This window comes from Cupriavidus sp. 05N39, from assembly GCF_056397325.1.
The window spans coordinates 1-56,979 of the sequence record NZ_JBFTNE010000032.1 but is presented as its reverse complement, the minus strand read 5'-3'; the positions used below and the strand labels follow the sequence as shown (position 1 = coordinate 56,979).

Below are 56,979 nucleotides of genomic sequence, written 5' to 3'. Positions count from 1 at the left end.
CTACTTTGGCGCTCATGTCAGTACTCACTCGCGCTCCTGCGCTGTTTTGCGGCAATGCCCGTATTGTAGACAAGCCGCCACAAAAGACCGAGGCCTGCGGCCCCTCCCTTCGGCCAAAAAAAAAGCCTCATGAGGCATATAAACGCCAAAACATTGCAATTGCCGTCGCGTGCTGCTACCTTTCTACACATCGCTATGCAACTGGTTGCATAGCGATGTGTAAGCTGCCGTCGCCGCGGCGCCCACCGGGCAAGCGGAACGATGCAGCCCAGCGCGCCGGAACGGGCGATTTCCGCGCCCTCGGCCCACTCCGGAGGAGACACCGTGACCCAAGCAACCTTGTCAGCGGCGGCGCAGGCCTCGCTGGCAATCTGGCACCGCATGATCGCCACCCATTCCATGGCCGACCTGGACAGCATCGTGGCCGATGAGGTGGTATTCCACTCGCCCGTCGCCCACACACCGTACCCGGGGCGCATCGCCCTGCGCATGGTGCTGGAATCGGTCAACCAGGTATTCCAGGACTTCCGCTATCACCGCACTTTTGTCAGCGACGACGGGCGCAGCGTGGTGCTGGAGTTCAGTGCGACAGTCGACGGCAGGTCCGTCAAGGCCATCGACATGATCCGCTTCAACGACGCCGGCAAGATCGACGACTTCGAGGTCATGGTCCGTCCCAAGAGCGGCCTGGACGCGCTTGCCGCCGCCATGGGCGCGCGGCTTGCCAGCCAGAAGTCCGTACTGCAGGGCGCCAGCGCCTGATACCGGCATCTTCCACTCACCGTTTCAACTTCGCAAAAGAACGCTATGTCTCTTCCCGCCATCCTGCAGGACCGTCTTTCGCTGCCGGTAGTCTGCTCGCCACTGTTCATCATCTCCAACCCCGACCTGGTGATCGCCCAATGCAAGGCCGGCGTGGTCGGCTCCTTCCCCGCGCTAAACGCGCGTCCGGGCCCGGTGCTCAACGACTGGCTGGACCGCATCACCACCGAACTGGCCGAACACGACGCCAAGCATCCAGATCGTCCGGCCGCGCCATTCGCGGTCAACCAGATCGTGCACAAGTCGAACGACCGGCTCGATCACGACCTGGAACTGTGCGTGCGCTACAAGGTGCCCATCGTCATCACTTCGCTGGGCGCGCGCACCGAGGTCAACGACGCGGTGCACTCGTATGGCGGCATCGTGCTGCACGACATCATCAACAACACCTTCGCGCGCAAGGCCATCGAGAAAGGCGCCGACGGCCTGATCGCGGTCGCCACGGGTGCGGGCGGCCATGCCGGCGTCCTGTCGCCGTTTGCGCTGCTGCATGAAATCCGCGAGTGGTTCGACGGCCCGCTGCTGCTGTCGGGCGCCATCGCCAGCGGCGACGGCATCCTGGCGGCGCTGGCCGCGGGCGCCGACCTGGCCTACGTGGGTTCGGCATTTATCGCCACCGAGGAAGCCAACGCGCAGGCCGCCTACAAGCAGATGATCGTCGATAGCAACGCGTCGGACATCGTCTACTCGAACCTCTTCACCGGCGTGCACGGCAACTACCTGCGCCAGAGTATCGTCAACGCCGGGCTCGACCCGGCAGCGCTGCCGGAATCGGACCCGTCCAAGATGAATTTCGGCTCGGGCAGCGTCAAGGCGTGGAAGGACATCTGGGGCGCCGGGCAGGGCGTGGGCGCCATCAAGCGCGTGGTGCCGGCAGCCGACCTGGTGCGCCGCTTCGCCGAGGAATATGCGCTGGCACGCCGCCGGCTGGGCCTTGCCCCGCAAACGGCGCACACCAGCGGCGCCACGGCAGCCGACCTGGCCTGATTACGTCGTCGCGGGCAGTCCGTCGCATTCGGCGGCGGATTGCCCTTTCCCCCGCGCCTTTGGAGGGGGGACCTTATCTCGGCGCCAATGGCGGCCAGCGCCTCAAGCCGGATCGTCCTGCTTATCCAGCAGCGGCAATAGCTCCTCCGCCCAGGACACCCAATCTTCCTCATAGCGGATACCCCGCTTCAGCAGTGCATGTTGCAGTTGCTGCGCGCGCGTGGGCTGCGCGGCGGAGAAATCACGCCTCTCTATCTGGCGGTAGGTGTCGAGCCGCTCCTGGTGCAGTCCGATCAGGCGCTGCATCTCCGGCCTCAACCCTAGCGGACCCACGACGGCATCCGCCCGCAACTTCACCAGGATCTCGTCGCGCAGGTCCAACCCGGCGGTAGGCGCAAGCACCCAGCGCGCAAGCTCGTCGCGCCCCGGCGGCAGCACGAAATAAACCTTCTTGCGATTGCGCGCATCGCTCTCGCCCTCGCCCTCTTCCTCGGCAATCCAGCCATGTTCGGCCATGCGGCCCAGTTCCCGATAGATCTGCTGGTGCGTGGCATGCCAGAAATAACCGATTGAACGGTCGAAGCGCCGCGCCAGCTCGTAGCCGGAAGACGGTCTTTCCAATAAGGAAGTCAGGAGTGCGTGCTGAACGGACATGCGGGAAGGGTAACGTGAGAGCCCGTCGCCAGGCAGTGAAGTCTTCCCTCCCGGCGTGGCTTTGATGGCAAGCGCCTATGGTAGCGCAAAGGAAGTGCAAAACCGCGCACGGCGCGACCGTCCCGGGTCGCCGCCGTCCGCACTGCCAGCCCCGCGGCCCCGGAGAGGGCCGCCGCCATCGATGCGCGCGGTTTCTGGCGGTTAATTGCGGGAAATATGACAAATAAGCGACAGACCAGATCCAGATATTAAAAATGCTGAATGGCATTTTGCCGCTGTCTGCAATACATTTGCAGACATAGTCATTTCGCATGCCTGTCGCCGGTTCTCGGCCGCGGCGCAGCGCATGCCCGTCATTCACCAGGAGTGGTCCATGCAAGGACAAACAGATTTCGCCGAAGACCGGGATGTCCAGTGGGAAACGGATGGCCCTCCTGTAGTTTGGCAAGCGGCACCGGCGGCAACCATGCCGGTGTATTACCGCCTGCCGGACACGCCGGAAGGGCACCATATCAAGGAGTACGCGAGCGGCCTGCGCCAGCTGGTGCGCTTTGTCGGTGTCGAAGAGCAGGTCGTGAAGTACAGCCTGGCCTGATCCGCGCCGGCCGCGTCTTTCCGTCGTTTCCTCCCTTGTCTCCTCCTGCCCTGTTCGAGCGGGCCAGGATTAAGCCCGCGAGAAATCGCGGGCTTTTTTCTGTGCCATGGACGTAAAGAAGCCGGCCCCGAAGGGCCGGCTCGTGGCTGCCGGCAGGCCGGGCATTGCGTCCGGGCCGGGCTGGCGATCAGGAACCGATCAGTCCACCGTGGCGCCCGAAGCCTTCACCACCTTGGCCCACTTGGCGGTTTCCGACTTCATGAACGCGGCCAGTTCAGCCGGCTTTTCCGGACGAGGCTCGGCACCCTGGTCGGCCATCTGCTTCTTCACTTCCGGCATGGCCAGGATCTTCACCACTTCCGCGTTCAGGCGATCGATGATCGGCTGCGGCGTGCCGCCGGTGGCGTACAGCGCGAACCAGGAGGTAGCTTCATAACCCGGCACGCCGGATTCCGCCACGGTCGGCACGTTCGGCAGCGCGGGCGAGCGCTTGGCCGAAGTTACGGCGATGGCACGCAGCTTGCCGGCCTTCACGTGCGGATACGACGACGGCATGTTGTCGAACATCAGGCCGATCTGGTTGCCCAGCAGGTCGTTCACCGCCGGTGCGCTGCCCTTGTAGGGGATGTGCTGGATATGCAGGCCGGTCATCGAGTTGAACAACTCGCCCGACAGGTGCATCGACGAACCGCTGCCCGACGAACCGTACGACAGCTTGTCCGGGTTGGCCTTCACATAGGCGATCAGTTCCTTGACGTTGTTGACAGGCACCTTGGGGTTCACCACCACGATGTTCGGCACCATCGCCACGCGCGAGATCGGCGCGAAATCCTTGACCGGATCGTACGGCAGCTTGGAGTACAGCGACTGGTTGATCGCATGGGTACCGATGGTGCCCATGAACAGCGTGTATCCATCGCCCGGCGCCTTGGCCGCGATCGATGCACCGATATTGCCGCCAGCACCCGGGCGGTTGTCGATCACCACCGGCTGGCCAAGCACCTTGCCCAGTTGCAGGCCGACGATGCGCGCCAGGATGTCGGTGGTGCCGCCGGCCGAGAACGGCACGATCATCGTGATCGGCTTGGTCGGGTAGGTACCTTGGGCGTAGGCTGCACCGGTCATGCCGCCAACGGTTGCGGCCAGTGCCACGCCGGCGGCCAGCAGGCGACGGCGCGCGCTGTTGTGCAGGGTGCGGGCTTGGGAATCGGATTTCATGTTTACTCCAGGATAGATCGCTGTAAGCCCGCACTTGTGGCGCGGGTCATCTTTTTAGTTTTTACTGACTAAATGCTGTGGCGTGATAACGTGGCGCGATTGCCCCGGTCACGCCCAGGGACTACTACACGGGTGCGACGCCGAGCGTGGTGCCGCCGCAAACGTAGAGCACCTGGCCGGTCACGAAACCGTTCTCCGGCGACAGGAAAAACATCGAGGCGCGCGCCACGTCTTCCGGCGTGCCCATGCGCTTGACCGCGATGCTGGCGAGGATGCGCTTGGTCTGCTCGCTGCCTTCGGGGTTGCTCTTGCGGAACAGGTCGGTGGCGATCGGGCCGGGCGCCACGGCGTTGACCGTGATGCCGTCGCCGCCCAGCTCCATCGCCAGCGTGCGGGTCATGCCGATCAGGCCGGCCTTGGTGGCGGAATACACCACGCGCTCCGGCTTGCCCAGCGCCGCGCGCGAGGCCATGTTCACAATACGGCCGAAGCCCGCCGCGCGCATCGCGGGCAGGCAGGCCTGGGTCAGCAGCAGGGTGGCTTGCAGGTGCAGGCCCACGACATAGTCCAGGTCTTCCACGCGCGCGGTGTCGGCGGTACCGGGGCGGGTGGCGCCCGCATTGTTCACCAGCCGGGTGACGGCAAAGCGCGAGGTCACCTGCTCGGCCACGGCGCGGGTCGCGGCGGCATCGGTCAGGTCGGCCTGAAAAAACGTCATATTGGGATGGGACCAGGCGGGCGCGACATAGTCGACATTGACCACCTGCGTCACGCCATCGGCCAGCAGCATTTCGCTGATGGCACGGCCGATACCGGAACTGGCGCCGGTAACGAGCGTGGCAACGGGAAGGGACATCTTGTACTCCGACCGGCCACAACTGCGCCGGGTCATGCTGGAAAGGGATGCGACCAGAGCCGGCGAGCCAGTCGGCCCAGTCGCACTGCTTCTTTGCGTTGGGAAACTTCAAAGCCTGCGCATCCACCGGGTACTAACGGCGGCGATGCGGCATTCTTTAGCAGACGGCGCCCGCGGGCCGAAACCCGCGGGCGCCGAAACCACACCCGCTGCGATCAGACGCGCTCGATCACCATGGCGATGCCCTGGCCCACGCCGATGCACATCGTGCAAAGCGCGTAGCGGCCGCCTGTACGGTGCAACTGGTACATGGCGGTGGTAACCAGGCGGGCGCCGCTCATGCCGAGCGGGTGGCCCAGCGCAATGGCACCGCCATTCGGGTTGACGCGAGCGTCGTCGTCGGCCACGCCGAGTTCGCGCAGCACGGCCAGGCCTTGCGCGGCAAACGCTTCGTTCAGCTCGATCACGTCCATCTGGTCGATGGTCATGCCGAGTTGCTTGAGCAGCTTTTGCGAAGCCGGCGCCGGGCCGATGCCCATCACGCGCGGCGCCACGCCGGCGGTGGCCATGCCGACGATGCGGGCCTTGGGCGTCAGGCCGTGCTGGCGGGCCGCGGCTTCGCTGGCGAGCAGGATGGCGCAGGCGCCGTCGTTCACGCCCGAGGCATTGCCAGCCGTGACCGTGCCGTCGGCGCGAACCACGCCGCGCAGCTTGCCCAGCGCTTCCATGCTGGTGGCGCGCGGGTGTTCGTCGCGCTCCACCACCAGCGGATCGCCCTTCTTCTGGGCGATCGTCACCGCGGTGATTTCCTGCGCCAGCGTGCCGTCGGCCTGGGCGCGCGATGCCTTTTCCTGGCTGCGCAGCGCCATCAGGTCCTGGTCTTCGCGGCTGATCTTGTAATCGGTGGCGACGTTCTCGGCGGTCTCGGGCATCGAGTCCACGCCGTAGGCCGCGCGCATGGCCGGGTTGATGAAGCGCCAGCCGATGGTGGTGTCGAAAATCTGCGCATCGCGCGAGAAGGCGCTGGTGGCCTTGCCCATCACGAACGGCGCACGGCTCATGCTTTCCACGCCGCCGGCCAGCATCAGGCCGGCTTCGCCGGCCTTGATCGCGCGCGCGGCGGTGCCGGTAGCGTCCATGCCCGAGCCGCACAGGCGGTTGATGGTGGCGCCCGGCACGCTTTGCGGCAGGCCTGCCAACAGCAGCGACATGCGCGCCACGTTGCGGTTGTCTTCGCCGGCCTGGTTGGCGTTGCCGTAGATCACGTCGTCAATGGCGGACCAGTCCAGGTTCGGGTTGCGTGCCATCAGGGCCTTGAGCGGCACCGCGCCCAGGTCGTCCGGGCGAACGCCGGACAGGCTGCCGCCGTAGCGGCCGATGGGGGTGCGGATGGCGTCGCAGATAAAGGCTTCGGTCATGGTTGTCTCTCTCTTGCTTGTACGTGAAAGCGTGAAGCTTGGAAGGCTGCTCGCCGGGGGTGGCCCCGCCGGTCAGGCCGGCACTCAGGCAGAAGCGCCCTGCTTGAGCGGCACGCCGGTCAGGCGTTGCAGTTCGTCGAAGGACAAGCCTTCGACCAGGTCGCGCGCCACCAGCCCGTCGGGCGTGACATCGATGGTAGCCAGGTCGGTATAGATGCGCGTGACGCAGGTCATGCCAGTCAGCGGATACGTRCATTCCGCCACGATCTTGCTCTCGCCCTGCTTGGTCTGGTGCTCCATCATCACGAACACTTCCTTGGCACCGATGGCCAGGTCCATGGCGCCGCCCACGGCCGGGATCGCGCCGGGCGCGCCGGTATGCCAGTTGGCCAGGTCGCCCTTCACCGACACCTGGAAGGCGCCGAGCACGCAGAAGTCGAGGTGGCCGCCGCGCATCATGGCGAACGAATCGGCGTGGTGGAAATACGAGCCGCCCGGCTTGATCGTGACAGGCTGCTTGCCGGCGTTGATCAGGTCGCCGTCTTCCTCGCCGGCGGGCGGTGCCTTGCCCATGCCGAGCAGGCCGTTCTCGCTGTGCAGCAGGATTTCACGGTCGGCCGGCAGGTGATTGCCAACCAGGGTGGGCAGGCCGATGCCGAGATTGACCACGGCACCGTCGGGAATGTCTTTGGCCACGCGGGCGGCCATCTGATCGCGGGTCAGGCGTTGCATATTCTGGATCTCCTTGGCGCTCAGGCGGCAGCCTGGCTGGCGCCGTCGATCTTGACGACGCGCTTGACGAACAACCCCGGCGTCACGATGTGTTCCGGGTCCAGCTCGCCGAGTTCGACGATCTCGCTGACCTGCACGATGGGGCATTTGGCGGCCATCGCCATGATGGGGCCGAAGTTGCGCGCGGTCTTGCGGTAGGTCAGGTTGCCCCAGCGGTCGGCGCGCAGCGCCTTGATCAGCGCGAAGTCGGCGTGGATCGGTGTCTCGTAGACATAGCCCTGACCATCGATGATGCGGGTTTCCTTGCCTTCGGCCAGCGGCGTGCCGTACGCGGTGCGGGTGAAGAAGCCGCCGATGCCGGCGCCAGCGGCGCGGATGCGCTCGGCCAGGTTGCCCTGGGGCACCAGTTCCAGCTCGATCTCGCCGGCGTGGTACAGGGCATCGAAGACGTAGGAATCGGACTGGCGCGGGAAGGAGCAGATGATCTTGCGAACGCGCTTGGTCTTCAGCAGCGCCGCCAGGCCAGTGTCGCCATTGCCGGCGTTGTTATTGACGATGGTCAGGTCACGCGCGCCCTGGGCGATGAGCGCGTCGATGAGCTCCGCCGGCATGCCTGCCATGCCAAAACCGCCAATCAGGATAGTGGCGCCGTCGTGGATGTCGGCCATGGCCGATTCCACGGAGTCGAATAGCTTGTTGATCACTTGCGTTCCAGTTCCGAGAGTCCGGACGAACTATCCGGAACCGGCCGCCAAGGAGGGAAATCAGGCGGCACGCAAACGCTGTCTCCGGACAGTCCTGCCGGAAGAGCCATCCGGCTTGCGCGCCTTGCAATTCCTTGCAAAAGTGCACCGCCGGACACGAATCCAACAGACTTTGGTTTTTCTTATTATTCTGGTTTGTTCTAACTGCGAACTTCAATTCGCAGAATGAACAGGTTACACTCCCTATCCGACGGTGGTCAAGGCGGCGGCAAATCGCTTGTGCGTTTGTCGGACACGATCGTAGGCCAGTTGAAAGCTACCTTGCGCACCTGCCCGCGTATGCCTGAGCAAACCATAGCTTACGCGCTTCGGGCTGCCGCGAGGCAGTCACCTCCCGCCCCTCATGGCAATTGCAGCTCGGCCCGGCTGCCGCCCGCCCCGGGACGGATTTCCAGGCGCACGTCGATACGCTCGCGCAGCTCGGCCACGTGGGAAATGATGCCCACCAGCCGCCCCGCCTGCTGCAGGTCGATCAGCGTGCGGATGGCGAAATCCAGGCTCTCGGGATCGAGCGTGCCGAAGCCCTCGTCGACAAACAGCGTATCGAGCTGGATCCCGCCCGCGCGCGACTGCACCACATCGGCCAGTCCCAGCGCCAGCGAGAGCGATGCCAGGAAACCCTCGCCGCCGGACAAGGTATTCGCCGGGCGCGTCATGCCGGTGTCATGGTCGAACACCTCCAGATCGAGCCCGCCGGCGGCGCGCTTGTCGCCCAGTTCGCGCACGCGCTGCAGTTCGTAACGGTTGCGGCTCATGCGCATCAGGCGCAGCGAGGCGGCTTCCAGCACCTCGTCGAGCAAGGTCGCCAGCACGAAACGCTGGAAGGTGATGCGGCGCGGATTGTTGCCGTTGGCCACTTCGGCCAGCCGCCCGAGCACCGCGTAGCTGCGTTCGATGTCCGCGCCCGCGGCAGCCAGCGCGTCCAGGCGCTGCTGGCATTGCAGCAGGTTTTCGCGGCTGCGGTTGAGGTCGGCCTGCTCCCGGACCAGCGCTTCGAGCGCGCTGGTGGCATCCGCCTGGGCCTGCCTGAGTGCCGGCAGGTCGGGCGCGGCCAGGTCGCGCGCGGCGACCGCGGCGCGCTCGCGCCGGTCCGCGGCGGCAGCCAGGTCGAGGTCGAAGCGATGGACGCGGGCGTCGAGTTGCGCCACCTGCGCGGCAGGCATCCGCGCCTCGGCATAGGCCTCGCGCGTGACAAAGCCCGCCTGCTCAAGCGCGTCTGCGAACGCTGCGCCAGCCTGCTGCTCGCGCAGCGCATGGCTGGCCAGGGTGGCTTGCGCGCCGGCTTGCGCGGCCTGGGCCGCGGCCAGGCCGGCGCCGGCCTGCTTGTCCGCCAACTGCGCGGCGGCCAGCGCGGCTTCACGCGCGGCCAGATCCTGCCGTGCCTGCCCCAGCGCGAGGGTGAGCCGCTCTGGCTCACGCCATTCGGACGGCACCTGGGCGCTGGCCGCCTGCCACTCGCCCTGCAGCTTGGCGTGACGCTGGCCGGCGTCCTGCGCAGCCGCGTCGGCTACGCGAATGGACGCATCGGCGGCGGCAAACGCGCCGCGCAGCCGCTCCAGTTCCGCTGCCRGCGGCGCGCACCGTCCAGCCGCCGCCCCGGCGGCCAGCTGCTGCGCGCGTAACGCCTGGATAGCCTCGGCCAGTTGCGCCTTGGCAGCGGCCGGATCCTGCGCCGCGCCTGCCGGCATGTCCGCGGCGGTCACGGCTTCGCGCAGTTCGTCCAGTTGCTCCTGACGGTGCGTCAGCGCTTGCTGCGCGGTTTGCGCCTGGCTGGCCGCGCTGTGCGCGGCCTGGTCGGCAAGCCGCGCGGCCTCGCGGGCGTGATCGAGCACTTCGTCGGAGACCGGGGCCTCGATAGGCCGGGCCATCTGAGGATGTTCGGCGCTGCCGCATACCGGGCACGACTCGCCGTCGTGCAGGCCCGCAGCCAGCCGCGCGGCTTGTCCTGCCCGCCAGGCCTGCTCCGTCTCGCGCAAGCGGAGCGCGCTTGCCGCCTGAAGTGTGGCGGCTTGCCCGGCAGCAAGCCGGCCGGCTTCGGCCTGGCGGCGCGCCTGTTCCCAGTGCGCCAGCGTGGCCGCGTATTTGTCCAGCGTGGCCGCCTGCTGCGCCAGGCCCGCCAGCCGCAGCTGGATCGTCTCTAGTCCGCGAGCGCCCTCCTGGGCCTGGGCCAGTTCAGCCTCCGCCTGTTTCAGCGCGGCAGCCGCTTGCTGCTGCGCCTGCACGGCACCAGCATGGGCCGCCGCCGATTGTGTCTGCCCACGGGCGGCGCTTTGCAAGTCCTGCCGCAGCACGCCAAGCCGTTGCGCCTGCGGCAGCATGGCCTCCAGTTCCGTCACACGCTTTTGCGCCGCCTGCCGATCGCTGGCGCGCGCCATTTCGGCTTCGAGCGCCGCCGCTGCCGCCGCCGACGCCACGGCGCTTTCGCTGGCGCGCGCATTCGCCGCGGCAAGCGCTTGCTGCGCCTGCAGGTGTTCCTGCGCAGCCTGTCCGAGATGCTGCTCGAAAGGCTGGACCTGCGCGGCCCGGCGCGCGGCCAGCAACCGCTGGCGCTCGGCTTCCACCTCGGGCCGCTGCGCCATCAGCGCGGCATGGGCAGCCTCGGTCTCGCGCTGTTCGCGCAGGCGGGCTTCTGTCTGCTCGCCTTGCTTGCTCGCCAGCGTGGCAAGTTCAAGCACGGTGCGCGCCGCGCCGTCGCGCTGCCTGAGTTCATCCAGCCGGACTTGCAACGCCGCTGCCTGCTCGCGCAAGGCGTCCACGGATTCCAGCTGATACTGCTGCAGCAAGGCCGTTTGTTCGATCCGCAGCCGCTCGGCCTGCTGGCGGATGCCGGCGGCCTGGCCCTTGAGCAGTTCTTCCACGCGCCGGTACAACTCGGTGCGGAACAAGCGCTCCAGGATCGCCTGACGGCTCTTGGAATCGGCAGTCAGCAGTTCGCGAAAACGTCCCTGCGGCAGCACGATCACCTGGCGGAACTGGCTGCTGTCGAAACCCAGCAGGTTGCGCACATGGTCATCGACCTTGTTGGGCTGGCTGGCCATGCTGGTCCAGCCACCCTCGCCCATGGTGTCGAGCTGGGCCTTGGGCGTTTCCTTGACAGTGCCCTCTCCGCGCAGCTTCGGCCGCTCCTGCGCGGGCGAACGCGTAGCCAGGTAGCGCTGGCCTGCCAGGCTGAATTCGAACGTCACTTCCGTGCGCAAACCCGGATCGGCGTTGGCGCTGCGCATGTCCTGCGCGCTGCGCTCGCCACCGGACGTATCGCCGTAGAGCGCGAAGCAGATGGCGTCGAGCAGCGTGGTCTTGCCGGCGCCGGTGGGGCCGTGGATCAGGAAGAAGGCACGCTCCCCAAGCTGGCTGAAATCGATCTCCTCGCTGGCGGCAAACGGGCCGAAGGCCTGCAGCTTCAGGCGTAGCGGTCTCATGCGGACTCCCTCTCGGCGGCGGCCATGCCTTCCAGCAACTGGGCCAGCACGCGGCGTTTGTCGTCGTCCAGTTCTTCGTCCGCGACCTCCTTGAAGAAGTTGGCGAACAGCTCGGCGGTATCGAGCTGGCGCAGGCGCTGGCCCGGGGCGCTGGCTTCGCCGGATCGCGCCAGCACGGCGCGCTCGATGGCCAGGGCATTGGGATAGGCCTGGCGCAGGCGGGCCATCGGATCGAGCAACGCGCCGGTATCGGTCAGCACCGCGTGGATATAGTCGTCGCGGTGCGGGTCCTCCGCGCCATGCGCCAGCAGGTCGGCCAGTTGCCCTTCGATGATGCGCAAGTCGCGCCGGGGCGAGAGCGCAATCGGTTCGATCGTCACCGTGCCATCGCCCGCCAGCTCGATCAGCGAGACGGACTTGGCGTGCGTAACTTCGGACAGCGAGTATTTCAGCAGCGAGCCGGCGTAGTGAATGCGCTGGCCAAAGGTCTGCGGCCGGTGCAGATGGCCGAGCGCGACCAGGTCGAAGCCGTCGAACACACCAGCGGCAACGGCGCCGCTGCCGCCCACCGAAAGCGGCCGCTCCGATTCGCTGGCCTCGCCGCCGATCACGAAGGCATGCCCCACCACCACCGAACGCGCGTGCGCCGGATGGCTCGCGCGGATCGCTTCCAGGCGCGCCGCGAGCGCCGCCTCGTGGCCGGGCAGGTCCACGCCGAAGGCATCGCGCACCGCAGCGGGCTCGGCATAAGGCAAGGCATAGATCTTCACTTCGCCGTCCGGGTCGGACAAGGTCACGCAGGTCGCCTCGCGCTCGGTGCGGCCAGCCACATGCAAACCCTGCGCCGTCAGCAGGCGCGCGCCGAAACCGAGCCGCTGCGCGCTGTCGTGGTTGCCCGAGATCATCACCACCGGCACACCCGCGTCCACCACAATGCGCGCCAGCACGTCGTCGAGCAATGCGACCGCTTCGGGAGGCGGCACCGCGCGGTCATAAACGTCGCCGGCGATCAGCACCGCATCGGGCCGCGCGTCGCGCACCAGCGCGACAAATTGATCGAGCACCCAGGCCTGGTCTTCGAGCAGGCTGCGCGCGTGAAACACGCGCCCGAGGTGCCAGTCGGCAGTGTGAAGAAAACGCAATGTGAATCCCTTTGGTGGATGGCCGCAGTGAGCGCGAGTGAGCCGGGCATGGTCCGGAGCGGACCGCGCGACAGGCGCCATCATAACGTTGCCCGTTCGCCGTTCAGCTTCGGTTCAGCCCCTGCCACCCACAATCGCCTGYGTGCTGGTGCAAAAGCACCGGCTCCGGCACAATGGCCCGGCCAGGTGGCCGCCCCCCAGCCGGTACGTTCCAATCATTCTTGAGAGAGAAACCATGAAACGCATCCTGATCGCGGCAGTTCTGACGGCTACGGCCGTCATGGCACAGGCACAGTACGTAGGCCCTTCCACGGTACCGGCGACTACCGTCAAGGCCCTGGCGGAGCAAGGCAAGGACGACCAGCACGCCGTGCTGCGCGGGAAAATCGTCAACAACGTCGGCCACGAGCTCTACCAGTTCGACGACGGCACCGGGCAGATCCGGATCAAGATCGACAAGAAGCTGTGGCCGGCCGGCCAGCCGGTGGATGCGTCCACCCAGGTGGAACTGCTGGGCGAATACGACAAGGAACTCTTCGGCGACTCTAAGTTCAAGGTCAAGCAGATCCGCATCCTGTAAGGATGCAGGCACAATGCCCGGAGAGCCCGGGCATCGGCATGCTTACTCCTGGATATTCGCTTCGCTGACGATCTTGCGGTAAGCCTCGGTTTCCTTGGCGATAAACCCACGGAAGGCGACCGCGTCCTTTGCATCGACGTCCACGCCAGCCTCGGACAGATTGTTCCTGACCTCCGGCGCATTGATCGCGCGGGCGAGCGCGTCGGCCAGCTTGTCGGTCACCGCCTTGGGCGTATTGGCCGGCGCGAACAACCCGAACCACAAACGCATATCGACACCAGCCAGCGCTTTGTTCTCCGCCAGCGCGGGGATATTGGGTGCGGCATGCGAACGCGTGGCCGAAGTCACGCCGATCGCCTGCAGCTTGCCTGACTTGATCTGCGGCAGCGCCGTCGACAGCACCAGCACGCCCAACTCGATCTGGTTGGCCATCAGGTCGGCGATCGCCGGCGCGCCACCTTTGTAGGGGACGTGGGTCATATCCACCTTGCTGGCGCCGCGGATCAGTTCGCCCGACAGATGCAGCGGCGTGCCGATGCCCGAGGTGCCATAGTTCACCGCCTTCCTGCTCTTGGCCAGCGCCAGGAAGCCATCCACGCCACGAATGCCCGATTGCGCGCCGGACACCAGCACCATGGGCTGCGAGCCGACCATGCGCAGCGGCACCAGATCGCGCTGGCCGTCGTACTTGATCTTCGGGTTGGTCAGCCTGGCGATCGAGATTTCACTGTTGGAGCCCAGCAGCAAGGTATAGCCGTCGGCCGGGGCGTTGATGGTCTTGATGGCACCGATGGTGCCACTGGCGCCCGGCGCGTTGTCCACGACCACCGAAACCCCGAGATCCTGGCCAAGACGCTGGCTCAGCACGCGCGCCACCATGTCGTTGCTGCCGCCGGCGGCGTAGGGCACGACGATGGTGACCGGGCGTTCCGGATAGCCAGCGGCACCGGCGGGCGCGGCGGCAACGGCAAGAGTGAGCGTAACGGCGGCGCACAGCGCCGTGGCAAGGGCCTTCTTCATCGGATTCCTTTTCTGCGCCAGGGGCGCTCCTATCTCTGTGTCTTGTGTAGTTTGTGTGTCTTGCGTGATGCGAAGGATCGGCGGATTACCATCCCGGCGTGCGGTCCGCAATATACATGCCATCCAAAAATCTAGCCAAGTCTCATTTACGAGACAGACGAATGGAGATTGTCCCCTCTTACCCACCAGAAATGCACATTGATTCACAACGCCCGAGCACTCGCGGGCGCATCGGCGTCGTCGCCGCGTTGCCCTGACCAGCCAGGCCTGCAGCAAGGGAAAGCCTGACAGCGTTGCTTCCTGGCTCGATACATCTCTCCCCATGCGACGGCGGGCCGTGCTAGGATAGGCCCTGTCTTATTTTTGAGATTCTCACAAGATGGACGCTCTCCTTGCCGCAGGCCCACCCGTTGATTTCGTCGAGATCGGCAATCGGCTGCGCGCCTATCGGCTGGGGGCGGAGATGCGGGCGGAGGCCATTGCGGAGCAGCTCGGCGTGTCGCGCGCAGCGATCTACCGCATGGAAAAGGGCGACATTGTCAAGATCGAGACGCTCGGCCGGCTGGCGCAGCTGCTTGGCACTTCGCTGGCGTCGATGCTTGGGGTCGAGTCCGAGTACTACCACTCGGCGGTGGCCTATATCGAGCGCATGCGCCAGCTCGAACATGGCGCGACCCGCATCCTTGCCCATTTCGAACCGGTTTCCTACCTGCTGACATCGCCCCACTACGCCGGCCATCTGCGGCAGATGCTGGCCGAGAGCCCGCAGCCGGCGCCGGCGGCGACCATCGATGCCTTGCTGGCCCTGCTGGAGGAACGCAAGCAATCGTTCGCGCGCAGCGTGCCGCCCATTACCAGCCTGATCGACCTGCGCTCGCTCGAGCGCTTCGTGCATTTCGGGCTGGTGGGGCGCCTGGACCTGCCGCCGGCGGTGCGCATGGAACGCTCGCTGGCTGCCCGGCGCGAGATCGAACGCGTGATCGAGCTGCTCGACGCGCAGCCGATCGGCCTGCAGATCGGCATTGTCGACGGCAGCATGCCCAATGTCACCTTCCAGGTCTTCGAGCGGCCGGGCAAGGCCTACGTGGCAACCAGCCCGTTCCGTTTCGGAGAGTTTCCCAATGTCTCCACCGGCATCGCCACGGTGACGGCCGCGCCCGAGGCGGTACGGCTCTACACCGCCATGGTCAATGACCTGTGGCAGCGCGCCTATAAGGGACGCGATGGTGCCGCGCTGCTGCGGCGCATGCTGAACAGCGTATGAGCGGACACGCGGATCCATCGCCGGCGCGTCCCCTCACCTTGTATCCGACCCAGTTTTCACTAGCCCACATTGCGCCATGACGCTTGAAACCACCCTCCAGCAATTCCAGGACTCGCTCCCTGGCACCGACGCCTTCGTGACGGTGAAGAACGCCACGCGCGAACTGATCGACACGGATCCGGCGCACGCTGCTGCCTACTTCCTGCTCTACGGCTTCGCCCGCTCCTACGTGCTGCTGTACGAGGACCAGGCGGTGACCATGGACTTCGCCGAAGCCGCCAGGCAGGAACTGCTCGGCTATATGCAAGGCATCGCGCGCACCCTGCACGGTGAGCCCGCCGCGCTGGTGGCGGAAATGAACCGCATCGTGAGCGCTTACCAGGGCGGCAAGAGGACCTTCTGAGGCGCCAGCGGACGGTACCCTGGCGGCGGACCGCGTTTGAGCGCGGCCTGCCGCTGCCGGTTCGATCAGAACACGCATTTGGGAAATTTCCCAACGCATTGCAGATTTTTCCGACGCTTCTCGGATTGAATACGAATGACACTTATTCTTATTCAATCCACCGCAGCCGACGGAGAATCATGCAAAGCGCCCTAGTTATCAGGACCAGAAGAAAGAAGCACGCGATCCCGCGCCTCACGGGCGCGGTTGGCGCCGCCATCGCGGCCGCGCCGGTGGCCGCCCAGGCAGGCGGGGACCTGAAAGTGGCAGCGGTGGAGTTGCCGCCTGTCACCGTCAGCGGCTCGCAGCACAGCGAGTTCAAGGCTGACGGCACCTCGTCGATCAAGACGCCCGGACCTCTGCTCGACATCCCCAAGTCCATCACCGTCATCCCGCACGAACTGATCCAGAGTACGGCGTCGACCAGCCTCAGCGAGGTATTGCGCTCCGTTCCCGGTATCGCCTTCGGCGCCGGCGAGGGCGGCAACCCGGTCGGCGACCGGCCGTTCATCCGCGGCTACGATGCGCAGGCCAGCACCTTCCTGGATGGCTTCCGCGACATCGGTGCGCAGTCGCGCGAAATGTTCAATATCGAATCGGTGGAAGTCACCAAGGGCCCCGCCGGTGCTTACGACGGACGCGGCTCGGCCGGCGGCAGCATCAACATCGTCAGCAAGGCGCCCAGGCTCGGCAACTTCGCCGAAGGCAACTTCGGCGTTGGCAACGCCAGTTACAAGCGCGCCACCGCCGACGCCAACTGGCAGTTCGGCGAACGCACGGCCGTGCGCATGAACGCCATGTATCACGATGCCGGCGTGCCCGGCCGCGACGCCACGCACCAGGAGCGCTGGGGCTTTGCCCCTTCGGTGGCTTTCGGCCTTGGCACCGATACGCGGCTGACGCTGTCCTACTACCACATGGAATCGGACGGGCTGCCCGACACCGGCATGCCCTACAACAATCCGAACTTTGTCCCGCGCACCGATGGCCGCCCGCGCACGCGGCTGGCCGGCGACGGTTCGCCGCTCAAGGTGCCGCGCAACACTTACTACGGCCTGGTCGACCGCGACTTCCGCAAGGACAGTGCGGACGTCGGCACGATCCGCTTCGAACACGATTTCAGCCCCGCGCTCAAGTTCCGCAACCAGACGCGCATCGCCCGCACCATGCAGGACTATCTCTGGACGCGGCCCGACGGCAGCTTCGATGGCAATATCTATTACGACATGGTCTGGCGCCGGACCAACCAGCGCCACGGCATATCCAATACGCTGGCCAACCAGACCGACCTGTCTGGCGAGATCCTCACTGGCACCCTCAAGCACAAGTACGCCTTCGGCGTGGAGTTCTCCCAGGACAAAAGCGAAAACGATAGCTACGACGTAGCCACAGGCAACAAACGATGCCCAAGTGGTCCGGGCGCGGCCAGTGGCTACAACTGCACCACCTTGTACAGCCCGAACCCGAACGACCCGTGGAACGGCCGGATCACCCGCACCTACAACCCGACCAACCACAAGGCCACCACCGCATCGGTCTACGCCTTCGACTCGATCGAGCTCAACAAGCAATGGCTGGTGAATGCCGGACTACGCCTGGACCGCTACCGCGGCGAGGTTCAGACCTCCCGAGCCAGCAGCGGCGCCGGCCAGCGCAGTACGTATGCGCGAGACGACAATCTCTTCAACTACCAGTTCGGCGTGGTCTATAAACCGGTGGAAAACGCCAGCATCTACGCGTCCTACGGTACCTCGTCCACCCCCGCAGGTGCCGTGGTCGGGCAAGGCAGCGAGCCGAGCGGGCTGGCGCCGACCAAGGCAGGCAGCGCGCTGTCACCCGAGAAAAATCGCAGTTTTGAACTCGGCACCAAGTGGGATGTACTGCACAAGCGCCTGGCACTAACCGCCGCCATCTTCCGGGTGGAAACCACCAACGCGCGCATCACCCTGGAAGACGGCCTCGCGGCCATGGCCGGTAACAAGCGTGTGGACGGCGTCGAACTTGGCTTTTCCGGCAACGTCACCGACCAGTGGGCGGTCTTCGGCGGCTACACCCACCTGAAGAGCGAACTGCGCAACAACGGCGGATCCGGCGCCGACTTCGGCGCGAGCGATGGCCACGCCTTCCCCAACACGCCATCGGACAGCTTCAGCCTGTGGAGTACCTACCAGCTATTCCCCAACCTCACCCTGGGCGGCGGCGCTTACTACGTATCCAAGGTGTGGGGCAGCCAGGCCCGCAACAATTGGGTGCCGGCCTACTGGCGCTTCGACGCCATGGCCGCCTACCAGTTGAACAAGAACGTGTCGATGCAGCTCAACGTGATGAACCTGGCCGACAAGGTGTACTACAACCAGGCCTATCCGGCGCACTACGCCTCGATTGCCCCCGGGCGCACTGCGATTCTCAACGTGAACCTGCGCTATTGAACGCCGGTTAACACGAAGAGCCATGGCCACCCGCGCGGGTAGGCCATGGCAGGCAGCACCGTGTCGCCAAGCCAAAATGTAACGTTTTCGCTACAGACGCTTCATATGTATGTCTTGACTGACATATAAACACAAATGATAATCCATCTCATTCGCAACATTATTCAAGCAATCGGGGATTTTTGTGCAAACCGCTGTCGTTATCAGGAAGAACAAAAAACACAACGTCATCCCGCGCCTCTCCGGTGCGGTAGGCATGGCCGTGGCAGCCGCTCCGGTGGCTGCCCAATCCGCTGATACCAAACTGGCAGCGGTCGAATTGCCGGCGGTAACCGTCAACGGCGCATCGGAAAGCGGCTTCAAGGCGGATACCGCTTCGTCAATCAAGACGCCCGGCGCCCTGCTCGACACGCCCAAGTCGATCACGGTCATTCCGCAGGAAGTGATCCAGAGCACCGCTTCGACCAGCCTGAGCGACGTGCTGCGCACGGTACCCGGCATTTCCTTTGGCGCCGGCGAAGGCGGCAACCCGGTTGGCGACCGGCCTTTTATCCGTGGCTATGACGCGCAGGCCAGCACCTTCCTCGATGGCTTCCGCGACATCGGTTCGCAGAGCCGTGAATTGTTCAATGTCGAGTCTGTCGAGGTCACCAAGGGCCCGGCTGGCGCCTATGACGGCCGCGGCTCGGCCGGCGGCAGCATCAATATCGTCAGCAAGGCGCCCAAGCTGACCAGCTTCGCCGAAGGCAACATCGGCGTCGGCAATGCGGAGTACAAGCGCGCCACCGTCGACGGCAACTGGAAGTTCGCCGAACATGCGGCCTTCCGTTTGAATGCCATGGCTTACGATGCCGGTGTCGCCGGGCGCGATACCACCCACCAGAATCGCTTGGGCATTGCACCGTCCGTGGCGTTTGGCCTGGGTACCGACACGCGCCTGACGCTGTCCTACTACCACATGCAGTCTGATGACACGCCAGACACCGGCATCCCCTATAACAACCCCACCTTCAACGCCCGCACCGACGGCCGCCCGCGCACGCGCGTGGCCGGCGACGGCTCGCCGGTAAACGTGCCGCGCAACACCTACTACGGCCTGGCGGACCGCGATTTCCGCAAGGACAACGCGGATATGGGCACGATCCGCTTCGAGCACGATTTCAGCCCGGCGCTCAAATTCCGCAACCAGACCCGTATCGCACGCACGACGCAGGACTACATCTGGACCCAGCCTGACGACAGCCAGGGCAACCTGTACTACGACATGATCTGGCGCCGCGCCAATACGCGCATCTCCACCGCCAATACCATCGCCAACCAGACGGACCTGTCCGGCGAGTTCGCCACCGGTTCGATCAAGCACAAGTACGCCTTCGGCGTGGAGTTCGCGCAGGAAAAAAGCCAGAACGACACTTACAACGTGGACACGGGCAACAACCGCTGCCCGAAGGGCCCGGGCGCGGCCGGCGGCTACAACTGCACCACGCTGTATAGCCCGAACCCGAGCGATCCCTGGGCCGGCGCGATCAGCCGCGTGAACAACCCGACCAACTCGAAGACCAACACCAGCTCGGTCTACGCCTTCGACTCGATCGAGCTGAACAAGCAGTGGCTGGTCAATGCCGGCGTGCGCTTCGACCACTACAGCACCGAGTTCCAGGCAGCTCGCGCCGCCAACGGCACCCGCGCCGAGTATGCACGCGACGACAACCTCTTCAACTACCAGTTGGGCGTGGTCTACAAGCCGGTGGAGAACGCCAGCTTCTATATCTCCTACGGCACCTCGTCGACGCCGGCCGGCTCCTTCCTGGCCCAGGGCAGCGACGGCAACGCGCTGGCACCGGATCGCAATGGCCGCAATCCCGGTTCCAACCTTGCCCCCGAAAAGAACCGCGCCTTCGAAATCGGCACCAAGTGGGACGTGCTGCGCAAGCGCCTGGCGCTGACCGCGGCGATCTTCCGGGTGGAAACCACCAACGCCCGCATCACGATGCAGGATGGCACTGCTGCCATGGCCGGCGACAAGCGCGTTGATGGCGTGGAACTGGGCTTTTCCGGCAACGTCACCGACAAATGGGCTGTGTTCGGCGGCTATACCCACCTGAAGAGCGAACTGCGCAACAACGGCGGGGCCGGTTCGGCCTTTGGCGCCACCAACGGCCAGTCCTTCCCCAATACGCCTGCGGACAGCTTCAGCCTGTGGAGCACCTATCAACTGTTCCCCAACTTCACGGTGGGCGGCGGTGCCTACTATGTGTCCAAGGTGTGGGGCAGCGAAGCCAGCAACAAGTGGGTGCCCTCCTACTGGCGCTTCGATGCGATGGCTTCGTATCGCATCAACAAGAACGTGGCGCTGCAACTCAATGTGATGAACCTGGCCGACAAGGTCTATTACAACCAGGCTTACGCCAGCCACTATGCGTCGATCGCTCCCGGACGCCAGGGCATCCTGAGCCTGAACGTGCGCTATTAAGCGGCCGCAAGCGCCCGGCAAACACCGCGGCGCCGGCACACGGCACACCACCCTCGCGGCGCGGTGTGCCGTTTTTACTTTATCCGCCCCGCATGGACACACTGCACACACTCCCCTTCCGCATCGCCTCCCCAGGCGAACTCGACCAGCTCGGCGCCGCCGGGCTGGCGGACAAGCTGCGCGAGCCCCCGCGCCTCGCGCTGCCCTGGCTGGGCGGTGCGGCCGTGCAGGGCAACCTCGATGCGCAGATGATCCTGGGCCAGTGGTTCCTCGCCGGCCACGGGCTTGACCGCGACGATGCGCGCGCCTTCGCCTGGTTCAAGCACGCCGCGCACGCGGGCCATGCCGGCGCCGCGAACATGGCTGGCCGTTGCTATGAAAACGGCTGGGGCACCACGCAAGACGACAACGCAGCGGCGCAGTGGTACACACTGGCCGCGCAACGCGGCTCCGACTGGGGCATGTACAACCTGGCCACCGCGCTGGTGCTCGGCCGCGGCATAGCCGCCAGCCGGACCGAAGCGCTGGACTGGTACCGGCGGGCCGCCGGCATGGGACATGCGAAGTCGCTCAACATCGTGGGCGGCTTCTACGAAGACGGCTGGGAAGTCGAACGCGACGCGGCCATGGCGATGGACTACTATCGCCGCGCGGCCGAGGGCGGCGACTTCCGTGGCCAGTTCAACTATGCGCGCGCGCTGGCGCTGTGCGGCCAGGAGCACGAGGCCATCCGCTGGGTGCGAGAGGTGCCGCGCACCGCCACTGCGCCCTTTGTCGAAAAGATGCTCGACTTCCTGCGTGACGCGCCCGACGCGGTGCTTAACCGGCTGTTCAGCCACGCGGACGCCGCCGCGCGGCTCAGCTCACGCGAAAGCCGATCTTCAGCGTGACCTGGAAGTGCGCGACCTTGCCATCGGCAATGTGGCCGCGCGTCTCTACCACTTCGAACCAGTCGATGTTCTTGATGGTTTCGCTCGCCTTGTCGATGGCACTACGGATCGCCGCATCGCAACCGTCCGGCGATGAGCCAACGATCTCGACCAGCTTGTAGGTGTGGTTTGACATGTCCGCTCTCCTTGGCCCGATGGCCGCAGACGATCGTGCACGCCGGCCAGTCCGGTGCGCGCGATACACCCCTCCATCATAGGCAGCGGGCAACGCAAAGCCCAAGCGCGGTTACGCGCTGACAAGGGATTGTTGCAGCGCTCACCGGGCCAGTGCCGGATCATGCCGAAGCGGCCCCCGATACGCCGGCACGCCGGCGCGCGGGAAGGCCCGGCACGGCACGGCGCCGCCCGGCGATGTCCTCCTCCAGCCATTCGGCAAAGGCGCGCACCGCCGGCGGCAAGTGGCGCCCCGCCATGGTCTGGATCTGCAGGGCGCGCTGCTGCATGGCCCGGCTGGCGATCGGCACCAGTACGCGGCGCTCCGCGCGCAGGTTGTTGCGCACCGCCAGGGACCCGGTCAGGTACACCGCATCCGCGTACGCCTGATAACCCACCAGCGCGCTCAGCGAATTGCTGCTGAGCAATATGCGCGGGCGCAGGCCTTCCAGCCCGCAGGCCAGGTCGAATAGCTGGCGGATGGTATTGGTCTCGCTGGGCAGCGCCAGCGGGTATGCCACCACCTCCTTCAGGCTGGCGCGCTTGAGCGCCGCGAGCGGATGCTTGCGCGCCACATAGGCATAGACCGGCGCAGCCTCCGAATACACTACCTCGATGCCCTCCTGCGCCGCGATGGCAAACGTCAGGGCCAGATCGGCCAGGCCTTCGCGCACCATGCGCGTGGCGGCGGCAGGGGCGCACACTTCCAGAGAGAAGCTCACACCGGGATAGCGGCGCTGGAACAAGGCCATTGCGTACGGCATGTAGTCGCGCGCAAAGCCGTCGGTGCAGGCCAGCCTGACCGTGCTGTGCGCCACGCTGAGCAGACCCTGCAGGTCAGCCTGCAAGGTCTGCGCATCCAGGAAGGCGCGGCGCCCGTATTGCTGCACCACGAGGCCGGCCTCGGTCAGCCGCATGCCGCGCGGCTCGCGCTCGAACAGCGGCGCGCCCAGTTCGGCCTCGAGCCGCGCCACCTGCCTGCTGATCGCCGATACCGCCACATGCAGCGAGGCCGACGCCGCGCTGAGCGAGCCGCGCTCCGCTACTTCCAGGAAATAGGCGAGAGGAACGGCGTGGATCGACGTGAGCTTCATGGTTGCTGTTTCGCTGGTGGGGAAGACAGGCCGCTGCCACCGCCAGCGGGTGCGTCGGCCTTTGCGCAATGATAAGCCCGCGCGGTATTTGCCTTGCCGATTTTAGAAAGCAGCTTTCTGTCCGCCCCGGGCGCCGATGGTGCCGAAATGCCGCCCATTGCCGCCGCTGCGGCACCTTCTCGCGCAAACGGCACCTCGGCGGTGCGGATAATGCGCCGCGCCACGCCATAGGTGTGCGCGAAGCCGCCCGCGAGCGCCGGGAACGCTGTTGGCATTGCGACACGGCCCACGCCAACGCAGGGACGGCTGCCATTATCGTTATGCCATGCCCCTGCCTCGCTCTGCCTTCCGGACCACAGCTTGATGCGTCGCGGCGGGTCGAGAGAGAGCACCACAAGCCAACGAAGGAGACCAGGACCTCATGGAAGACATCTGCTACCTCGGCGCCGTGGAGATGGCCGCCGCCATCCGCAGCCGCGAACTGGGCGTGCGCGAAGCCGTCAGCGCGCACATTGCGCGCACCGAACGCGTCAACCCCGCCATCAACGCCATCGTCACCACCACCTTCGAGCAGGCGCTGGCCGCCGCCGATGCGGCCGACACGGCGCTGGCGCGCGGCGCCGCGCCCGGCCCGCTGTTCGGCCTGCCGGTGGCGCACAAGGATTCGTTCCTCAGCGCCGGGGTGCGCACTACCTTCGGGTCCGCCGTGTACCGGGACTTCGTGCCGGTCCAGGACAGCGCCGTGGTGGCTCGCCAACGCGCAGCGGGCGCCATCATGCTGGGCAAGACCAACCTGCCGGAGTTCGGCGCCGGCTCGCACACCTTCAACGCTGTATTCGGCGCCACCCGCAACCCTTACCGGCACGACGTCTCCGCCGGCGGCAGCAGTGGCGGCAGCGCCGCCGCGCTGGCCGCGGGCATGGTCGTGCTGGCCGATGGCTCCGACATGGGCGGCTCGCTGCGCAACCCGGCCAGCTTTTGCAATGTGGTGGGCTTGCGGCCTTCGATCGGCAGGGTGCCGATGACGCCGGCCAGCCATGCGTTCAACACGCTCACGGTGGGTGGACCGATGGGCCGCTCAGTGGCCGACGTGGCGCTGATGTTCAGCGTGCTGGCAGGCGACCATTCCGCCGACCCGCTGGCCATGGCCAACGGCGCGGCGGAATTCGCCGCGCCGCCCCGCCTCGATGGCAAGGGCCTGCGCATCGCCGTCAGCCCGACGCTGGGCGGGCTGCCGTTCGAGCCGGCGGTGAGCCGCATCCTGCAGGATGGCATTCGTCACTGCCAGGCGCTGGGCTGCACGGTGGATGAAGYCCAGCCGGACTTCAGCGGCGCGGACCATGCCTTCGAGGTGCTGCGGGCGCTGGCGTTCGCGACCAACTACGGCCCCGCGCGGGCCGAGCACGGCGAACTGATGAAGGACACCGTGCGCTGGAATATCGACCTGGGACTGACCCAGGACGGCGCTGCGATAGCCGAAGCCGAGCGTGCGCACAGCCGCATGTTCGCGCGCATGCAGGCGCTGCTGGAACGCTACGACTTCCTGATTGCGCCGGTGTCGCAGGTCCTGCCGTTCGCGGTCGAAACCGAATACCCGCAAAGCATCGATGGCGTGGCCATGCCGAGCTATATTGGCTGGATGCGTTCCTGCTACCGCATCACCATCACCGGGCATCCCGCCATCTCGGTGCCTTGCGGCTTCACGGAAGACGGCTTGCCGGTGGGCCTGCAGGTCGTCGGCAAGTATCGCGGCGAACGCGCGCTGCTGGCATTCGCGCAATTGTTCGAGCAGGCCAATCCGGCCGGGCGCATCCGGCCGGCTTTGTAAGGGGCCATGGCTGGCGGCGGCCATTCGATCCCATCGACCACATTGATCGCAACACCAAGGGGAAACACAGATGTTTGCAACGCGCATGACGAGATGGACCCTGAATGGCACCGGCAGCGTGGCCCGGGGCTTCGCGCTGGTTGTGGCGGCCTGCGCGGCCCTGGCTGCCGCCTGGCCGGCGCTGGCCGCGCCGTACCCGGACAAACCGGTCAAGCTGGTGGTGCCGTTCCCGCCCGGTGGCTCCACCGACGTGCTCGCCCGCCTGGTGGCGCGCAAGCTCGGCGAAGTCCTGCAGCAGTCCGTGGTGGTCGAGAACAAGGCCGGTGCCGGCACCATCGTCGGCGCGGACTACGTGGCGAAATCCGCGCCGGATGGCTATACCCTGCTGCTCAGCGCGGCCACCACGTTCACCGTCAACCCGGTCACCTACTCGCGCCTGCCCTACGATTCGCTAATGAGTTTCGAGCCGCTTGGCATGGTGGGCTCGACCGCGCTGGTGCTGCTGGCCAACCCCGCGGTCAAGGCGGATACGCTCAAGCAACTGGTAACCGTGGCCAAGGCCACGCCGGGCGGCATGTCGTACGGTTCCTATGGTGCCGGCACCACCGCGCACTTTGCCGGCGAGATGATCAACGCGGCCACCGGCATGGGCTTGCTGCACGTGCCTTACAAGGGCAGCGCACCGGCCATGGCCGACCTGATCGGCAACCAGATCCCGCTGTCGGTCGATACCGTGGTGGCGGCGGCCCCGCAGATCAAGGGCGGCAAGGTCAAGGCGATCGCCGTCACCAGCACCACGCGCTCGATGCTGCTGCCCCAGGTGCCAACCGCGATCGAAAGCGGTTTTCCCGGCGTGTCGCTCAGCACCTGGTTCGCCATCGTCGCGCCCAAGGGGATTCCCGTCCCGGTACGCCAGACGCTGGAGACCGCCATCGCCAGCATGATGAAAGATCCGGCGCTGCAGCAAAGCATGACCGCGAACGGATTCGAGCCGGAGTACGGCAGCGCCGCCGAGTACCGCGCGCGCGTCACCAGCGAGATCGCGCGCCTGCGCAAGATCGCGCAGGCGGCGAATATTCACGCGGACTAAGCCGGTATCAGCCTCGCATGGCTCCATGCGAGGCGGCCCGCTCGCGAAAGAACGTCTCGAAGAATTCCACGCAAACGCGAATCTTGGCCGAACTGGTCAGGCGCGACGGGTACACCGCCCAGATATTCGCGTCCTGACCGCACTCCGGCAGGATCTGCTCCAGTTCGCCGCTGGCCAGCATCGGGCCCACATCCCACAGTGAACGCAGCACGATGCCGCGTCCATCCATCGCCCAGCGCACCACGACCTCGCCGTTATTGGAGGACAGCGGCCCGGTGACCTTGACGGTGTGCTCCGCGTTGCCGTTACGCAGCTTCCACACGCCAAAGGGATGGTCGCGCTCCTTGATCACCAGGCAGTCGTGGCTGGCCAGGTCGGCCAGCGTGCGCGGCCGGCCGCGGCGTGCCAGGTAGGCGGGCGACGCGCACAGCACGCGGCGGTTGTCGCCCAGCCGGCGCGCGATATGGTGCGGCGCGATCTCATCGCCCACGCGGATGTCGAGATCGAAGCCTTCGGTCGCCACGTCAACGAGCCGGTCGAACACTTCGAAGCGCACCTGGAGCGCGGGGTACAGGGTGGACAGTTCCGAGATGGCCGGCGCCACCACCCGGCGCCCGAAGCCAAAGCTGGAGCAAACCCGCAGCAGGCCGCGCGGGTTGCGGCGCGTGCTGGAGACTTCCTCGTAGAGATGATCGATATCGTCCAGGATCCGCTGCGCCAGCGCGTAGACCCGCTCGCCCTCCTCGCTCACCACCACGCGGCGGGTGGTGCGGTGGAACAGCTTGACCGCAAGCGCAGCTTCCAGCATATGGATGCGCTTGCTGATATAGGCCGGCGACACGCCAAGCGCCTCCGCGGCGGCGGAGAAACTCGACTTGCGGGCGACTTCGATGAAGACGCGCAGGTCCTCGTTGAGCAGGTCATTCTTCACGAAGTGTGTTTTATCGGTTCACGGATTGGCCGATTATATTCCGACGGGAATTCCTTACCATGGGCCATCCCAATCCAGACTGTGAACCATCCGCCATGACAACCACCTCCCCCGCACCCTTCCGCATTGCCGTCATCCCTGGCGACGGCATCGGCAATGAAGTCATGCCCGAGGGCCTGCGCGTACTCGAAGCCGCCGCCGAGCGCTTTTCGCTGGGCCTGGAATTCGTGCGCTTCGACTGGGCGCATTGCGACTACTACCTGCGGACCGGCGCCATGATGCCCGCCGACTGGCGCGAGCAGTTGGAAGGGTTCGATGCGATCTATTTCGGCGCCGTGGGCTGGCCCGCCAAGGTGCCCGACCACGTCTCGCTGTGGGGTTCGCTGCTGAAGTTCCGCCGCGACTTCGACCAGTACGTGAACCTGCGCCCGGTGCGGCTGTTCGAGGGCGTGCCCTGCCCGCTGGCAAACCGCAAGCCGGGCGATATCGACTTCTTCGTGGTGCGCGAGAACACCGAGGGCGAGTACACCTCGCTGGGCGGCCGCATGTTCGAGGGCACCGAGCGCGAGGTGGTGCTGCAGGAATCCGTATTCAGCCGAGTCGGCACCGACCGCGTGCTGCGCTATGCCTTCGAACTGGCCAACTCGCGCGCGCGCCGGCACCTCACCGTGGCCACCAAGTCCAACGGCATTGCGGTCAGTATGCCGTACTGGGACGAGCGCACCGACGCGATGGCGCAGCACTATCCCGACGTGACGGTGGACCGCCAGCACATCGACATCCTCACCGCACGCTTTGTGCTCCAGCCCAACCGCTTCGACGTGGTGGTGGCCTCCAACCTGTTCGGCGACATCCTTTCCGACCTGGGCCCCGCCTGCGCCGGCACCATTGGTCTGGCGCCCTCCGCCAACCTCAACCCGGACCGCAAGTTCCCGTCGCTGTTCGAGCCGGTGCATGGCTCCGCCCCCGACATCTACGGCAAGGCCATCGCCAACCCGATCGCCATGATCTGGTCCGGTGCGTTGATGCTGGAGTTCCTCGGCGGCGCCGAAGGCATGGATGAAGCCGGCAGCGCGCGCTGCCGCGAGGCGCACGACGCCATCGTGCGCGCCATCGAGACCGTGCTGGCGCGGGGCCCGCGCACACCTGACCTGGGCGGCGACGCGCATACCGGGGACGTGGGCGAGGCGATCGCCGCGCTGGTGCGCCAGGCCGATGCGCAAGCCCTCGCCGCCTGAAGCGCTCTGGCCGTGCCTCGCGCCGCGGGGCGCGGCGCTATTTCACCTTGCCGGTCGCCTTGCCCGTCGCCTTGCCCGTCGCCTTGCCGGTCGCCTGGACGGCCACGATCACGTGCGTCGGCTGCCCGGACTCTTCGTCGCGGCATAGCGCGGCCCGGATGCTGACCGGCAACTGCCGCCCGTCCTTGCGCACAAGGCGGGCTTCGAACGCGCAACGCTCCTCGCTACCCGTCAGCAGGGCCTGCAGCGCTTCGCCATCGCCCGCCAGCAGATCTGGCAAGGTGATATCCGCCAGCTCCGCCTCCGCATAGCCGAGCATGCCGGTCAGCGCCGCGTTGACCGACTCCCATTGCCAGCCGATCCCGATCAGCGCCATGCCTTCGGAGGCAAGCTCGAAGACCGCGCGAAAGCGCGCCTGCTGATCGCGCAGCGACTGCTCCACCTTCTTGCGCGCAGTGTTGTCCATGCTGATGCCGACCATCTTGACCAGGCGGCCTTCGACATCGCGGATCGGCGTCGCGCGCGAGGAAATCCAGCGGATGCCGCCATCCGGCGGCAGGATGCGGAAATCGAACTCGTGCGGCTCGCCGGTGCGCAGCGAGTCCTCGTAGATCCGCTCCATCATCGGGATATCGTCGGGGTGCGCGCGCTTCCAGAAGTCGGCATTGCTGGCGATCGGCCAGCCGTACACGCTTTCCACGTTCGGCGAATAGGTGACGGCATCGGTGATGAGGTTCCACTCCCAGGTCACGATGCGCGCGGCCTCCTGCGCCAGCTTCATCCGGGCTTCGCTATCCATGATCTCGGCGGTGTACTTGCGCCGCACATCCGTCATCGTCATCGGCAACGGCACGGCGCTGGACGACTCGGCCTCGCGCTGGGCCTCTTCGCCGTAGCGCAGCCAGATCCAGTTGACGTTGAGGAACGCGGCCAGCTTGCGCAGGTTGTCATAGTCGATCTCGCCGCCGCGCGTCCATTTATGGACGGCGGGGCGCGACAGCCCCAGCGCGGTGGCGACGGCCTGGAGCGTGAGCTTCTTGTGCTCGAGCAATTCCTTCAGGCGGAAAGCAAAGCTGTTTTCTGTCATGGTAGCGGCCGCATGAGCCTGGGTCACCCGAGGTCAGGCCAGTAACGAATCCTAAGAGTCCGAAAGGATACACCGCCGACACGCGAACACCTTCCGCAACGCGTCCCGAACGCGCGGCACGGCACGAAGTGCATCGTTCTCCACGCCCACCCCGGCATTTTTCAGGAGCGCGCACAGGTAAAGCGAAATCCCGCTTGTGCAAGCCGGAATTCTTCCTTAGACTACGCTTCGTTAACCAATGGTTATCGTAACTTATTGGTTAACTTTCCAAAAATCATCAAGGAGCCCGGAGAAGGCCCCATGCCCCGCAACTGCCAACCATTCCGTGCGCACGGACGCATGGAGGAGGAGACTAAATTGAGTACTACAAAAAGCAGCAGGGACTTGTTCCTGACAGGCTGCACCGTGGCTGCGGTCGCCGCCACCGTGGTCGCCATGACCATGTGGCCCAGCCAGGCAGCCGCCACCGCGTCGCAACTGTTCAACTGGGCCACGCGCTCGTTCGGATCCTTTGTCCAGGTGTTCGTTTTCGGCTGCGTCATCGCCTGCCTGGCGCTGGCGTTCAGCAAGTACGGCAATGTGCGCCTGGGCGAAGGCAAGCCGGAATACGCCACGCTGTCGTGGGTTTTCATGTTCATCTGCGCCGGCATGGGGTCGTCGACCATGTACTGGGGCGTGATGGAATGGGTCTATTACTACCAGTCGCCGGGCCTGAACATCGCCACCGGTACGCGCCAGGCGCTGGAGTACAGCATCAGCTATTCGTTCTTCCACTGGGGCCTGAGCGCCTGGGCGGTCTACGCCCTGCCCTCGCTCGCCATGGCGTATCACTTCCATGTGCGCAAGAACAAGGGCCTGAACCTGGCCTCGATGGTGCAGGCCGTGACCGGCTTCAAGGCCAGCGGTCCCGTGGGCCGGGCGGTGGACCTGATCTTCCTGCTGACCATGTTCGGCGCACTGACGGTATCGATCGCCCTGACAGCCTCCACCTTCACGCGCGGCCTGTCGGGCCTGAGCGGTGTGCCCGATACGTTCGTCACGCAGTTGATCGTGATCGTCGGCGTCTCCGTGATCTTCTCGCTCAGCGCCTATGTCGGCATCGACGGCGGCATGCAGCGCCTTAGCCATATGGTGTGCTGGGGCGCGCTGCTGCTGGCCGCCGTGGTGCTCGCGGTGGGCCCGACGCTGTTCACTGCGAACAATGTCGTCAACGGCCTGGGCCTGATGCTGCAGAACTACATCCACATGAGCCTGTTTACCGATCCCACCGGCGACGGCACCTTCAGCCGCGGCTGGACGGTGTTCTACTGGCTGTGGTGGGTGTCGTACTCGCCGGGCGTGGCGATGTTCGTGGCCCGCGTGTCGAAGGGCCGCAAGATCAAGGAAGTGATTTACGCGCTGTTGCTCGGCGGCAGCGTCGGTTGCTGGTTCTTCTTCGGCGCGCTGGAAAGCTACAGCATGCACCAGTACATCAGCGGCGCCATCGACGTGCCGCGCATCCTGAAGGAGCATGGCGGCGAATCCGCGGTGGAAATGCTGTTGCTGGCCTTGCCTGCCGGCAAGCTGTTCCTGGCGGCCTACCTGTTCATCATGATCATCTTCCTGGCGGCGCACGTGGATGCCGTGGCCTATGCGGTGGCCGCCACCACCACACGGAATATGCGCGAAGGCGAAGACCCCGCGCCAGGCAGCCGCGTGTTCTGGTGCGTGCTGCTGACGCTGGTGCCCCTGGCCATGCTGTTCACCAAGGCATCGCTGGACACCATGAAGACCGCCGTGGTGCTGACCGCGATCCCGTTCCTGGTGATCCTGGCCATCAAGCTGTTCGGCCTGTTCCGCTGGCTGCTGCAGGATTTCGGTACGGTGCCCGCGCACGACATCGAAGCTGGCTTCGTGCCCGAGCGCAACGCCGGCGCCCCTGCGCCCGCCGGCCAGCCACCCGAAGCCCTCCCGCGCGACCAGTCCGCCGCCGCCACGCTTTGAAACGCCGGCCCGGCAACGGGTCTCCTTTTTGTCCGATTTGTTAAATATAGATTAACAGTTAACCATCATAGACAACGATCATGAAAGACATTGCTCCGCTCGCTCCAGACTTTTGCGCCGACCCCGAAAACGCCTGGACCCTGCCCAAGTCGTACTACACCAACGAAGCGATCTTCGAGTTCGAGAAAGAAAAGGTCTTCGCCAACAGCTGGATCTGCATCGCCCATCGCAGCGAACTGGCCCAGCCCAATGACTACATCACGCGCGAGGTGATCGGCGAGAACATCGTGGTGCTGCGCGACCGCGACAACGTGCTGCGCGCGTTCTACAACGTGTGCCCGCATCGCGGCCACCAACTGCTGTCGGGCAGCGGCCGCGCCAGGAACGTGATCACCTGCCCGTACCACGCCTGGACCTTCAAGCTCGACGGCGAGCTGGCCCATGCGCGCAATTGCGAGAACGTCGCCCACTTCGACAAGGACAAATCCAGCCTGGTGCCGGTCAGGGTCGAGGAGTACGCCGGCTTCGTCTTTATCAACCTCAACCCGGACGCCGGCACGGTGGAAGCGCAGTTGCCGGGCCTGCAGGCCCGCATGCGCGAAGCCTGCCCCGTGATCGACGACCTGCACCTGGGCGCGCGCTTCGTGACCGAGACCCCGGCCAACTGGAAGAGCATCGTTGACAACTACATGGAGTGCTACCACTGCGGCCCGGCCCATCCCAGCTTCGCGGACTCGGTGCAAGTGGACAAGTACTGGCACACGCTGCACGAGAACTGGTCGCTGCAGTTCGGCCATGCCAAGTCGTCCGAGAAGTCGTTCAAGCTCGACGAGTCGGTCAAGGACCCGAGCTTCGCCGGCTTCTGGGCCTGGCCTTGCACGATGTTCAACGTGCCGCCCGGCGCCAACTTCATGACGGTGATCTACGAGTTCCCGGCCAGCGCCGAAGTCACGCTGCAGCACTACGAGATCTACTTCCTGAACAAGGAACTGACCGAGGAGCAGCAGAAGCTCGTCGAGTGGTACCGGGACGTGTTCCGACCTGAAGACCTGCGCCTGGTGGAGAGCGTGCAGCGCGGCCTGAAGTCGCGCGGCTATCGCGGCCAGGGCCGCATCATGGTCGACCAGCAGCGCAGCGGCATCAGCGAGCACGGCATCGTGCATTTCCATCAGAAGATGGCCAAGCAATACCAGCCCGTCTGAGCCAAGGGAGCCAGCATGAAACGCAACGACAACACGCTGTTCCGGCAACAGGCCTGCATCGATGGCCGCTGGTGCGACGCCGCCTCCGGCGACACCGTGGCGGTGTTCGATCCGGCCCTGGGCGAACAGGTCGGTACCGTGCCGCGGATGGGCGAGGCGGAAACCGTCGCCGCCATCGAGGCGGCCAACGCCGCGCTGCCGGCCTGGAAGCAGCGCACCGCCAAGGAGCGCGCCGGCCTGCTGCGCAAATGGTTCGAACTGATCTTGCAGCACGAGCAAGACCTGGCCGTGCTGATGACGCACGAGCAAGGCAAGCCCCTGCAGGAAGCACTGGGCGAGGTGCGCTATGCCGCCTCGTTCATCGAGTGGTTCGCCGAGGAAGCCAAGCGCCTCTACGGCGACGTGATCCCCTCGCCCACGGCGGACAAGCGGCTGCTGGTAGTGCAGGAGCCAATCGGCGTCTGCACGGCCATCACGCCCTGGAACTTCCCCGCGGCAATGATCACTCGCAAGGCGGCGCCGGCCCTCGCCGCCGGCTGCACCATGGTGGTGAAGCCCGCCAACGAGACGCCGTTCACGGCGCTCGCGCTGGCCGAACTGGCCCTGCGGGCCGGCATTCCGGCGGGCGTGCTCAATATCGTCACCGGCGACGCAGTCGCCATCGGCAAGCAGTTCACCAGCCATCCGCTGGTGCGCAAGCTGTCGTTCACCGGCTCGACGCCGGTGGGCCGCCTGCTGATGGCGCAATGCGCCGGCACCATCAAGAAAGTGTCGCTGGAGCTGGGCGGCAATGCACCCTTCATTGTGTTCGACGATGCCGACGTGGAAGCGGCCGTCGAAGGCGCCCTGCAGGCGAAGTACCGCAATGCCGGGCAGACCTGCGTGTGCGTGAACCGGCTGTACGTGCATGACGCGGTGTACGACCGTTTCGTCGACCTGTTCACCAGCAAGGTGGCCGAACTGCGCGTGGGCAACGGCTTCGACGCCGGCAGCGAGATCGGTCCGCTGATCACGCCCACGGCGGTGGCCAAGGTCAGCGAGCTGGTCGACGACGCCGTCGCCAAGGGCGCGCAGTTGCGCATCGGCGGCCAGCCGCACGCCGCCGGCGAGCAGTTCTTCGCGCCCACCGTCCTGACCGGGGTCAAGCCCGGCATGCGCGTGCTCGACGAGGAAATCTTCGGGCCGGTGTCGCCGGTCGTGCGCTTCTCGTGCGAGGAGGATGTGGTGCGCATGGCGAACGACACCATCTATGGCCTGGCCGCCTACTTCTACAGCCGCGACATCGGCCGCGTCTGGCGTGTCGCCGAACAGCTCGAGTACGGCATGGTCGGCATCAACACCGGCATGATCTCCAACGAAGTCTCACCGTTTGGCGGCGTGAAGCAGTCTGGCCTGGGCCGCGAAGGCTCGCGCTACGGCATCGACGACTACCTGGAAAAGAAATACCTCTGCATGGCGCTGTAAGCCACGCACGAGAGTGATACCAAGCCTGAAGAAAGAAGGAAGCAGCATGGGCAACCCCTACCAGTCGATGCGCGTCACCGTCACCCGCATCGAAGACGTCACGCCACAGATCAAGCGCTTCACGATGGCGCTTCCGGAAGGCGGCCCCATGCCGGGCTTCTCCGGCGGCGGCCATGTGATCGTGCAGATGGAAGACAGCGGCCAGCGCTACAGCAATGCGTACTCGCTGATGAACTCGCCCGAGGACCGCAGTTGCTACCAGATCGGTGTCCGGCGCGAGGAGCGATCCAAGGGCGGCTCCGCCTTCCTGCATGACAAGGTACGCGCCGGCGATACGCTGACGATCACCACGCCGAACAACCTGTTCGGCTTGCGCGAGGAGGCGCGGCGCCACGTCCTGATCGCCGGCGGCATCGGCATTACGCCGTTCATGTCGCAGTTGCACGAACTGCGGCGGCGCGGCGCGGACTACGAGCTGCACTACGCCTTTCGCAGCCCGGAGCATGGCGCCTTTCGCGACGAGCTCGCCGCCGCGCCGGACAGCGGCCGCTTCCGCTTCTACGCCGACAGCCTGGGGCAGAAACTCGACCTCGGCACGCTGCTGGGCAGGCTGCAGGACGGCGCGCATGTCTATGTATGCGGGCCGCAGCCGCTGATCGAAGCCGTGCAGGACGCGGCGGCGGCGCACGGCGTTCCCAGGGAGCGCGTGCACTGGGAGCAGTTCGCCGCGGCGCCCCAAGGCGGCGGCGCCTTCTCGGTAGTGCTGGCGAAATCCGGCAGGACCGTGGAGGTGGCCAGCGGCGAAACCATTCTCAAGGCCATCGAGCGCGAGAACGCGGCAAGCGTCGACTGCCTGTGCCGCGAAGGCGTGTGCGGCACCTGCGAGACGCGCATTCTCGAAGGCGAGGCGCAGCACTGCGACCAGTACCTGAGCAACGCCGAAAAGGCCGCACAGAAGACCATGATGATCTGCGTTTCCCGGGCCAGGGGACAGCGGATCGTGCTCGACCTGTAAGCAGCGGCCAATCCGGGGACGGCACCCGCCCACCTGGCTATCCCACAGACCGGAGGAGACATCAATGCACAAGACAGCCCTGCGCTGGCTGCTTGCGGGGGCGCTGCTGCCCGCCGCCGGCGGTAGCCACGCGCAATCCAGCGTCAACCTGTACGGCGTGGTCAGCACCGCGGTGCGCTACACCAGCAATATCGATGGCCTGCATCACGACCAGGCGGAACTGGTGGCGAGCGGCATCGGCGGCAGCCGCTGGGGCCTGAAGGGCGAGAACGACCTGGGTAGCGGCAACAAGGCGGTGTTCCTGCTGGAAAACGGCTTCGGCATCGACAACGGCCAGACCGCGTACAACGCGCTGTTCGGCCGCCAGGCCTATGTCGGCCTGGCTGGCGCCTGGGGCAGCCTCACCTTCGGCCGGCAGTACAACGCCCTGAACAACGTGGGCTGGAGCTTCAATCCGCTGGACCAGGGCTGGGGCAATTTCTGGTCGGACCCCTTGTACCTCGGCGGCGATATCTTCTTCCAGGACTACCGCATCAACAACAGCGTGGTCTACAAGGGCACGCTGGGGCCGGTGACGGTGCAACTGGACTACGGCTTTGGCGAGCAGCCCGGCAGCGCCGGCAAAGGCCAGACCCTCGGGGGCGGCGCCATGTACCAGAAGGGACCGCTCGCGCTTGGCCTGTCGTACGACCAGCGGCGCACGGCGGACGGGGCCGGCACCATCCGCAACTGGTCGGCGGGCGGCTCGTACGCCGTCGGCAAGACCACCCTCTACCTGGGGCATATGGGCCGCCACGAGGATGCCGGCGCCGCGCGCTTCGGCATCTACTTTGCCGGACTCGGGCATCAGGCCATGCCGGCCTTGCACCTGTCGGCCGCGTACTATCGCTACCAGCAAGGCGGCGGCGTCACCACGCAGTTCCAGGCCACCTCCCAGTGGCTCGGGGGAGGATCGGCGGATGCCGTGGCCGCCGTGGCGGACTACGCGTTCTCCAAGCGAACCAGTCTGTTCCTGGAAGTCGATGCGGTCAGGGCGCGCGGCGGGGCCGCGGGACGCGAGACGGAGTACTGGGGCGGCAGCCCCGTGACTGCGTCCGCCGGCACGACGCGGTTCGGTGTCATGCTTGGCATGCGGCAGATTTTCTGAGACGGTGCGGCCGGGGCTCGGTGTTTGCGCCGGCAAGGATCATGCCATCGCGTTGCCCGTTGCGATGTGTTGCCAAATGCGTAAAACGCATGCATGCGCCGAGAAAGTGTTTGTCCTTTCCCGCGCATACGTTCTACCTTACGAATGTGCGCCCTGCCTTTCCGGAGACCGCAATGGCAATCCGCTCCACCGCTTCACACAGTACCGCACAGTTAAGGCGACTGGTCGGCCAGTTGCAGGCCGAGGTCGACTCGCTGGATCACCTTGCCATCTTCGACGCCGAGACCCAGACCGCGCTGGGCCAGGCCCGCGACCGCCTCACGCAAGGTATCGAGGCCATTGAGGACGCCATCCAGAGCCTGCGCGCGCTGCAACAGGTGCGGCCATCGGCCATGCGGTCCCGAAAGACGACGCCGCGCGCCGCCTGATGCGCGGGAGCGCGTGCTGCCTGCCACCTTGCTCAGAATTCCTGCACGGCAGGACGCAACACGATTTCGTTGATATCCACGTCGGCCGGCTGTTCGATCGCGTAGGCGATCGCGCGTGCCACCGAGTCCGCCGGGATGGCCTGCCGGTAGAACTCGCCCACCGTCTTCGCACTCTCCGCGTGGCTGCTGCCCAGCTTGAGCTCTGAGTCCACCGCGCCCGGCGAGATCACCGTGGTGCGGATGGCGCCACCGGCTTCATGGCGCAAGCCTTCCGAGATGGCGCGCACCGCGAACTTGGTGCCGCTGTACACCGTGCCGCCCGGGCTGAACACCTTTACGCCCGCGACCGAGGCAATATTGATGAAGTGCCCGGCGCCCTGCTTCTGGAACACCGGCAGCGCGGCGGCGATGCCGTACAGCACGCCCTTGATGTTGATGTCGATCATGCGCTCCCATTCCTCGACCTTTGTCTCGCTCATGGGGGCGATGGCCATGAGGCCGGCATTGTTGATCATGACATCGACCCGGCCATAGCTGTCGACCGCCTTCTGCACCAGGGCTTCGACATCGGCACGCCGGCTCACATCGGCGATCGCCACCTCGGCCTTGCCGCCCTTGGCGCGGATCTCCGCGGCCAGCGTCTCCAGACGATCGCCGCGCCGCGCGGCCAGCACCAGCGAGGCGCCGGCGGCGCCCAGGTGGCGCGCGGTGGCTTCGCCCAGTCCACTGCTGGCGCCAGTAATGACAACGACCTTGCCTGCGATATTTGTGCTCATCATCCACTCCGTATCCGTGCGCAGGCGGTTTGCCTGCCGACGAGACGATTATGTTGGCTGACGGCATCAACAAAAATGGAAATGTTTTGATTTCAGTATTCCACCGGATGGAATTATCTCCACGGATAGCTGCCGCCGGCCTCTCGCCGGCGAGCGAGAGAACGGTAGCTCAGGGCGCCACGGCGGCGCTGCCAGTGAAGTAGGCCACCAGCGCGTCGAATACCAGCCGGATGCGCATCGGCACCGGGCTGCGGCGCGAGCGATAGATATACAAGCCCCACGGTGCCGGTGCATGCCGGTCCAGCACGCTGACCAGGCGGCCCGAGCGCAGGTGGGGCTGCGCGAGGTAGTCGGGCAACTGGCCGTAAGCGAGTCCGGAGAGGATCGCCTCCATCTCGGTTTCCGGATCGTCGGTAAGAAAGGCCGGAGAGCGCGGGTTGAACTGCTCGCCCTGGGCGAAATACCACGGCCAGGCCCGGCCGCTGCTGCGGTCGATCAGGCCGGTGGTGGGCAGCGCGGCCAGCCCGGCCAGGTCGGCCGGCTTGCCCACGCGCGCCACCAGTTCCGGCGTGCCCACCACATGGAAGCCCACCCGCGTCGTCATGCGCGCGACCAGCCGCTGGTCGCGGAACATGCCAAGGCGCAGGCCGATATCGATTTCGTCGTCGACCACATCGGCAATCTGGTCCGAGAGCCGGATATCGAGCGTGATGCCCGGATGCGCCAGCGCCACCTGCCGCAGCGCCGCCAGCAAGTGCAGCCGGCCGAGCGTGCTGGGCGCGGTAATCCGCACAGTGCCCTTGAGCTCGGTGTCCGAGCGGCCGGCCGGATGCGCGAACAAGCTGTCCACATCAAGCAATGCCGAGCGCGCGCGCTCGGCCAGCCGCTCACCGGCGGCAGTGATGCGGATCTGACGCGTATTGCGGTGGAACAGCGGTTCGCCCACGGCTTCCTCAAGGTCCTTGACCGCGCGCGTCACGGTTTGCGGGGACGTGCCCAGCCGGGTGGCGGCTGCCTTGAACGAAGCCGACTCCGCCGCCGCGCAGAAGATCCTAAGCATTTCCAGCCGGTTAAGCATGGTGATATGCGCCGTGGAAGTGAGGGCGTCTGATGATTATGCAAAGCGCGATTATAAAAGCTGCTGCCGTGCGAGATGAGATCCCTCTCATTGACGCCCTGCGCTATCTCCCTCGCTCATTGCGCCCCGGTCTGGCAGAATGCCCGACGCCCGCGGCCCGGACCGAGCCACTGTCCGGGCGCCGCACGGCCTGCCCTCGCGTCCATGCGGTCGCCTTGCGCGGGCTTAACTGTGATGAACGCCGGCACGGCGCACGCCTGCGGTGTTCACCCTGATCTTTAAGGATTCCGTTCCCGAATGAAGAAGCTTTTCCTCTCGCTGGCTCTGTGCCTGACCTCCGGCCTGGCCAGCGCTTCCGGTGGCTTTTCCGAGTGCCCTCAATTCTTCGCGCAACAGGCAGCACCCAAGGCGCCGGGTTCGCCGGAACTCAAGCTGCGTGCGCTGTGCTACGACGCATTCGCGGTCATGCACTCCGGCCGCAGCAAGACACCGCTTTTTGTTGCCGAGCGCCTGTCGCGCGCGCAGTTGATGGATGCCAAGGACGAAGAGCGAACCAACCGTTTCTTCTCCGATGCGCGCCTGCCGCGCTCGGAGCGGGCAGAGCTGGACGACTACAAGGGCAATGAAGGACTGGACCGGGGACACATGTCGCCTGCTGCCGATCAGCCGACCGCGCAGGCCATGGCGCAATCGTTCACGCTGGCTAACGTCGTGCCGCAATACAGCCAGAACAACCGCAAGGCGTGGGCCTCCATCGAAAAGGCCACGCGCAAGTATGCGATGCGCGCGACCGGCGATGTCTATGTCATTACGGGCCCGGTATTCGACGGGAACGTGCGCACGATCGGCAGCGGGAAAGTCTGGGTCCCGACGTATCTCTACAAGCTGGTCTATGACCCGTCGACGAACCGGGCCTGGGCGCACTGGATCGAGAATTCAGACGCCGCGCGGCCCGGCAAGCCGATCTCCTATGGCGAACTGGTGAAGCGCACCGGAATCGAGTTCCTGCCTGGCGTTCACCCTGCGAGCTGATCCGGCGCCGACGCGGCAGGGAAGTGGCGGGCGCGTGGCAAGCGCGCGCCCGCCACGGCGGCGTGGCGGCACGGGTTGCTGCACGCCCGGCACGTCTGGCCGGACAGTGGCACACTTGCGGTTTGCCGGATTTACGTCCCGTCACTGCCTTACCGCCGTCTTATCCCCGCGTTACCTTTTCATTCCTCAAACCCAACACCGATGGAGCAAGCCACCATGCCCGACAACAGCCAATGGATCCGTGTCGAAACCGAAGGCGGCGCCTTCGATGCCTACCTGGCCCTGCCCCCCGCCGGCAAGGCCGCCAGCGCGCCGGGCATCGTGCTTGTACAGGAAATCTTCGGCGTCAATGAGCATATTCGCGCGGTAGCGGACCAGTACGCGCTCGACGGCTATGTGGTGCTGGCGCCCGATGTATTCTGGCGCCACGCGCCGCGCGTGGAACTGGGCTACTCCGGCGATGACTGGGCAAGCGCCATGGAACTGCGCCAGAAGACCGACGTGGAACTGGCGGTGAAGGATATCGCCGCTACCGCCAAGGCGCTGCGCGCCCAGCTCGGCGCGGGTGCGAAGATTGCGGCGGTCGGCTACTGCTTCGGCGGCCTGCTGTCCTACCTGAGCGCCGCGCGCGGCCTGGTCGACGCGGCGGTCCCGTATTACGGTGGCGGCATCCAGAACAACCTGAAGGAAGCCGCCAGCATCAAGGTGCCGGTGCAGTTCCACTATGGCGCGCTCGACGCGCACATCCCGGCGGAGGCTGTCGAGCAGGTGCGCGCCGCGGTGGCCGGCAATCCGCGCGCGGAGATCCACGTCTATGCCCAGGCCGATCACGGCTTCAACTGCTGGGCGCGTGGTTCCTATCACCAGCCCTCTGCCGCGCTGGCACATGGCCGCGCACTGACCTTCCTCGCCGGCGCGCTGTAAGCCCGTCCGCCGCATCGCTGCGCTGCACAAGCTGCGGCGCAGCGCCTCCCCCAGCGTCCCCCTCGCCCGGGTGCCTTGCACCGCGGGCGCCCCGCCCGTATCCTGGCTCCCGAGCGCCAACGCCGCAGCCATCGCGCATCATCGCCCGCCATCGGTACTGATCCGTGCATGATCGACCCATGACCCGCTGCGGCATCGGCTCAAGACTTGCTGGACCCTAAAAAAAACAGAACGGAGACCACCATGCAGTCAGAGCAGCAACGCGTCCTGCGCAACACCGTCCCCGATGCCCTCGCCCGTGCGGTAAGGCGCAGTCCCGACAAGATCGCCCTGCGCTTCGGCGAGCGCAGCTGGAGCTACCGTGAGCTTGAGGCCGCGGCGGCCAGCGTGGGCGCGGCGCTGCAACGGTGGGGCCTGCGCCCCGGCGACCGGGTGGCGGCTTTTGGCAAGAACTCGGATGCCTATGTGCTGCTGTGGCTGGGCTGCCTGCGTGCCGGGCTGATCCATGTGCCGGTGAATTTCTCGATGACGCGCGGGGAAGTGGAGTACATCGTCAACCAGTCCGGCGCCAGCGCGCTGTTCGCCGATCCGGCGCTGGCCGCGCAAGTCGACGGCCTGCCTTGCCCCCTGCTGGGCAGCCTGCATGGCGGTGGYCCGCGCGATGTGCTCGCCGCCGCCCAGGGCCCCGGCGCRGATATTCTTGCCACGCTAGATGAGGCCATGCCGGCGCAGATCCTGTATACATCCGGCACCACGTCGGCGCCCAAGGGCGCGCTGATGACTCATCGCGCCTTGCTGGCCGAGTACATGAGCGCGATTGCAACGTGCGATATCAAGCCGGAAGACTATTCGCTGGCCGCGCTGCCCCTATACCATTCCGCGCAGATGCATGTCTTCCTGATGCCGCTGCTGCTGATGGGCGGCACCATCTTGCTGGCGCAGAGCCCCGAGCCGGGTTTTTGYCTGCGCACTGTGCGCGAGGCCGGCATCACCAGCTTCTTTGCGCCGCCTACCGTATGGATCGCGCTGCTGCGCCACCAGGACTTCGATCCGCGCGAGCTGACCTCGCTGACCAAGGCTTACTACGGGGCGTCGATCATGCCGCTACCGGTGTTGCTGGAGCTGCGGGAGCGCCTGCCGGCGCTGGGCTTCTACAACTGCTACGGGCAGAGCGAGATCGGGCCGCTGGCCACGGTGCTCGGGCCGGAAGCGCACCGGGAACGCCCTGCCTCGGCAGGCCGGCCCGTGCTCAACGTGGAAACCCGCATCGTCGATGAGAAGATGCAGGATGCCAAACCCGGCGAGCTCGGGGAGATCGTGCACCGCTCGCCGCAGTTGCTTACCGAATACTGGGACAAGCCGGGACAGACCGCTGAAGCCTTCAGCGGCGGCTGGTTCCACTCCGGCGATCTTGGCTATATGGACGAGGCGGGCTATCTGTACGTGGTTGACCGCATCAAGGACGTGATCAATTCCGGCGGCGTGCTCGTATCGAGCCGGGAAGTCGAAGAGTGCCTGTACCAGCATGAAGGCGTGGCCGAAGTGGCCGTCTTCGCGCTGCCGCATCCCAAGTGGGTGGAAGCGGTGGCGGCCTGCGTCGTGCTCAAGCGCGGCGCGGGCGCGGATGAGGAGGGGATGCTCGCCCATGCCCGCGCCGCGCTCGCACCGTTCAAGGTGCCCAAACGCATCGTGTTCGTGGCGGACCTGCCGCGCAACACCGCCGGCAAGCTGCTCAAACGGCAACTGCGGGAAGACTACGCCAGCTTGTTCGGCGCCTGAGCCAGGAGCTGTGCGCCCTGGTGTGGGACAGATCGCGCCATGTGGCGTAGCGGGTGCACGGCACCGGCTACGCCACCTGGGAACCCCTTACGCAATGGAAGACCCGGCAGCCACGCCTTCAGTAGGGCATCGCCACGCCGTTCTGCACCTTGACCCGGTCGCCGTTGCGCAGGTTGTAGGGCGTCGACTGCGTCAGCGTGAGATAGCCGTTGTCGGTGGTGCGTACCCGGATGCGGTACGCGGGCGGCGCCGTAGTAGTACGCTTCTCGACCTCGTTGCCAGCCAGGGCACCGGCCACCGCGCCGCCAATGGTCGCCACCGTATTGCCACGGCCGCCTCCCACCTGGTGGCCAAGCAGGCCGCCGACGACGCCACCGATCAGCGCGCCGGCGACGCCGCCTGCCGGCGCCTGCCCGGGCAACATCTCGATGTATTCGACGTTGCCGTAGCGCACGCCATAGGCATCGCTGCCGTAGGCGCCCTGGGCCGTATTAGCCTGCGGGTAGCCCGCTTGCGGATAGGACTGCTGGGGATAACCTTGCTGCGGGTAGCTCTCCTGCACCGGCGCCTGCTGCGGGTAGCCGGCCTGCGGATATTCCGGCTGCGGGTAGGCCGGTTGCGAGTAGCCCTGCTGCGGATAGGCAACGGGATAGCCGCCGCTTGCCTGCGTGCTGCTGCCATACGCGCCGGAGTTGCCATAGCTCCCGTAGCCACCATACCCGCCGCCATATGGCGCGGTCACGCAACCGGCCAGGGCGCCCGCGGCAAGCAGGGCGAGCGCGCTGGTACGAAGGGGGAAAGAGGGGAAAGGCATTTGTAGCTCCTGCGGATATCGCGAGTGGGAATGCGCGCGAGTCTAGGGCCGCGGGGCCGCCTCGGGTGTCACCGAGCCTTGTGAATGGTAACTGCCTGTAACGGCGCATGCGGTTTGGGTCGAAAAACCCGGGCCGCCTGCTTCACGACGGCTCAGGCGCGCTCCGCGCCATCGTCGTTGAAGGCCGTAAGGCGCGCTACGCGGAAGGTGCCGCGCAGCGATTCGAGTTCGCTCCGGTGCAGCATGGCCAGCCGGTTCAGGAAACGCTCGCCCTTGGCGAGCAAATGGACTTCCACGATCCGGCGGTCATCCGGATTGGCCTTGCGCTTGACCAGGCCGGCTGCCTCGCAGCGGTTGACCAGCGCCACCACGCCGTGCTGCTTGGCTTGCAGGCGCTCCGCCAGTTCGCCGATCGAAGCCCAGTCCTTGCCGGCGCAGCCACGGATATGCAGCATCAGCAGGTACTGCTGCACGGTCAGGCCTTCGTTGTGCGCGGCATCTTCGGAAAACCGCAGGAAACGCCGCAACTGGTAGCGGAAATCGGAGAGGGCTTCGAAGTCCTGCTTGTCGAGCAGGGATSGGGATGCGGCAGGCTGGCGGGTCATGGCGGGGCAGCGTGCGGACGCTGGGGGAACTTGGCTCGACGCTCATTATAGGGGCTGCCTCCGGCGGTCCCCCGACTCATCGGCGTTAGCCAGTTGACAAAGGCAGGCTCCGGTTTCGACCGCCGCCTGTGCGGGTATGGCAGAATCTGTGCGTCCGCAGACACTCCTGACTGCCGACATCACTACTGCCACCGGAACCGAAACCGATGTTCACGGAAATCGCCCTTTTCCTGCTCGATACCGTCTTCACCCTGTTCGGCATGGCGCTACTGCTGCGCCTGTGGATGCAATGGGCACGGCTACCCACGCGCAACCCCGTCTCGCAAGGCGTATTCCAGGTTACCGACTGGCTGGTCAGGCCATTGCGCCGGGTCATTCCGGGCCTTGGCGGCATCGACTGGGCGACCCTGATCGGCGCCTGGCTGACCGCCCTGGTGTTCCTGCTGCTCGTGCTGCTGCTTTCCGGAGGCGACCTCGCGCCCTACCTGCCGCTGGTCCTGCTGATTGCCGTTCTCAACGTATTGAAGTGGGGCATCAGCATGGTGATGTGGGTCACGCTGCTGATGGCGATCCTTTCCTGGGTCAATCCGCATTCGCCGGTCACGCCTGCCATCAACCACCTGACGGAACCGCTGCTGCGTCCGATCCGCCGCGTGGTGCCGCGCCTGGGCGGCTTTGACATCTCGCCGCTGGTCCTTTTCGTGATCGCGCAGATCCTGCTGATGATCATTGCCCGGCTTGGCGCAGGGCTGTTTGGCGCACGTTTCGGTCTCTGACTCAAGCCGGCGCGGGTGCGGATGGCCGTCCAGGCCAAAAATCCGGGCGGGATTATCCAGACTGACGAACAGTGTTTTGAGGATTAGCTCTTTTTCCTGGGCAGAAGGCCGCCTACAGTACGTGCAACGTGGAACACACCACGACATGCCAGAAGGAAAAAGCAGCATCATGAAGACTCTCACACAGCCCCGCACCCTCGCCGTTACCCTCCTCTGCGCCATCGGCTTGTCGATGGCTGCCGCCTCCGCGCACGCCAACTCGCCGGTTTCCGACCTCGCCCGCCTCGACGGCAGCATCGGCCGCACGGTGGACGCGTTCACCGACGGCGCCCGCACCGGTCCGCGCGATCCGTTCACCGATGGCGCCYACAACGGCCGCCGCGACCCGTTCACGGATGGTGCCCACAACGGCCCGCGTGACCCGTACACCGACGGCGCCCGCGGCACGAACGAAGCCCGCAGCAGCTTCAGCGACGGCGCCTGATTGCGCCCCGGCATTCACCTGGGATGGAAGAGACAGCAGTTGTGGCCTATCAACCGTAGTCGTCAAGAAGTGGCCACAGCCTAGCCAGGCGCCAACGGGCCGGCCTGCCAGCCGCCCCTTGCGCATGACCCCGCAGCCGCGCCGCCTTCACGGGCCGGGCGCGGCTGCGTCGTTTCCGCTACCCAGCAATCCGGATGCCATCATGGCTTCCACCGCTTCCATGAACACGCGCACCTTGCGCGGCTGCAACCGGCGGTCCGGCAGCAAGGCGAAGATCCGCAGCGGCGGTGGCGGATAGTCCGGCAATACCTTGACCAGGCGCCCCTGGGCCACCTCCGCTTCGCAATAGATCAGCGACAAGCGGGCGATGCCGAGGCCGGCCAGCGCGCCCTGGAGCCGGAGTTCGGCGTTGGCGGTCTGCATGCGCGGCCGGATCGGCACCGCCACGCGCTCGCCCTCGCGCATGAACTCCCACATGTCATCGCCGGGTGTGGTCAGGGTGGGCAGGTTTGCCAGGTCTTCTGGCAGCAACTGCGGGTGCAGGCCAGCGGCCAGCGCCGGCGCCGCGAATAGTCCCCGCTCGACGTGATAGATACGCCGCGCCACCGTCCCTGAATCAGGAAGATCGGCATCCACCGCCACAAAGGCCACATCGAACCCATCGCGGATGGGATCGACCATGCCTTGTGTGATCTCCACCTTCACATCGAGCGCCGGGTGGGCCGCCAGCGTACGGCAGATAACGCCGCCAAGCTGGTGCGCGCCAAACTCGTAGGGCGCGGCGATGCGCAGCACCCCTTGCACGCGTTCCTCGCGCGCCAGCGTTTCCTGGCGGATCTCGCGCAGCCGCGCGAACAGCGGAGCCACGTCGCGATACACCGCGCTGCCGGCATCGGTCAGGCGCATGCGCCGCGTGGTGCGCTGGAGCAACTTGGAGCCGATCGCCAGCTCGAGCCGTGCGACGGCCGCCGAGACCCGGGATTTGGGGCAGTCCAGCTGCTCCGCGGCGGCAGTGAAGGTGCCCTGCTCCACCACGCAGCAGAAGGCCTCCCAATCATTCCACTGGATTGTCTCGTTCACCGGACGATGTTTCCTTTACAAGCAATGTTGCCCAAACGCGCGACATTATGCGGCAGCCGGGACGCCTGCGCCGGTTCTCACCGTGGCGGCGGCGCCCCGGCCATGCGCCACTGGCGTACTGCGCGCATTTCCTCTACCCTTTCGGCCTTTCCGTGCGTATTCGGCAACCCGCCGAACTGACCGATGGCCAGCCCTGCCGCTCCCGACAATCCCGACAACCCGGCCACGGATGCTTCCGTGGAGCCCGCCGCCGCGGGCACGGAGAAGCCGAGCGATACCTATGTGCAGTCCTTTGCACGCGGCCTCTCGGTGATCCGCGCCTTCGACGCCCAACACCCGGCCCAGACCCTCAGCGAGATCGCGCAGGCCAGTGGCCTGACCCGCGCCGGCGCGCGCCGCATCTTGCTGACCCTGGTGGGCCTGGGTTATGTGCGCGCCGACGGCCGCCTGTTCCGCCTGACGCCGAAGATCCTCGACCTCGGTTTCGCCTACCTGACCTCGATGCCATTCTGGAACCTGGCCGAGCCGATCATGGAAGCGCTGTCGCAGGAAGTGCATGAAAGCTGCTCGATCTCCGTGCTGGATGGGACCGAAATCGTCTATGTGTTGCGGGTGCCCGCGCGCAAGATCATGACCATCAACCTGTCCATCGGCAGCCGGCTCCCGGCCTATTGCTCGTCGATGGGCCGCGTGCTGCTGGCGGGCCTGCCGGATGCGGAGCTGGACCGCGTGCTGCGCGCCACCGACCTGCGCGCCCGTACCAGCCGGACCGTCACCGACATCGAAACGCTCAAGGCCATCATCGCCGGCATCCGCGCGCGCGGCTGGGCGCAGAACGACCAGGAGCTGGAAGAAGGGCTGGTGTCGCTGGCCGCGCCGATCCGCAGCCGCGGCGGCCAGGTCATCGCCGCCATCAATATCAGTGGCCAGGCCAACCGCACCAGCGCCGACGAGATGGCCGGCAACTTCCTGCCGCCACTGCTGGCCGCGTCCGAGAAGATCTCCAACCTGGTCGGCCTGCGCACCTGATGCGCCCGGCATTGCGGCATCGCCCACAGGCCGGCCAGGGCGCTGGCCCGCGACGAGCCAGCATGGTGGATGCCGGTTAGCTTGCCGCGGGCATGGGCAGCGCAATGCTGCCGAATTCGGCCGAACGCGTGCCCGGCAGCGGATGGTTGCCGGCACCGAAATACGCAAAGGCGGCCGACAGCTTGACCGCCTCCGAGAGATTCTGCCCCGCGCTGTGAAATAGCCGGCTATCGAAGAACAATACGTCCCCGCGCTCCAGGGCAAGGGGCCGCACGCCACGCAGCAGGGCCTGGCTGCCCGGATGCGATTCGATCAGGAATTCCGCCGCATCGAGCTGGCCCGGTTCGAGGGCAACCGTGTGCGAGCCTGGAATGACGCGCAACACGCCGTTGCTCTCGTCCTCCCGGCCCAGCGCCAGCCACACCGTCACCAGTTCCGGGCTGGCAAACGACCAGTAACGGGTATCGCGATGCCAGCCGGTCTGGCTGCCATAGTGCGGATGCTTGGTCATCACGCAGTTGTGATGCGCCAGCGTCAGGAGCGGCGGCTCGCCCAGCAGGGTCGCCACGACCTTCGTTACCGCGGGGTCGACCGCCCATTGGCGAAACACCTCGTCGCGCCCGTAAGCCTGGCGCAAGCGCCGCACCGTGCCGCCGCCCGCGGCTTCGCGGCTGGCGGGTGCGCCGGGATAACCCAGTTCGGCTTCGTACTCCACAGGCGGGACCGCCGCGGCCAGTTGCTCGCGCGTTACCTGCTCGATCCGGTCGCAGACCTGCGGCGGGGCGAAGCCGCGCAGCACGATATACCCGTCGGCGTGGAAGACTCGGTTGAGTTCGTTCAATTCAGCGGCGGTCGGGGCGATGGCCGAAGCGGTGGAAACCGTGGAAACCGCCGTGGAAGCGGCGCCCGGCGGTACAGCAAGCGGGGAGTTCATTGCAGGGGATGTGGGGTTGGCAGGGCCGACAGCTTCGATAATGCCAGAAGCCGGGCAATCCGGCGCGCCCGGCATGTGCTGCGTGCGCAAACAGACTGTTCCCCGATACACACGCGCCGCTACAATGGCCGGGTCCTCCTTCCGACCCGCAAGGCCTCAAGTGACAGCTCGCCCACGCATCGTCGCATCGCTCTCCGAGGCGGAAGCCCAGCTTGGCCGCATCGTCCTGGGCAAGCCCAGGCAGATCCGGCTGGCGCTGGCCTGCATGCTGGCGCGTGGCCACCTGCTGCTGGAGGACCTGCCCGGCGTGGGCAAGACAACGCTGGCGCATGCGCTGGCGCGCACGCTCGGCCTGCAGTTCCAGCGCGTGCAGTTCACCAGCGACCTGCTGCCGGCCGACCTGATCGGCGTGTCCGTCTTCGTGCGCGACAGCGCCGAGTTCCGCTTCCATCGGGGCCCTGTGTTCGCGCAGGTGGTGCTGGCCGACGAGATCAACCGTGCCCCGCCGAAGACGCAGAGCGCCTTGCTGGAGGCGATGGCGGAAGGGCAGGTCACCCACGACGGCGTCACCCATGCCCTGCCGTCCCCGTTCTTCGTCATCGCCACGCAAAACCCGCTGGACCAGATCGGCACCCACGCCCTGCCCGAATCCCAGCTCGACCGCTTTACCATGCGCTTGTCGCTGGGCTATCCCGATCCGGCCTTCGAGCGCGTGCTCTACCTCGGCGGGGCGACACCCGCGGCCGGTACGCCCGTGATGGATGCCGAGCAGGTGGGCGCGCTGCAGCAAGCCGCGGCCCAGGTCTATGCCAGCCCTGCCCTGGTGGACTATGCACTGGCCCTGGTGCAGGCCACGCGCGCGAACGCTGCCTTTGCCGCCGGGCTGTCGCCCAGGGCGGGCCTGGCGCTGCTGGGCTGTGCCCGCGCCTGGGCACTGCTGCACCAGCGCGATATGGTGCTGCCCGAGGACATACAAGCGGTCTTCGCGCCGGTGGCCGGCCACCGGCTGCTGCCGGCCGGCGCCGCCGGCGGTGGACAGGAGGCGCTCGCCCGCCTGCTGTCCGACGTTGCCATTCCCTGATCCGCGATGTCCCGCAGCCGGCCGTTCTCATCGCCGCGCATGGCGACCCCGGCCGCGCCTGCCCGCAAGCGCCGGGCCTGGGCCTCGCCACCCTGGCTGCAGCGCCAGCGCCCGCCCCGGCAAGGCGTGGTGACGCTCGATCGCCGCCACTTGTATATCCTGCCCGGCCGCGCCGGCCTGGGCTTCGCGCTGTTGCTGCTGGCCATGTTGCTGACCTCGCTGAACTACAACATCAGCCTGGGCTTCGCCCTCACCTTCCTGCTCGGCGGCATCGGCATGGCCTGCATGTGGCACGCCTACCGCAACCTGCTCGACATGACAGTCGCCGGCGCCGGCACGGAGCCAGCGTTTGCCGGCGAGCCCGCGGCCTTCAGCCTGCGGATCGCCGGCATTGCAGGCACCGACGCACGGGTACGCATCGGCATCGAGGCAAGCCTGCCATCCCAGGCCGGGGCGCTGCCGGCAAGCCTGAGCCTGGCCCGGGATGCCAGTGGCCTGCTCACGCTGCATCTGCCCACCGGCCGGCGCGGCTGGCTGGCGCTGCCGCGCGTCACCTTATCGAGCCGTTTTCCTTTTGGCCTGTTCCGCGTATGGAGTCATGCCGACCTGCCGCTGGTCGCGTTGGTCTACCCGCAGCCAGAAGCCGGCGCGCCGCCGCTGCCGTTCGCCGCGCAGCCCGGGGACGATGGCGTGGCGTCCCTGCCGTCGGACGATGGCATAGACCAGTTGCGGCGCTACCGCAGCGGCGACCCGCTGCATCGCGTCGCCTGGAAACATAGCGCGCGCACCGGCCGCTTGCTGAGCCGCACCGGGCAGGCCGGCGGCCAGCCCGCGTGCTGGCTGGACTGGCAGGCACTGCCGCCGGCACTGGCCACCGAAGCGCGGCTCTCGCGCCTGTGCGCCTGGGTGCTGGCCTCGGGCGATACGATGGAGATCGGGTTGCGCCTGCCCGGCGTGGAAATTCCGCCCGGCCGCGGCGGCGCGCATCGCCGCGCCTGCCTCGAAGCCCTGGCGCTGTGGCCGGACCGGGCCGGGCAAGGTACGCCGTGAAGCCGTCGCCGCGCCCCCTCGCGCACGAGGAGCATGGCTTGCTGCTGGGCCAGCTGGCGCTCGTGCTCGCGCCGCAGGCACGCAGCCTGCCCGTCACCATCAGCGTCCTGCTGGTGTTGCTGATGAGCTGGCGCTGGCTGCTGTGGCGCCAGCGTGCGCCGTTGCCCTCGCGCCTGATACTCGCGCTCGTCGCCGGGCTGGTAATCCTGGTCGCGGCCGCCTTGGTCTGGCAAGCCGGCGGCAACATGGGGCGCGACCTGTCGGTGGCGCTGCTGGGCGCCTTCGTCGTGCTCAAGCTGCTGGAGAGCAGCGTGCTGGCCGACGCCACGCTGGTGACCCAGCTCTGCTTTTACCTGCTGCTGAGCCTGTACCTGTTCGACCAGCCTTTCTGGCTGGCCTTGTATAGCCTTGCCATCGCCGCCTGGCTGCTGCGCAACTGGTTGTTCCTGGGCCATCCCGAGGCCCGCGGCTATCTCGCGGCATGGCCGCTGCTCGGCCGCCTGGTGTTGATCGGCCTGCCCTGGGCGCTGCTGCTGTTCGTCTTGTTCCCGCGCCTCGATCGCCCGCTGTGGCGGCTGCCGCAAGCCGAGACCGTGGCCGCCACCGGCATCAGCGACACCATGAGCCCGGGCAGCGTGAGCCAGCTGACGCAGTCCACAGAAGTGGCGCTGCGCGCCGACGTGGAAGGGGAGCCGCTGCCCGCCAGCGCGCTGTATTGGCGAGCGCTGGTGCTGTGGCAATTCGATGGCAAGACCTGGCGGCCAGCGCCCTTGCGGCAGCGGCACGCGCAGCCGGCACCTGGCCTGCCGGCCACCGACGAGGCACCGCCTTATGCCAGGGACCTTGGCGAAATGGCAGGCAAGGCATCCGCTGGCAACAGCATCAGCTACAACATCACGCTCGAACCCAATCAGCACCAGTGGTTGTTCCTGCTTGACCGCGGCCAGGCGATCGACCCGGGTGCCGGTGCGGTAGTCAACGCCGACGGCGAGTTTTTCGCCAGCGATCCCATCGACCGGCGCTTGCGCTACCGCGCGCGTTCGGCCCCGGCCAAGGCGCAGGCGCTCGATCTCCCGACGCGACAACTGGCGCTGGCACTACCGCCCGGCAATCCGCGCAGCCGGGCGCTGGCCACCGAATGGGCGGAGCAATACGCGGATCCCGCGCAGCGGGCACGGGCCGCACTGCGCTTGTTCGCCGCGGCACCATTCAGCTATACGCTGTCGCCCGCGCCGCTTGGCCGCGAACAGGTCGACAGCTTCCTGTTCGATACCCGGCGAGGATTCTGCGAGCACTATGCCAGCAGCTTTGTCTTCCTGATGCGCGCGGCCGGTGTGCCGGCGCGGGTGATCACCGGCTACCAGGGCGGCGAGTACAACCCGATCGGCGGCAACTACATCGTACGGCAGGCCGATGCCCACGCCTGGGCGGAGATCTGGCTGGAGGGGCGCGGCTGGGTGCGCGTCGATCCCACCAGCGCGGTGGCGCCCAGCCGTGTCGAACACGGCATCGACGCCGCGCTGGAGGCCAGCGAGATCGAAGCGCTGCGTGCGGTGCGGGACCCCGGCTGGCTGCGCGACCTGCGCTGGGGCATGGACGGCATGGTCTACACCTGGCAGCGCTGGGTGCTGCAATACGATCGCGGCCAGCAGTCACGCCTGATGCAGCAGCTCGGCATCGGCGACAGCGTGCCGCAGGCGTTGCTGGCCGGGCTGGCGACGCTGAGCTTGCTGGTACTCGTGCCGCTTGTGCTCAGGCGCCGCCAGGCCGATCCCGTTCAAGCCTTGTATGCCCGCTTCTGTCGCGACCTGGCACGCCATGGGTGCGTGCGCGGGCCGGCGGAAGGACCGCAGGATTTTGCCGCGCGGGCCGCGCGCCGCCTCCCTGCCGCCGCGCAAGCGGTGCAGGATTTCAGCGAGCGCTACACCCGGCTGCGCTACGGCCGCCAGGCCCCGGCGCTGCGTTCCGGCGAACTCGCGGGCCTGCGGCAAGCGTTGCGGCGGCTGTCGCGACAGCTCGCGCGCTGAGGAACGTCGCCGCCCTGGTTAGTTTCATATGATATAGTTACGTATGTAACTAAATAGCCGGGCGCAATCTGTTTCTGTTGCGCCGGCATCACCCGACTCCCCCACCATGTCGTTCGAAGACCGAATCGACCGCTTCTGTGCCAGCCATCCGGAAGCACCGCGCGACCTCATCCTGGCCTCCCGGCTCCTGATGCGCACCGCGCGCCTGCTGCGCAGCCACATCGACCGGGCGCTGGCGCCGTTCGGGCTGGACCTGCAGCAATACCTGGCGATCAGCATGCTCGCCACCGACGACAGCCAGCCCAGCCTGCCGTCCGAACTTGGCATCACGCTCGACGCCACGCGCACCCAGATGACCCGGCTGATGGACGGCCTGGTGGCGCGTGGCCTTGTGCGGCGGCACGCCTCGGCACAGGACCGCCGCAGTACCGAACTCGTACTGACGGCCGCCGGCCTGCACATGCTGCAGCGCGTCGCGCCGGCCGTGCACGCTGCCTACGCCGAGGCCTGGGAACCGTTGGGAGAAAGCGGCCTTGCCACCTCCACGCGCGCCCTGAGCCGCATGCACCAGAACCTGCTCAAGCTGGAACCATGAAAACAGCTTCCGCACTGCAACCGCTGCGGCTGGGACTGCGCTGGCTGCGCCTGCTCAGCCATCGGCAGCGCCAGACGCTGGTCATGCTGTTGCTCGCGCTGGCCACGTCAGTGGAATTCCTCGAGAACATCATGTTCGTGTTCGCATCGAGCCATATCGTCGGCGGCGTCGATGCCGACCCGCGCAGCTTCGCCCTGGTCCAGGCCGCCTACGCCGTGGGCAGCATGTTGATGATCCTCAAGCAACAATGGCTGGCGCAACGCTTTGGCTATCGCTATTACCTTACCGGCGCATTGCTGATCTTCATGGCGGGCACGCTGGCGGCGGCCACCAGCTATTCGCTGCCACAGCTCGTTGGTGCGCGCTTCGTGCAGGGCGTCGGTGGCGGCGCGCTGTTTACTAGTTGCCGCATCCTGGTCAATGTGATGTTTGCGCCGGCAGACCGGCCGCGCGCCTCCCGCATCTTCATGCTCGGTATTTTCACGGCATCCGCGCTGGCGCCGGCCATGGCTGCGGAGCTGATCGAGCATGGCGTGTGGCAGGACGTGTTCTATGGCGTGCTGCCCTTCGCCGCGCTGGCAGCGCTGGGTGCCTGGCTGCTGCTGCCCGATGCCGAGCCGTATCAGGATGATTCCGGCCCCGCGCTGGGCCCGCTGCTGCTCTTCGGTGCCGCCGTGGTGAGCTTGCAGGCCGCCATGACGGAAGCCCGCTTCGATATCTTCTCGCACCCGCTGCGGCTGGCCCTGATCTGCGCGCTGGGCATCGGCCTGTTGATGGGGTTCCTTTGGCAGCAATGGCACCACAGCACGCCTGTGCTCCATCTGCGGGCGTTGCGCAACCCGGTCTACCTGACCGGGCTGGCCATGTATTTTGTTTACTACCTGATCAGCAACCTGAGCGGCTACGTGTTCCCGATCTACGCCGAGCAGGCACTAGGCCTGCCGCTGGCGACAACCGGCTGGCTCAACACCTTCGCGGCCACGGTTAGCCTGGCGGGCATCTTCATCTACCTGCGCTTCGCTCCGCGCCTGCCGCGCAAGAAGCCGCTGATGGCGAGCGGCCTCTTGCTGATGGCCGCTGCGGCCTGGTGGTTTTCCTCGATGCCGCCCAACGCCGGTCCGGCTGCGCTGGCATGGGGGCTGGTCGGCAAGGGACTGTTTGGCGTGATGGTCATCATCCCCATTGCGGGCCTGACCTTTCGTTCGCTGGCCGGTGACGATTTCGCCCACGGCTATCGCAGCAAGAACCTGCTTCGCCAGATCGCTGCCTCCTTTGCGTCAGCGCTTGGCGCCGTACTCCTGCAGAACCGGCAGTTTGCCGTGCATACCAGCCTGACCAGCGCGCTCGGCCAGCATCCGGAGCAGACGCAGCAGTGGATGGACATAACGCAAGCGGTATTGGGCGCTCGCGGGCTCGATGCAATCCATGCCCACCGGGTCGCGCTCGTGCAACTGGCTGGACTGGTGGATACACAGGCCAGGCTGATCGCGTGCGAGGATCTCTACCGGCTGATCGCCGTGCTTGCCCTGACGGGAGCTGTCTTTATGCTGGCGCAACGCCGCCTCGATTGAACAGCGCTTGCCGACGACTGGGAGGTTGGTGCCGGGGAGAAGGCAGAGCTGTCTGCCGTGCCGGCCGCGTCATGTCCACGCGAGGAGCTGACTGGCCGTGCCGGAGCGGTTCGCTCCGCTGAAACGCGGCGCCGAGCGCGCGCGTACTGTTCTTCGCAAAAAAACGTTCTGTTGGCGGTCTGCTTAAAACAGCGCCAGCTGGCGCATGCCAAAGCCAATGGTTTCTTCCACGCGCATGCGGGCATGTGCGAGCGAGCCCTCCGCGCCGGAGTAATTACCGGCCGCCCAGTGATAGACCACCGGCATATCGCCGCGATCGGACAGGCGTACCTCGCCCAGCTTCTCGCCGCGCTCATTGCGGTAGAAGTGCGAACGGTAGCCACGCTCCCAATGCGGAGCGGCTTCGGCCTTCTTGCGTCGGCGCGGGGCGGGCTTGGCTTGCGGCAGGCGCCGCGCCCTTTCGGTCCCCGTGGTCGCGGACGTCCGGGTGAAATCCAACTGCATAGACTTCCTTGTGTCATCGAGTCAGCAAGATGATTTACGCATCAATGGCCGAGGCCATCGCGGCGTGTCTTGCGTCGCAGTCGAGATAATACCTGTTACCGAGCGTTCTGGCAGCCCTTCTGCACCGGAATTCGGCGCCCAATAAGGCTTGGCGGGCCGGCACGTATACCTTCGCGCCRGCCCGCCCGTACTTCATGCCGATGTTAACACCGCGGTTAACTCTGTGGTTAACTCGGCTGTTAACTTCATTCTCAACCCAGATCCAGCGGGATAAAGATACGGGCATCGTCGCGCTGCACCAGCAGTGCAACCTGCTTGCCCGACTTCGCCACCAGTGCCCGCAACTGCTCCGCCGAACTGATCGGCGTACCGTTGATCGACAGGATGACGTCGCCCGGCTGAATACCGACCTTTGCGGCCGGGCCCGCGACATCCTGGACCACCAGCCCGCCGTCAATGCCGCTGTCGCGCCTCTCCGTCGGACTCAGCGGGCGCACGGCGAGGCCAAGTTTGCCGCCGGTGTCATTGGCGGGACTCTTGCCGGCGACGACCGCATCCTTTGCCGTACCGACCTTCACCGTCAACGTCAGGGGCTCGCCCTTGCGGATCACCTTCAGCGACGTCTGCGTACCTGGGGTGATATCCGCCACATGTTCCGGCAGGTCGCCAGAGTGATCGATCACGTCGTTGCCGAGTTGCACGATCACGTCGCCCGGCTTCAGGCCAGCCTTGGCTGCCGGGCTGTCCGGCTCGACCGAATTGACCAGCGCGCCGCTAGGCTTTGGCAGCCCGAACGATTGCGCCAGGGCCTGGTTGACCTCCTGCACGCCGATACCGAGGCGGCCGCGCGTGACCTTGCCATGCGCCACCAGTTGCGCCTGCACCTTGGTTGCCACGTCGATCGGGATCGAGAACGACAGCCCCTGATAACCACCGGTCTGGCTGTAGATCTGCGAGTTGATGCCGATCACTTCGCCTCGCTGGTTGAACAGCGGTCCGCCCGAGTTGCCGGGATTGACAGCTACGTCGGTCTGAATGAACGGCACATAAGTATCGTCGGGCAAGGAGCGCGATTTCGCGCTGACGATGCCGGCGGTCACGGTATTCTCAAAACCATAAGGCGAGCCAATGGCCAGCACCGGCTCACCCACGCGCACGCGCGAGGGGTCGCCCAGGCGTACCGTTGGTAATTCCTTGGCATCGATCTTGATCACCGCCACGTCCGTTTGTGCGTCCGCACCAAGGACCTTGGCCTTGAATTCACGGCGATCGGTCAGCTTGACAGTCACCTCCTGCGCGCCGTCCACCACGTGCGCATTGGTCAGGATCAGGCCATCCGGGCTAACGATAAAGCCCGAGCCCAGGCCACGCACCAGTTGCTGCTGGCCATTCTGCGGGGCCTGGAATTGCGGTCCGAAACGCTTGAAAAACTGGAACAGCGGATCATCCGGGTCCATACCCTGCGGCACTTGCGCCGACGTACGTTGCGCGCGCGCCGTCACGCTGATATTGACCACCGCCGGGCCGTACTGATCGACAATGCTGGAAAAATCGGTGGGAGCCGCCACAGCCAGGGGTTGGGCCTGGGCCGTTACGGGCGCCTGTGCGGCATATCCCGGCGTGATGACTTCCTTCTGCAGATAGGTATACCCCCCGGCAAGAGCGGCCAGGGCAGCAATACCGATGGCTGAGCGTGCGAGCGTCTGGCGAATCATGGCGTTTTCCCTTTCTTGGTTACCTCAGGCGTCCGGGCTGGCTGGACGCGACAGGACCATCCTAAAGCGCGATCCTTAAACCAGACTTAAGGAAGGTTAGAGGGCACTGTCGGTGGGCAAGAAGGGTTCCGCCGATGGGCGGTGGATAACGGTACGGGGGTAAAGCTCAAACAGGATCGACACCAGGAGTCCTGGCCACTTTTTCCGCCAATCTCACGCAAAACACCCGCTTCTGCGCAGAAGTCATCTTCTTTGCCGCCGCCTCGGCTTTTGAGGCTTCAGAGCGGTTATCAAAGCGCTGCCAGCCCAGGATCCTGATGGGTTTGCGCGATCGCGTATATTTAGCACCCGTTCCCGCCTGATGTTGGGCAAAACGTCGTTCGACATCCGTTGTAATGCCGGTGTAGATCGTGTTGCCCTCGCATTCGAGCAGGTAAAGAAACCACGAGGCTTCGCCGTCGGCTGGCATTCGGATGATTTAAGAGGGGCGACGCGCAAAGGCAGCCGGAACAGTGATTATGCGTGCAGCTGACGCCCGGCGCAAAGAATCAGGCACAAGTGTACCGATCAGCGTAAACGAAGCCGCAAAAGCAAAACCCCCCAGTACTTTCGTACTGGGGGGTTTCAAGGGAGAGCCTGGCGATTACCTACTTTCACACGGGTATCCGCACTATCATCGGCGTGGAGTCGTTTCACGGTC

At 66.2% G+C, this 56,979-nt stretch carries 52 protein-coding genes (1 of these 52 only partly in view); 29 read left to right on the top strand and 23 right to left on the bottom strand.

The genetic code is table 11. The annotated features are described in order from the left end of the window. Nucleotides 1–16, bottom strand: partial view of a tyrosine-type recombinase/integrase gene (locus AC1DN0_RS17175; RefSeq protein WP_441635426.1) — the beginning only. The gene continues 1,016 nt to the left of window position 1, outside the view; 16 of the gene's 1,032 nt are visible here — the first part of the coding sequence; it begins with the start codon at nt 14–16; the stop codon falls past the left edge of the window. A 365-nt stretch (nt 17–381) separates the two neighbouring features. Between AC1DN0_RS17175 and AC1DN0_RS17170 the strand changes: the two genes are divergently transcribed. Both AC1DN0_RS17170 and AC1DN0_RS17165 read left to right on the top strand, forming a co-directional pair. After that, nucleotides 382–762 (top strand): nuclear transport factor 2 family protein, encoded by a 381-nt coding sequence (locus AC1DN0_RS17170; protein WP_441635444.1) that lies wholly within the window; start codon nt 382–384, stop codon nt 760–762. 45 nt (nt 763–807) lie between these two features. Then, nucleotides 808–1,809, top strand: coding sequence for an NAD(P)H-dependent flavin oxidoreductase (locus AC1DN0_RS17165; RefSeq protein ID WP_441635428.1), 1,002 nt, complete (start codon nt 808–810; stop codon nt 1,807–1,809). A 102-nt stretch (nt 1,810–1,911) separates the two neighbouring features. On the opposite strand, the gene AC1DN0_RS17160 is transcribed toward AC1DN0_RS17165, so the two are convergent. After that, complete coding sequence (locus AC1DN0_RS17160) at nt 1,912–2,463, bottom strand: PadR family transcriptional regulator (protein WP_441635430.1); 552 nt, start codon at nt 2,461–2,463, stop codon at nt 1,912–1,914. Nucleotides 2,464–2,836: 373 nt separating this feature from the next. Between AC1DN0_RS17160 and AC1DN0_RS17155 the strand changes: the two genes are divergently transcribed. Continuing rightward, the gene (locus tag AC1DN0_RS17155; RefSeq protein WP_441635432.1) at nt 2,837–3,058 is read left to right on the top strand and encodes a hypothetical protein; all 222 of its coding nucleotides are present in this window, start codon (nt 2,837–2,839) and stop codon (nt 3,056–3,058) included. A 198-nt stretch (nt 3,059–3,256) separates the two neighbouring features. On the opposite strand, the gene AC1DN0_RS17150 is transcribed toward AC1DN0_RS17155, so the two are convergent. The 7 genes from AC1DN0_RS17150 to AC1DN0_RS17120 form a co-directional block, all read right to left on the bottom strand. Then, nucleotides 3,257–4,276 carry a Bug family tripartite tricarboxylate transporter substrate binding protein gene (locus tag AC1DN0_RS17150; protein ID WP_045235483.1) on the bottom strand — a complete coding sequence of 340 codons (1,020 nt, stop codon included), beginning with the start codon at nt 4,274–4,276 and terminating at the stop codon, nt 3,257–3,259. Between the two features lie 124 nt (nt 4,277–4,400). Further along, nucleotides 4,401–5,132 carry an SDR family NAD(P)-dependent oxidoreductase gene (locus AC1DN0_RS17145; RefSeq protein WP_045235484.1) on the bottom strand — a complete coding sequence of 244 codons (732 nt, stop codon included), beginning with the start codon at nt 5,130–5,132 and terminating at the stop codon, nt 4,401–4,403. Between the two features lie 215 nt (nt 5,133–5,347). Continuing rightward, nucleotides 5,348–6,550 carry a 3-oxoadipyl-CoA thiolase gene (pcaF, locus tag AC1DN0_RS17140; protein WP_441635435.1) on the bottom strand — a complete coding sequence of 401 codons (1,203 nt, stop codon included), beginning with the start codon at nt 6,548–6,550 and terminating at the stop codon, nt 5,348–5,350. Between the two features lie 84 nt (nt 6,551–6,634). Next, a complete protein-coding gene (locus AC1DN0_RS17135) occupies nt 6,635–7,282 on the bottom strand; it encodes a 3-oxoacid CoA-transferase subunit B (protein WP_043357060.1) in 648 nt (215 codons plus the stop codon). Nucleotides 7,283–7,302: 20 nt separating this feature from the next. Next, nucleotides 7,303–7,986, bottom strand: a complete 684-nt coding sequence (locus AC1DN0_RS17130) for a 3-oxoacid CoA-transferase subunit A (protein WP_441635438.1) — start codon at nt 7,984–7,986, stop codon at nt 7,303–7,305. A 401-nt stretch (nt 7,987–8,387) separates the two neighbouring features. After that, complete coding sequence (locus tag AC1DN0_RS17125) at nt 8,388–11,465, bottom strand: AAA family ATPase (protein ID WP_477145861.1); 3,078 nt, start codon at nt 11,463–11,465, stop codon at nt 8,388–8,390. After that, nucleotides 11,462–12,607, bottom strand: coding sequence for an exonuclease SbcCD subunit D (locus AC1DN0_RS17120; protein ID WP_441631921.1), 1,146 nt, complete (start codon nt 12,605–12,607; stop codon nt 11,462–11,464). Before AC1DN0_RS17120 ends, AC1DN0_RS17125 begins: the two co-directional genes overlap by 4 nt. A 235-nt stretch (nt 12,608–12,842) precedes the next feature. Here AC1DN0_RS17120 and AC1DN0_RS17115 point away from each other — a divergent pair, with 235 nt between their 5' ends. After that, a complete protein-coding gene (locus AC1DN0_RS17115) occupies nt 12,843–13,187 on the top strand; it encodes a YgiW/YdeI family stress tolerance OB fold protein (protein WP_441631919.1) in 345 nt (114 codons plus the stop codon). Nucleotides 13,188–13,229: 42 nt separating this feature from the next. On the opposite strand, the gene AC1DN0_RS17110 is transcribed toward AC1DN0_RS17115, so the two are convergent. Next, nucleotides 13,230–14,207 (bottom strand): Bug family tripartite tricarboxylate transporter substrate binding protein, encoded by a 978-nt coding sequence (locus tag AC1DN0_RS17110; RefSeq protein WP_441631917.1) that lies wholly within the window; start codon nt 14,205–14,207, stop codon nt 13,230–13,232. A 379-nt stretch (nt 14,208–14,586) separates the two neighbouring features. On the opposite strand from AC1DN0_RS17110, the gene AC1DN0_RS17105 reads away from it, so the two are divergent. The 5 genes from AC1DN0_RS17105 (at nt 14,587) to AC1DN0_RS17085 (ending at nt 21,705) form a co-directional block, all read left to right on the top strand. After that, nucleotides 14,587–15,471: a helix-turn-helix domain-containing protein gene (locus AC1DN0_RS17105; protein ID WP_276289405.1), complete on the top strand. Its 885-nt coding sequence runs from the start codon at nt 14,587–14,589 to the stop codon at nt 15,469–15,471. Nucleotides 15,472–15,547: 76 nt separating this feature from the next. After that, nucleotides 15,548–15,874 (top strand): hypothetical protein, encoded by a 327-nt coding sequence (locus AC1DN0_RS17100; protein ID WP_045235492.1) that lies wholly within the window; start codon nt 15,548–15,550, stop codon nt 15,872–15,874. 179 nt (nt 15,875–16,053) lie between these two features. Beyond that, on the top strand, nt 16,054–18,342 hold the full coding sequence (locus tag AC1DN0_RS17095) for a TonB-dependent receptor (protein WP_441631914.1): 2,289 nt from the start codon (nt 16,054–16,056) through the stop codon (nt 18,340–18,342). A gap of 256 nt (nt 18,343–18,598) precedes the next feature. Further along, nucleotides 18,599–20,815: a TonB-dependent receptor gene (locus AC1DN0_RS17090; RefSeq protein ID WP_441631927.1), complete on the top strand. Its 2,217-nt coding sequence runs from the start codon at nt 18,599–18,601 to the stop codon at nt 20,813–20,815. Between the two features lie 92 nt (nt 20,816–20,907). Further along, on the top strand, nt 20,908–21,705 hold the full coding sequence (locus AC1DN0_RS17085) for a tetratricopeptide repeat protein (protein ID WP_441631912.1): 798 nt from the start codon (nt 20,908–20,910) through the stop codon (nt 21,703–21,705). Here AC1DN0_RS17085 and AC1DN0_RS17080 read toward each other — a convergent pair. Next, the gene (locus tag AC1DN0_RS17080) at nt 21,674–21,880 is read right to left on the bottom strand and encodes a dodecin (RefSeq protein ID WP_045235494.1); all 207 of its coding nucleotides are present in this window, start codon (nt 21,878–21,880) and stop codon (nt 21,674–21,676) included. The two genes, AC1DN0_RS17085 and AC1DN0_RS17080, sit on opposite strands and share 32 nt — an antisense overlap. A gap of 160 nt (nt 21,881–22,040) precedes the next feature. Further along, on the bottom strand, nt 22,041–23,012 hold the full coding sequence (locus AC1DN0_RS17075; RefSeq protein ID WP_441631909.1) for a LysR family transcriptional regulator: 972 nt from the start codon (nt 23,010–23,012) through the stop codon (nt 22,041–22,043). Between the two features lie 421 nt (nt 23,013–23,433). Between AC1DN0_RS17075 and AC1DN0_RS17070 the strand changes: the two genes are divergently transcribed. Together AC1DN0_RS17070 and AC1DN0_RS17065 are read left to right on the top strand one after the other, a co-directional pair. Next, a complete protein-coding gene (locus AC1DN0_RS17070) occupies nt 23,434–24,840 on the top strand; it encodes an amidase (protein ID WP_477145860.1) in 1,407 nt (468 codons plus the stop codon). An 85-nt stretch (nt 24,841–24,925) separates the two neighbouring features. Then, nucleotides 24,926–25,930 (top strand): Bug family tripartite tricarboxylate transporter substrate binding protein, encoded by a 1,005-nt coding sequence (locus AC1DN0_RS17065; RefSeq protein ID WP_441631905.1) that lies wholly within the window; start codon nt 24,926–24,928, stop codon nt 25,928–25,930. A gap of 7 nt (nt 25,931–25,937) precedes the next feature. Here the strand turns inward: AC1DN0_RS17065 and AC1DN0_RS17060 are convergent, their stop codons facing one another. Next, a complete protein-coding gene (locus AC1DN0_RS17060) occupies nt 25,938–26,861 on the bottom strand; it encodes a LysR substrate-binding domain-containing protein (protein ID WP_441631903.1) in 924 nt (307 codons plus the stop codon). Between the two features lie 95 nt (nt 26,862–26,956). On the opposite strand from AC1DN0_RS17060, the gene AC1DN0_RS17055 reads away from it, so the two are divergent. Continuing rightward, a complete protein-coding gene (locus tag AC1DN0_RS17055) occupies nt 26,957–28,099 on the top strand; it encodes a tartrate dehydrogenase (protein ID WP_441631901.1) in 1,143 nt (380 codons plus the stop codon). Nucleotides 28,100–28,136: 37 nt separating this feature from the next. Here the strand turns inward: AC1DN0_RS17055 and AC1DN0_RS17050 are convergent, their stop codons facing one another. Further along, nucleotides 28,137–29,186: a PAS domain-containing protein gene (locus tag AC1DN0_RS17050; protein WP_441631899.1), complete on the bottom strand. Its 1,050-nt coding sequence runs from the start codon at nt 29,184–29,186 to the stop codon at nt 28,137–28,139. 357 nt (nt 29,187–29,543) lie between these two features. On the opposite strand from AC1DN0_RS17050, the gene AC1DN0_RS17045 reads away from it, so the two are divergent. From AC1DN0_RS17045 to AC1DN0_RS17020, 6 genes are all read left to right on the top strand, one after another. Then, nucleotides 29,544–31,169 (top strand): BCCT family transporter, encoded by a 1,626-nt coding sequence (locus tag AC1DN0_RS17045; RefSeq protein ID WP_441631897.1) that lies wholly within the window; start codon nt 29,544–29,546, stop codon nt 31,167–31,169. Between the two features lie 80 nt (nt 31,170–31,249). After that, complete coding sequence (locus tag AC1DN0_RS17040) at nt 31,250–32,371, top strand: aromatic ring-hydroxylating oxygenase subunit alpha (RefSeq protein WP_441631895.1); 1,122 nt, start codon at nt 31,250–31,252, stop codon at nt 32,369–32,371. A gap of 15 nt (nt 32,372–32,386) precedes the next feature. Further along, nucleotides 32,387–33,835, top strand: coding sequence for an NAD-dependent succinate-semialdehyde dehydrogenase (locus tag AC1DN0_RS17035; protein WP_441631893.1), 1,449 nt, complete (start codon nt 32,387–32,389; stop codon nt 33,833–33,835). A gap of 46 nt (nt 33,836–33,881) precedes the next feature. Beyond that, on the top strand, nt 33,882–34,850 hold the full coding sequence (locus AC1DN0_RS17030; protein WP_441631891.1) for a PDR/VanB family oxidoreductase: 969 nt from the start codon (nt 33,882–33,884) through the stop codon (nt 34,848–34,850). A 64-nt stretch (nt 34,851–34,914) separates the two neighbouring features. After that, nucleotides 34,915–35,997: a porin gene (locus AC1DN0_RS17025; RefSeq protein ID WP_441631889.1), complete on the top strand. Its 1,083-nt coding sequence runs from the start codon at nt 34,915–34,917 to the stop codon at nt 35,995–35,997. 173 nt (nt 35,998–36,170) lie between these two features. Beyond that, complete coding sequence (locus AC1DN0_RS17020) at nt 36,171–36,425, top strand: hypothetical protein (RefSeq protein ID WP_441631887.1); 255 nt, start codon at nt 36,171–36,173, stop codon at nt 36,423–36,425. Between the two features lie 32 nt (nt 36,426–36,457). Here AC1DN0_RS17020 and AC1DN0_RS17015 read toward each other — a convergent pair whose 3' ends face one another. Both AC1DN0_RS17015 and AC1DN0_RS17010 read right to left on the bottom strand, forming a co-directional pair. After that, nucleotides 36,458–37,201, bottom strand: a complete 744-nt coding sequence (locus AC1DN0_RS17015; RefSeq protein WP_441631925.1) for an SDR family oxidoreductase — start codon at nt 37,199–37,201, stop codon at nt 36,458–36,460. Between the two features lie 169 nt (nt 37,202–37,370). Further along, a complete protein-coding gene (locus AC1DN0_RS17010) occupies nt 37,371–38,279 on the bottom strand; it encodes a LysR family transcriptional regulator (protein ID WP_441631885.1) in 909 nt (302 codons plus the stop codon). Nucleotides 38,280–38,576: 297 nt separating this feature from the next. Here AC1DN0_RS17010 and AC1DN0_RS17005 point away from each other — a divergent pair, with 297 nt between their 5' ends. The 3 genes from AC1DN0_RS17005 to AC1DN0_RS16995 all read left to right on the top strand — a co-directional run bounded on the left by AC1DN0_RS17005 (nt 38,577) and on the right by AC1DN0_RS16995 (nt 42,014). Beyond that, complete coding sequence (locus AC1DN0_RS17005; protein ID WP_441631883.1) at nt 38,577–39,311, top strand: DNA/RNA non-specific endonuclease; 735 nt, start codon at nt 38,577–38,579, stop codon at nt 39,309–39,311. 216 nt (nt 39,312–39,527) lie between these two features. Continuing rightward, on the top strand, nt 39,528–40,235 hold the full coding sequence (locus tag AC1DN0_RS17000) for a dienelactone hydrolase family protein (protein ID WP_441631881.1): 708 nt from the start codon (nt 39,528–39,530) through the stop codon (nt 40,233–40,235). Between the two features lie 243 nt (nt 40,236–40,478). Further along, entirely contained in the window at nt 40,479–42,014 is a 1,536-nt protein-coding gene (locus AC1DN0_RS16995) for an acyl-CoA synthetase (RefSeq protein ID WP_441631879.1), read from the top strand. A gap of 118 nt (nt 42,015–42,132) precedes the next feature. Here AC1DN0_RS16995 and AC1DN0_RS16990 read toward each other — a convergent pair whose 3' ends face one another. Both AC1DN0_RS16990 and AC1DN0_RS16985 read right to left on the bottom strand, forming a co-directional pair. Continuing rightward, complete coding sequence (locus AC1DN0_RS16990) at nt 42,133–42,828, bottom strand: glycine zipper 2TM domain-containing protein (protein WP_441631877.1); 696 nt, start codon at nt 42,826–42,828, stop codon at nt 42,133–42,135. A gap of 152 nt (nt 42,829–42,980) precedes the next feature. Further along, nucleotides 42,981–43,433 carry a MarR family winged helix-turn-helix transcriptional regulator gene (locus AC1DN0_RS16985; protein ID WP_477145859.1) on the bottom strand — a complete coding sequence of 151 codons (453 nt, stop codon included), beginning with the start codon at nt 43,431–43,433 and terminating at the stop codon, nt 42,981–42,983. A gap of 206 nt (nt 43,434–43,639) precedes the next feature. Between AC1DN0_RS16985 and AC1DN0_RS16980 the strand changes: the two genes are divergently transcribed. Continuing rightward, nucleotides 43,640–44,209: a YggT family protein gene (locus tag AC1DN0_RS16980; RefSeq protein ID WP_276288986.1), complete on the top strand. Its 570-nt coding sequence runs from the start codon at nt 43,640–43,642 to the stop codon at nt 44,207–44,209. 169 nt (nt 44,210–44,378) lie between these two features. Next, entirely contained in the window at nt 44,379–44,693 is a 315-nt protein-coding gene (locus AC1DN0_RS16975; protein ID WP_477145858.1) for a hypothetical protein, read from the top strand. Nucleotides 44,694–44,840: 147 nt separating this feature from the next. Here the strand turns inward: AC1DN0_RS16975 and AC1DN0_RS16970 are convergent, their stop codons facing one another. After that, on the bottom strand, nt 44,841–45,773 hold the full coding sequence (locus tag AC1DN0_RS16970) for a LysR family transcriptional regulator (protein WP_441631873.1): 933 nt from the start codon (nt 45,771–45,773) through the stop codon (nt 44,841–44,843). Between the two features lie 183 nt (nt 45,774–45,956). Here AC1DN0_RS16970 and AC1DN0_RS16965 point away from each other — a divergent pair, with 183 nt between their 5' ends. After that, nucleotides 45,957–46,802, top strand: coding sequence for an IclR family transcriptional regulator (locus tag AC1DN0_RS16965; RefSeq protein WP_441631871.1), 846 nt, complete (start codon nt 45,957–45,959; stop codon nt 46,800–46,802). Between the two features lie 76 nt (nt 46,803–46,878). On the opposite strand, the gene AC1DN0_RS16960 is transcribed toward AC1DN0_RS16965, so the two are convergent. Further along, a complete protein-coding gene (locus AC1DN0_RS16960; RefSeq protein WP_441631869.1) occupies nt 46,879–47,736 on the bottom strand; it encodes a phytanoyl-CoA dioxygenase family protein in 858 nt (285 codons plus the stop codon). 160 nt (nt 47,737–47,896) lie between these two features. Between AC1DN0_RS16960 and AC1DN0_RS16955 the strand changes: the two genes are divergently transcribed. From AC1DN0_RS16955 to AC1DN0_RS16935, 5 genes are all read left to right on the top strand, one after another. After that, a complete protein-coding gene (locus AC1DN0_RS16955) occupies nt 47,897–48,817 on the top strand; it encodes an AAA family ATPase (protein WP_441631867.1) in 921 nt (306 codons plus the stop codon). Nucleotides 48,818–48,823: 6 nt separating this feature from the next. Then, nucleotides 48,824–49,867 (top strand): DUF58 domain-containing protein, encoded by a 1,044-nt coding sequence (locus tag AC1DN0_RS16950; RefSeq protein ID WP_441631865.1) that lies wholly within the window; start codon nt 48,824–48,826, stop codon nt 49,865–49,867. Further along, complete coding sequence (locus tag AC1DN0_RS16945; RefSeq protein ID WP_441631863.1) at nt 49,864–51,894, top strand: transglutaminase TgpA family protein; 2,031 nt, start codon at nt 49,864–49,866, stop codon at nt 51,892–51,894. Before AC1DN0_RS16950 ends, AC1DN0_RS16945 begins: the two co-directional genes overlap by 4 nt. Nucleotides 51,895–52,000: 106 nt before the next feature. Next, nucleotides 52,001–52,489, top strand: a complete 489-nt coding sequence (locus AC1DN0_RS16940) for a MarR family winged helix-turn-helix transcriptional regulator (protein WP_441631861.1) — start codon at nt 52,001–52,003, stop codon at nt 52,487–52,489. Then, the gene (locus tag AC1DN0_RS16935) at nt 52,486–54,060 is read left to right on the top strand and encodes an MFS transporter (RefSeq protein ID WP_441631859.1); all 1,575 of its coding nucleotides are present in this window, start codon (nt 52,486–52,488) and stop codon (nt 54,058–54,060) included. The genes AC1DN0_RS16940 and AC1DN0_RS16935 overlap by 4 nt, the downstream gene beginning before the upstream one ends. Nucleotides 54,061–54,243: 183 nt before the next feature. Here the strand turns inward: AC1DN0_RS16935 and AC1DN0_RS16930 are convergent, their stop codons facing one another. The 3 genes from AC1DN0_RS16930 to AC1DN0_RS16920 all read right to left on the bottom strand — a co-directional run bounded on the left by AC1DN0_RS16930 (nt 54,244) and on the right by AC1DN0_RS16920 (nt 56,748). Next, nucleotides 54,244–54,564 (bottom strand): hypothetical protein, encoded by a 321-nt coding sequence (locus AC1DN0_RS16930; protein ID WP_045235519.1) that lies wholly within the window; start codon nt 54,562–54,564, stop codon nt 54,244–54,246. Nucleotides 54,565–54,815: 251 nt separating this feature from the next. After that, the gene (locus AC1DN0_RS16925; RefSeq protein WP_441631857.1) at nt 54,816–56,279 is read right to left on the bottom strand and encodes a DegQ family serine endoprotease; all 1,464 of its coding nucleotides are present in this window, start codon (nt 56,277–56,279) and stop codon (nt 54,816–54,818) included. Nucleotides 56,280–56,445: 166 nt separating this feature from the next. Beyond that, a complete protein-coding gene (locus tag AC1DN0_RS16920; protein ID WP_441631855.1) occupies nt 56,446–56,748 on the bottom strand; it encodes a GIY-YIG nuclease family protein in 303 nt (100 codons plus the stop codon). Nucleotides 56,749–56,979 lie beyond the last annotated feature (231 nt).

Bases quoted from the DNA above. Each gene is read 5' to 3' on its own strand.
- AC1DN0_RS17165 (WP_441635428.1), top strand. From the start codon at position 808: ATGTCTCTTCCCGCCATCCTGCAGGACCGTCTTTCGCTGCCGGTAGTC.
- AC1DN0_RS17030 (WP_441631891.1), top strand. From the start codon at position 33,882: ATGGGCAACCCCTACCAGTCGATGCGCGTCACCGTCACCCGCATCGAA.
- AC1DN0_RS17160 (WP_441635430.1), bottom strand. From the start codon at position 2,463: ATGTCCGTTCAGCACGCACTCCTGACTTCCTTATTGGAAAGACCGTCT.
- AC1DN0_RS16965 (WP_441631871.1), top strand. From the start codon at position 45,957: ATGGCCAGCCCTGCCGCTCCCGACAATCCCGACAACCCGGCCACGGAT.
- AC1DN0_RS16920 (WP_441631855.1), bottom strand. From the start codon at position 56,748: ATGCCAGCCGACGGCGAAGCCTCGTGGTTTCTTTACCTGCTCGAATGC.
- AC1DN0_RS17025 (WP_441631889.1), top strand. From the start codon at position 34,915: ATGCACAAGACAGCCCTGCGCTGGCTGCTTGCGGGGGCGCTGCTGCCC.
- AC1DN0_RS17075 (WP_441631909.1), bottom strand. From the start codon at position 23,012: ATGAAGCTCACGTCGATCCACGCCGTTCCTCTCGCCTATTTCCTGGAA.
- AC1DN0_RS17090 (WP_441631927.1), top strand. From the start codon at position 18,599: ATGGCCGTGGCAGCCGCTCCGGTGGCTGCCCAATCCGCTGATACCAAA.
- AC1DN0_RS17110 (WP_441631917.1), bottom strand. From the start codon at position 14,207: ATGAAGAAGGCCCTTGCCACGGCGCTGTGCGCCGCCGTTACGCTCACT.
- AC1DN0_RS17095 (WP_441631914.1), top strand. From the start codon at position 16,054: ATGCAAAGCGCCCTAGTTATCAGGACCAGAAGAAAGAAGCACGCGATC.
- AC1DN0_RS17155 (WP_441635432.1), top strand. From the start codon at position 2,837: ATGCAAGGACAAACAGATTTCGCCGAAGACCGGGATGTCCAGTGGGAA.
- AC1DN0_RS16935 (WP_441631859.1), top strand. From the start codon at position 52,486: ATGAAAACAGCTTCCGCACTGCAACCGCTGCGGCTGGGACTGCGCTGG.
- AC1DN0_RS17035 (WP_441631893.1), top strand. From the start codon at position 32,387: ATGAAACGCAACGACAACACGCTGTTCCGGCAACAGGCCTGCATCGAT.
- AC1DN0_RS17020 (WP_441631887.1), top strand. From the start codon at position 36,171: ATGGCAATCCGCTCCACCGCTTCACACAGTACCGCACAGTTAAGGCGA.
- AC1DN0_RS16960 (WP_441631869.1), bottom strand. From the start codon at position 47,736: ATGAACTCCCCGCTTGCTGTACCGCCGGGCGCCGCTTCCACGGCGGTT.
- AC1DN0_RS16950 (WP_441631865.1), top strand. From the start codon at position 48,824: ATGTCCCGCAGCCGGCCGTTCTCATCGCCGCGCATGGCGACCCCGGCC.
- AC1DN0_RS16990 (WP_441631877.1), bottom strand. From the start codon at position 42,828: ATGCCTTTCCCCTCTTTCCCCCTTCGTACCAGCGCGCTCGCCCTGCTT.
- AC1DN0_RS17055 (WP_441631901.1), top strand. From the start codon at position 26,957: ATGACAACCACCTCCCCCGCACCCTTCCGCATTGCCGTCATCCCTGGC.
- AC1DN0_RS17010 (WP_441631885.1), bottom strand. From the start codon at position 38,279: ATGCTTAACCGGCTGGAAATGCTTAGGATCTTCTGCGCGGCGGCGGAG.
- AC1DN0_RS16930 (WP_045235519.1), bottom strand. From the start codon at position 54,564: ATGCAGTTGGATTTCACCCGGACGTCCGCGACCACGGGGACCGAAAGG.
- AC1DN0_RS17100 (WP_045235492.1), top strand. From the start codon at position 15,548: ATGACGCTTGAAACCACCCTCCAGCAATTCCAGGACTCGCTCCCTGGC.
- AC1DN0_RS17065 (WP_441631905.1), top strand. From the start codon at position 24,926: ATGACGAGATGGACCCTGAATGGCACCGGCAGCGTGGCCCGGGGCTTC.
- AC1DN0_RS16940 (WP_441631861.1), top strand. From the start codon at position 52,001: ATGTCGTTCGAAGACCGAATCGACCGCTTCTGTGCCAGCCATCCGGAA.
- AC1DN0_RS17150 (WP_045235483.1), bottom strand. From the start codon at position 4,276: ATGAAATCCGATTCCCAAGCCCGCACCCTGCACAACAGCGCGCGCCGT.
- AC1DN0_RS17040 (WP_441631895.1), top strand. From the start codon at position 31,250: ATGAAAGACATTGCTCCGCTCGCTCCAGACTTTTGCGCCGACCCCGAA.
- AC1DN0_RS17015 (WP_441631925.1), bottom strand. From the start codon at position 37,201: ATGAGCACAAATATCGCAGGCAAGGTCGTTGTCATTACTGGCGCCAGC.
- AC1DN0_RS16925 (WP_441631857.1), bottom strand. From the start codon at position 56,279: ATGATTCGCCAGACGCTCGCACGCTCAGCCATCGGTATTGCTGCCCTG.
- pcaF (WP_441635435.1), bottom strand. From the start codon at position 6,550: ATGACCGAAGCCTTTATCTGCGACGCCATCCGCACCCCCATCGGCCGC.
- AC1DN0_RS17170 (WP_441635444.1), top strand. From the start codon at position 382: ATGATCGCCACCCATTCCATGGCCGACCTGGACAGCATCGTGGCCGAT.
- AC1DN0_RS17080 (WP_045235494.1), bottom strand. From the start codon at position 21,880: ATGTCAAACCACACCTACAAGCTGGTCGAGATCGTTGGCTCATCGCCG.
- AC1DN0_RS17005 (WP_441631883.1), top strand. From the start codon at position 38,577: ATGAAGAAGCTTTTCCTCTCGCTGGCTCTGTGCCTGACCTCCGGCCTG.
- AC1DN0_RS17085 (WP_441631912.1), top strand. From the start codon at position 20,908: ATGGACACACTGCACACACTCCCCTTCCGCATCGCCTCCCCAGGCGAA.
- AC1DN0_RS17145 (WP_045235484.1), bottom strand. From the start codon at position 5,132: ATGTCCCTTCCCGTTGCCACGCTCGTTACCGGCGCCAGTTCCGGTATC.
- AC1DN0_RS17105 (WP_276289405.1), top strand. From the start codon at position 14,587: ATGGACGCTCTCCTTGCCGCAGGCCCACCCGTTGATTTCGTCGAGATC.
- AC1DN0_RS16980 (WP_276288986.1), top strand. From the start codon at position 43,640: ATGTTCACGGAAATCGCCCTTTTCCTGCTCGATACCGTCTTCACCCTG.
- AC1DN0_RS17000 (WP_441631881.1), top strand. From the start codon at position 39,528: ATGCCCGACAACAGCCAATGGATCCGTGTCGAAACCGAAGGCGGCGCC.
- AC1DN0_RS17115 (WP_441631919.1), top strand. From the start codon at position 12,843: ATGAAACGCATCCTGATCGCGGCAGTTCTGACGGCTACGGCCGTCATG.
- AC1DN0_RS17050 (WP_441631899.1), bottom strand. From the start codon at position 29,186: ATGACAGAAAACAGCTTTGCTTTCCGCCTGAAGGAATTGCTCGAGCAC.